Annotated in this window: 43 protein-coding genes and 2 tRNA genes (2 of these 45 running past the window's edge); 23 read left to right on the top strand and 22 right to left on the bottom strand. The window is 67.6% G+C overall.

Annotation, left to right across the window (positions count from 1 at the left end):
- Positions 1 to 499, top strand: partial view of a phasin family protein gene (locus tag AQ610_RS06810; protein ID WP_015600339.1) — the 3' portion only. Its footprint begins 77 nt before the window's first position; only the last 499 of its 576 coding nucleotides appear in the window; its start codon lies off the left edge, out of view; the stop codon is at positions 497 to 499.
- A gap of 225 nt (positions 500 to 724) precedes the next feature.
- Here AQ610_RS06810 and lpdA read toward each other — a convergent pair whose 3' ends face one another.
- The 4 genes from lpdA to AQ610_RS36785 all read right to left on the bottom strand — a co-directional run bounded on the left by lpdA (position 725) and on the right by AQ610_RS36785 (position 7588).
- On the bottom strand, positions 725 to 2488 hold the full coding sequence (gene lpdA / locus AQ610_RS06805; protein ID WP_006025944.1) for a dihydrolipoyl dehydrogenase: 1764 nt from the start codon (positions 2486 to 2488) through the stop codon (positions 725 to 727).
- Positions 2489 to 2760: 272 nt separating this feature from the next.
- Positions 2761 to 4413: a dihydrolipoyllysine-residue acetyltransferase gene (gene aceF / locus AQ610_RS06800; RefSeq protein ID WP_043282411.1), complete on the bottom strand. Its 1653-nt coding sequence runs from the start codon at positions 4411 to 4413 to the stop codon at positions 2761 to 2763.
- A 125-nt stretch (positions 4414 to 4538) separates the two neighbouring features.
- Complete coding sequence (aceE, locus tag AQ610_RS06795; protein ID WP_043282409.1) at positions 4539 to 7235, bottom strand: pyruvate dehydrogenase (acetyl-transferring), homodimeric type; 2697 nt, start codon at positions 7233 to 7235, stop codon at positions 4539 to 4541.
- Positions 7236 to 7402: 167 nt separating this feature from the next.
- Positions 7403 to 7588 carry a hypothetical protein gene (locus AQ610_RS36785; protein ID WP_075644977.1) on the bottom strand — a complete coding sequence of 62 codons (186 nt, stop codon included), beginning with the start codon at positions 7586 to 7588 and terminating at the stop codon, positions 7403 to 7405.
- On the opposite strand from AQ610_RS36785, the gene fixL reads away from it, so the two are divergent.
- From fixL to AQ610_RS06775, 4 genes are all read left to right on the top strand, one after another.
- Positions 7508 to 10018 (top strand): oxygen sensor histidine kinase FixL, encoded by a 2511-nt coding sequence (gene fixL, locus AQ610_RS06790; protein WP_009912971.1) that lies wholly within the window; start codon positions 7508 to 7510, stop codon positions 10016 to 10018. The two genes, AQ610_RS36785 and fixL, sit on opposite strands and share 81 nt — an antisense overlap.
- Positions 10015 to 10653, top strand: coding sequence for an oxygen response regulator transcription factor FixJ (gene fixJ, locus AQ610_RS06785; RefSeq protein ID WP_006025940.1), 639 nt, complete (start codon positions 10015 to 10017; stop codon positions 10651 to 10653). The genes fixL and fixJ overlap by 4 nt, the downstream gene beginning before the upstream one ends.
- Positions 10654 to 10959: 306 nt before the next feature.
- Positions 10960 to 11817, top strand: coding sequence for a bifunctional methylenetetrahydrofolate dehydrogenase/methenyltetrahydrofolate cyclohydrolase FolD (gene folD / locus AQ610_RS06780; protein WP_006025939.1), 858 nt, complete (start codon positions 10960 to 10962; stop codon positions 11815 to 11817).
- A 356-nt stretch (positions 11818 to 12173) separates the two neighbouring features.
- Positions 12174 to 14276, top strand: a complete 2103-nt coding sequence (locus tag AQ610_RS06775) for a M3 family metallopeptidase (RefSeq protein ID WP_009912976.1) — start codon at positions 12174 to 12176, stop codon at positions 14274 to 14276.
- Positions 14277 to 14405: 129 nt separating this feature from the next.
- Here AQ610_RS06775 and dinB read toward each other — a convergent pair whose 3' ends face one another.
- Positions 14406 to 15563: a DNA polymerase IV gene (gene dinB / locus AQ610_RS06770; protein ID WP_006025937.1), complete on the bottom strand. Its 1158-nt coding sequence runs from the start codon at positions 15561 to 15563 to the stop codon at positions 14406 to 14408.
- On the opposite strand from dinB, the gene AQ610_RS35840 reads away from it, so the two are divergent.
- On the top strand, positions 15556 to 15774 hold the full coding sequence (locus tag AQ610_RS35840) for a hypothetical protein (protein WP_156436716.1): 219 nt from the start codon (positions 15556 to 15558) through the stop codon (positions 15772 to 15774). The genes dinB and AQ610_RS35840 overlap by 8 nt on opposite strands.
- Here AQ610_RS35840 and AQ610_RS06765 read toward each other — a convergent pair.
- A tRNA-Met gene (locus AQ610_RS06765) sits at positions 15753 to 15829 on the bottom strand. The genes AQ610_RS35840 and AQ610_RS06765 overlap by 22 nt on opposite strands.
- 203 nt (positions 15830 to 16032) lie before the next feature.
- Here AQ610_RS06765 and AQ610_RS06760 point away from each other — a divergent pair.
- From AQ610_RS06760 to xth, 10 genes are all read left to right on the top strand, one after another.
- The gene (locus AQ610_RS06760; RefSeq protein WP_006025936.1) at positions 16033 to 17313 is read left to right on the top strand and encodes an MFS transporter; all 1281 of its coding nucleotides are present in this window, start codon (positions 16033 to 16035) and stop codon (positions 17311 to 17313) included.
- A gap of 41 nt (positions 17314 to 17354) precedes the next feature.
- Positions 17355 to 18740, top strand: coding sequence for a NarK family nitrate/nitrite MFS transporter (locus tag AQ610_RS06755; protein WP_009912978.1), 1386 nt, complete (start codon positions 17355 to 17357; stop codon positions 18738 to 18740).
- 250 nt (positions 18741 to 18990) lie between these two features.
- Positions 18991 to 22716, top strand: a complete 3726-nt coding sequence (locus AQ610_RS06750; RefSeq protein WP_043282486.1) for a nitrate reductase subunit alpha — start codon at positions 18991 to 18993, stop codon at positions 22714 to 22716.
- Positions 22713 to 24266, top strand: coding sequence for a nitrate reductase subunit beta (gene narH, locus AQ610_RS06745; protein WP_006025933.1), 1554 nt, complete (start codon positions 22713 to 22715; stop codon positions 24264 to 24266). The genes AQ610_RS06750 and narH overlap by 4 nt, the downstream gene beginning before the upstream one ends.
- Entirely contained in the window at positions 24263 to 24967 is a 705-nt protein-coding gene (gene narJ, locus AQ610_RS06740) for a nitrate reductase molybdenum cofactor assembly chaperone (protein WP_006025932.1), read from the top strand. The genes narH and narJ overlap by 4 nt, the downstream gene beginning before the upstream one ends.
- Positions 24968 to 25003: 36 nt before the next feature.
- Positions 25004 to 25690, top strand: coding sequence for a respiratory nitrate reductase subunit gamma (gene narI, locus AQ610_RS06735; RefSeq protein ID WP_006025931.1), 687 nt, complete (start codon positions 25004 to 25006; stop codon positions 25688 to 25690).
- Between the two features lie 162 nt (positions 25691 to 25852).
- Positions 25853 to 27787: a type IV pili methyl-accepting chemotaxis transducer N-terminal domain-containing protein gene (locus tag AQ610_RS06730; protein WP_006025930.1), complete on the top strand. Its 1935-nt coding sequence runs from the start codon at positions 25853 to 25855 to the stop codon at positions 27785 to 27787.
- Between the two features lie 23 nt (positions 27788 to 27810).
- Positions 27811 to 28512, top strand: coding sequence for a response regulator (locus AQ610_RS06725; RefSeq protein ID WP_006025929.1), 702 nt, complete (start codon positions 27811 to 27813; stop codon positions 28510 to 28512).
- A 391-nt stretch (positions 28513 to 28903) separates the two neighbouring features.
- Complete coding sequence (locus tag AQ610_RS06720) at positions 28904 to 29701, top strand: FkbM family methyltransferase (RefSeq protein ID WP_231748954.1); 798 nt, start codon at positions 28904 to 28906, stop codon at positions 29699 to 29701.
- A gap of 134 nt (positions 29702 to 29835) precedes the next feature.
- Positions 29836 to 30612 carry an exodeoxyribonuclease III gene (xth, locus tag AQ610_RS06715; RefSeq protein WP_006025927.1) on the top strand — a complete coding sequence of 259 codons (777 nt, stop codon included), beginning with the start codon at positions 29836 to 29838 and terminating at the stop codon, positions 30610 to 30612.
- A gap of 39 nt (positions 30613 to 30651) precedes the next feature.
- On the opposite strand, the gene ntrC is transcribed toward xth, so the two are convergent.
- From ntrC to glnA, 3 genes are all read right to left on the bottom strand, one after another.
- A complete protein-coding gene (gene ntrC / locus AQ610_RS06710) occupies positions 30652 to 32187 on the bottom strand; it encodes a nitrogen regulation protein NR(I) (RefSeq protein ID WP_009912991.1) in 1536 nt (511 codons plus the stop codon).
- A 37-nt stretch (positions 32188 to 32224) separates the two neighbouring features.
- Positions 32225 to 33367: a nitrogen regulation protein NR(II) gene (gene glnL, locus AQ610_RS06705; protein ID WP_009912993.1), complete on the bottom strand. Its 1143-nt coding sequence runs from the start codon at positions 33365 to 33367 to the stop codon at positions 32225 to 32227.
- A gap of 167 nt (positions 33368 to 33534) precedes the next feature.
- Positions 33535 to 34950: a type I glutamate--ammonia ligase gene (gene glnA / locus AQ610_RS06700; protein ID WP_015601285.1), complete on the bottom strand. Its 1416-nt coding sequence runs from the start codon at positions 34948 to 34950 to the stop codon at positions 33535 to 33537.
- Positions 34951 to 35354: 404 nt separating this feature from the next.
- On the opposite strand from glnA, the gene AQ610_RS06695 reads away from it, so the two are divergent.
- Positions 35355 to 35819, top strand: coding sequence for a rhodanese-like domain-containing protein (locus tag AQ610_RS06695; protein ID WP_006025923.1), 465 nt, complete (start codon positions 35355 to 35357; stop codon positions 35817 to 35819).
- A 75-nt stretch (positions 35820 to 35894) separates the two neighbouring features.
- Here the strand turns inward: AQ610_RS06695 and AQ610_RS06690 are convergent, their stop codons facing one another.
- The 5 genes from AQ610_RS06690 to hrpA all read right to left on the bottom strand — a co-directional run bounded on the left by AQ610_RS06690 (position 35895) and on the right by hrpA (position 44008).
- Entirely contained in the window at positions 35895 to 36713 is an 819-nt protein-coding gene (locus AQ610_RS06690; protein WP_006025922.1) for a competence/damage-inducible protein A, read from the bottom strand.
- Complete coding sequence (locus tag AQ610_RS06685; RefSeq protein WP_006025921.1) at positions 36710 to 37543, bottom strand: EI24 domain-containing protein; 834 nt, start codon at positions 37541 to 37543, stop codon at positions 36710 to 36712. The genes AQ610_RS06690 and AQ610_RS06685 overlap by 4 nt, the downstream gene beginning before the upstream one ends.
- Before the next feature lie 239 nt (positions 37544 to 37782).
- Complete coding sequence (locus AQ610_RS06680; protein WP_006025920.1) at positions 37783 to 38772, bottom strand: sterol desaturase family protein; 990 nt, start codon at positions 38770 to 38772, stop codon at positions 37783 to 37785.
- A 19-nt stretch (positions 38773 to 38791) separates the two neighbouring features.
- Positions 38792 to 39784 (bottom strand): YVTN family beta-propeller repeat protein, encoded by a 993-nt coding sequence (locus AQ610_RS06675; protein ID WP_006025919.1) that lies wholly within the window; start codon positions 39782 to 39784, stop codon positions 38792 to 38794.
- Between the two features lie 102 nt (positions 39785 to 39886).
- Positions 39887 to 44008 carry an ATP-dependent RNA helicase HrpA gene (hrpA, locus tag AQ610_RS06670; protein WP_006025918.1) on the bottom strand — a complete coding sequence of 1374 codons (4122 nt, stop codon included), beginning with the start codon at positions 44006 to 44008 and terminating at the stop codon, positions 39887 to 39889.
- Between the two features lie 23 nt (positions 44009 to 44031).
- Between hrpA and argA the strand changes: the two genes are divergently transcribed.
- Both argA and AQ610_RS06660 read left to right on the top strand, forming a co-directional pair.
- Positions 44032 to 45408, top strand: a complete 1377-nt coding sequence (gene argA, locus AQ610_RS06665) for an amino-acid N-acetyltransferase (protein ID WP_009913001.1) — start codon at positions 44032 to 44034, stop codon at positions 45406 to 45408.
- 49 nt (positions 45409 to 45457) lie between these two features.
- On the top strand, positions 45458 to 45733 hold the full coding sequence (locus AQ610_RS06660) for an oxidative damage protection protein (RefSeq protein ID WP_009913003.1): 276 nt from the start codon (positions 45458 to 45460) through the stop codon (positions 45731 to 45733).
- Positions 45734 to 45835: 102 nt separating this feature from the next.
- On the opposite strand, the gene AQ610_RS06655 is transcribed toward AQ610_RS06660, so the two are convergent.
- From AQ610_RS06655 to AQ610_RS06645, 3 genes are all read right to left on the bottom strand, one after another.
- The gene (locus tag AQ610_RS06655; RefSeq protein WP_009913005.1) at positions 45836 to 47167 is read right to left on the bottom strand and encodes an MFS transporter; all 1332 of its coding nucleotides are present in this window, start codon (positions 47165 to 47167) and stop codon (positions 45836 to 45838) included.
- Positions 47168 to 47390: 223 nt separating this feature from the next.
- On the bottom strand, positions 47391 to 48857 hold the full coding sequence (locus tag AQ610_RS06650) for a CaiB/BaiF CoA transferase family protein (protein WP_009913006.1): 1467 nt from the start codon (positions 48855 to 48857) through the stop codon (positions 47391 to 47393).
- Complete coding sequence (locus AQ610_RS06645; protein WP_009913007.1) at positions 48854 to 50635, bottom strand: acyl-CoA dehydrogenase family protein; 1782 nt, start codon at positions 50633 to 50635, stop codon at positions 48854 to 48856. The genes AQ610_RS06650 and AQ610_RS06645 overlap by 4 nt, the downstream gene beginning before the upstream one ends.
- Before the next feature lie 109 nt (positions 50636 to 50744).
- On the opposite strand from AQ610_RS06645, the gene AQ610_RS06640 reads away from it, so the two are divergent.
- From AQ610_RS06640 to AQ610_RS06625, 4 genes are all read left to right on the top strand, one after another.
- Positions 50745 to 51647, top strand: coding sequence for a LysR family transcriptional regulator (locus tag AQ610_RS06640; protein WP_006025911.1), 903 nt, complete (start codon positions 50745 to 50747; stop codon positions 51645 to 51647).
- 160 nt (positions 51648 to 51807) lie between these two features.
- Positions 51808 to 51882 (top strand) — tRNA-Val (locus tag AQ610_RS06635).
- 220 nt (positions 51883 to 52102) lie between these two features.
- Complete coding sequence (locus tag AQ610_RS06630) at positions 52103 to 52579, top strand: hypothetical protein (RefSeq protein WP_009913008.1); 477 nt, start codon at positions 52103 to 52105, stop codon at positions 52577 to 52579.
- Positions 52576 to 52782: a DMT family transporter gene (locus tag AQ610_RS06625; RefSeq protein ID WP_009913009.1), complete on the top strand. Its 207-nt coding sequence runs from the start codon at positions 52576 to 52578 to the stop codon at positions 52780 to 52782. The genes AQ610_RS06630 and AQ610_RS06625 overlap by 4 nt, the downstream gene beginning before the upstream one ends.
- 117 nt (positions 52783 to 52899) lie before the next feature.
- On the opposite strand, the gene AQ610_RS06620 is transcribed toward AQ610_RS06625, so the two are convergent.
- The 5 genes from AQ610_RS06620 to hutG all read right to left on the bottom strand — a co-directional run.
- Complete coding sequence (locus AQ610_RS06620) at positions 52900 to 54327, bottom strand: aspartate aminotransferase family protein (protein WP_045554831.1); 1428 nt, start codon at positions 54325 to 54327, stop codon at positions 52900 to 52902.
- Between the two features lie 34 nt (positions 54328 to 54361).
- Positions 54362 to 55696: a glutamine synthetase family protein gene (locus AQ610_RS06615; protein WP_006025907.1), complete on the bottom strand. Its 1335-nt coding sequence runs from the start codon at positions 55694 to 55696 to the stop codon at positions 54362 to 54364.
- Positions 55697 to 55728: 32 nt separating this feature from the next.
- The gene (locus tag AQ610_RS06610) at positions 55729 to 56520 is read right to left on the bottom strand and encodes a gamma-glutamyl-gamma-aminobutyrate hydrolase family protein (protein ID WP_015601557.1); all 792 of its coding nucleotides are present in this window, start codon (positions 56518 to 56520) and stop codon (positions 55729 to 55731) included.
- A 135-nt stretch (positions 56521 to 56655) separates the two neighbouring features.
- Positions 56656 to 56859, bottom strand: a complete 204-nt coding sequence (locus AQ610_RS38070) for a hypothetical protein (RefSeq protein ID WP_006025905.1) — start codon at positions 56857 to 56859, stop codon at positions 56656 to 56658.
- A gap of 431 nt (positions 56860 to 57290) precedes the next feature.
- Positions 57291 to 57671 carry the 3' end of an N-formylglutamate deformylase gene (gene hutG, locus AQ610_RS06600; RefSeq protein ID WP_009913019.1) on the bottom strand. 426 nt of this gene lie beyond the right edge of the window, so 381 of the gene's 807 nt are visible here — the last part of the coding sequence; its start codon lies off the right edge, out of view; it ends in the stop codon at positions 57291 to 57293.

Raw genomic sequence — 57671 nt, 5'->3', positions numbered from 1 at the left:
GGCGTTTGAAGGCGTCGAAAAGCTGATCGAACTGAATCTGCAAGTGGTGAAGTCGACGCTCGCTGAAAGCCAGGAAAACGTGCAGCGCGCGCTGTCGGTAAAGGACACGCAGGAACTCCTCGCGCTGCAGGCAAGCCTCACGCAGCCGATCGCCGAGAAGGTGCTCGCGTACGGCCGCCATGTGTACGAAATCGCGTCGGCCACGCAAGCCGAATTCGCGAAGGTCGCCGAGGCGCAATACGAGGAACAGAACCGCAAGGTGCAAGCGCTCGTCGACAACGTCGCGAAGAACGCGCCGGCCGGCTCGGAAACGGCCGTCGCCGCGCTGAAGTCGGCGATCAACGCCGCGAACACGACGTACGAAACGGTGCAGAAGGCCGCGAAGCAAGCGGTCGAAATCGCCGAAACGAACTTCAACGCCGCTGCCGCCGTCGCCACGAAGGCGGCGAACACCGCGGCCGCCGCATCGCGCCGCAGCAGCACCGGCAAGACCGCGTAAGCGCCGGCGTCACTGCCTGCTCGATTTGGGGAAAGCCGCGCATGTGCGCGGCTTTTTTCATGGCTGTGACCCGCCCGCGAACGCCCTTCCCGTTCGCCCGCAGCCAAACAAAACGGCGCCTCCCTTTTTGAACCGATCGCGCGAAGCCGGATGTCGGCTTTCCGCGTGCGGTTCGTTTCGGGAGGCGCCGTTTCTTGCGCCGTCGCAGCCGGCCGGCCGCGGCGCTTACTTCTTGCGTTGCGGCGGCAGGTCCGTGCAGACGCCTTCGTACAGCTCGGCGGCCATGCCGACCGATTCGCCGAGCGTCGGGTGCGGATGGATCGTCTTGCCGATGTCTTCCGCATCCGCGCCCATCTCGACCGCGAGGCACACTTCGCTGATGAGGTCGCCCGCGTTCAGGCCGACGATGCCGCCGCCAATCACGCGATGCGTTTCCTCGTCGAAGATCAGCTTCGTGAACCCCTCGTCGCGGCCGTTCGCGATCGCGCGGCCCGACGCGGCCCACGGGAACACCGCCTTGCCGTACTTGATGCCTTCGGCCTTGCACTGGTCTTCCGTCTTGCCCGCCCACGCGACTTCCGGATCGGTGTAGGCCACCGACGGAATCTGCAGCGCGTCGAAGTAGGCCTTCTCGCCGTGCGCCGCTTCCGCCGCGACGTGGCCTTCGTGCACCGCCTTGTGCGCGAGCATCGGCTGGCCGACGATGTCGCCGATCGCGAAGATGTGCGGGACGTTCGTGCGCATCTGCCTGTCGACTTCGATGAAGCCGCGCTCGGTGACGGCGACGCCCGCCTTCTCGGCGCCGATCCTCTTGCCGTTCGGGCTGCGGCCCACCGCGACGAGCACGAGGTCGTAGCGCTGCGCGTCCGCCGGCGCCTTCTCGCCCTCGAACTTCACGTAGATGCCGTCTTCCTTCGCCTCCGCGCCGACCGTCTTCGTCTTCAGCATCACGTTGCCGAAGCGCTTCACGTTGTATTTTTCCCAGACCTTGACGAGGTCGCGGTCCGCGCCGTTCATCAGGCTGTCGAGCATTTCGACGACGTCGATCTCCGCGCCGAGCGTCGAGTAGACGGTCGCCATTTCGAGGCCGATGATGCCGCCGCCGATCACGAGCATGCGCTTCGGCTGCTGGCGCAACTCGAGCGCGCCCGTCGAATCGACGATGCGCGGGTCTTCCGGCAGGAACGGCAGCTTCACCGACTGCGAGCCGGCCGCGATGATCGCCTGCTTGAAGCGGACGACCTTCTTCCCGCCTTCGCCCTGCACTTCCATGTGATGCGGATCGACGAACGCGCCGGCGCCCGTCACGACTTCGACCTTGCGCGCCTTCGCCATGCCGGCGAGGCCCGTCGTCAGTTTCTTGACGACGCCGGACTTGAAGTCGCGCAGCTTGTCGAGGTTGACTTCGGGCTTGCCGAACGAGATGCCGTGCGCGGCGAGCGCCTCGGCCTCTTCGACGACGAGCGCCGTATGCAGCAGCGCCTTCGACGGGATGCAGCCGACGTTCAGGCACACGCCGCCGAGCGTCGGGTAGCGCTCGACGAGCACCGTCTTCATACCGAGATCGGCGGCGCGGAACGCGGCCGAATAGCCGCCGGGGCCGGCGCCGAGCACGAGCATGTCGCACTCAATGTCGGCGGCGCCGGCGTAGCTGCCGGCTTGCGGCGCGGCGGCCGAAGCGGCTGCGGGCGCGGCGGCCGGTGCTGCGGGCTTCGCCGGCTCGGCCGTCTTCGCGGGTGCTGCGGCAGCGGCTGACGCCTCGACGAGCGCGATCACGGTGCCTTGCGAGACCTTGTCGCCGGCCTTGACCAGGATTTCCTTGACGGTGCCGGCGACGTCGCTCGGCACTTCCATGGAGGCCTTGTCCGATTCGAGCGTGAGGAGCGTCTGCTCTTTTTCGATCACGTCGCCGGGCTTGATGTTGACTTCGATGACGTCGACGCCGCTGAAATCGCCGATATCCGGAACCTTGACTTCGATGAGACTCATGTACGTCCCCTACTTGTTTGGCTGCTGACAGAGGGAGTGGAACTCGCGCGTTGAACTACGGCCTGTCTGGAGAACGGGAACCTGGGCAGCGCCACCTTTGCCGTCCACCCAGGGACGCGCCTCTCTTTTGGTCACTTTTCTTTGGCAAGACAAAGAAAAGTGCCTCCCGCCCCAGGGGAGGGGCGACGCATACAGACCGTCAAGAAAACGAGTTCAACGACGGAGCGCGGATCAACGACATTGACCCAGGCCCCTGCGAGGTCCATCGCTCATCAAAGAATCACGCGCCGGAAGTCGCCAAGCAGCGACCCCAGATACGCATTGAACCGCGCCGCTTCCGCGCCATCGATCACGCGATGGTCATACGACAGCGACAGCGGCAGCGTGAGACGCGGCACGAACTGCTTGCCGTCCCACACCGGCTTCATCTGGCCGCGCGACAACCCGAGGATCGCCACTTCCGGCGCGTTGATGATCGGCGTGAAGTGCGTGCCGCCGATCCCGCCGAGCGACGAGATCGAGAAGCAGCCGCCCTGCATCTGGTCCGGCTTCAGCTTGCCTTCGCGCGCGGCCTTCGACAACTCGCTCATTTCCTTTGCGATGTCGACGAGGCCCTTCTTGTCCGCGTCGCGGATCACCGGCACGACGAGGCCGTTCGGCGTGTCGGCCGCGAAACCGATGTGGTAGTACTGCTTGAAGACGAGGTTGTCGCCATCGAGGCTCGCGTTGAAGGTCGGGAACTTCTTGAGCGCCGCCACGACCGCCTTGATCACGAACGCGAGCATCGTGAACTTCACGCCCGCCTTCTCGTGCTCCTTGTTCAGTTGCACGCGCAGCGCCTCGAGATCGGTGATGTCCGCTTCGTCGTTGTTCGTGACGTGCGGGATCATCACCCAGTTGCGGTGCAGGTTCGCACCCGAAATCTTCTTGATCCGCGACAGCGGCTTTGCCTCGAACGGGCCGAACTTCGCGAAATCGATCTTCGGCCACGGCAGCAGGTTCAGCTCGCCGCCGCCCGCCGGCGCGGCCGCGGCGGCGGGCGACGCGCGCTGCCCCGTCATCACGCCCTTCACGAACGCGGTGACATCGTCCTTCGTGATGCGGCTCTTCGGCCCCGTGCCCGTGACGCGCGACACGTCGACGCCGAGTTCGCGCGCGAACTTGCGCACCGACGGCGACGCGTGGCTCGCGCGGTACTCGCCGCTCGCGGCGGGCGCCGGCGCGGCTGCAGTTGCCGCTTGCGGCGCGGGCGCGGCTGCGGGCGCCGGAGCGGGCGCGGCTTGCACGGGTGCGGCTGCGGGCGCGGCCGCCTGCGGCGCGCTCGCGGCGGCGCCCGACGCTTCGAGCACGACAATCAGCGAGCCCTCCGACACCGCGTCGCCAACCTTCACCAAGATGCCCTTGACGACGCCCGCGGCCGGGCTCGGCACGTCCATCGTCGCCTTGTCGGACTCGAGCGTGACGAGCGACTGCTCCTTCTCGACCGTATCGCCGACCTTCACGGCGATCTCGATCACCGGCACATCCTTGTAGTCGCCGATGTCCGGCACCTTCACTTCGACCGTGCCGCCGCCCGCCGACGCCGACGCCACCGCGGGCGCAGGTGCGGCTGCCGCGGGCGCGGCCGCCGGCTGCGCGGCGCTCGCCGCGGCGCCGTTCGCCTGCGCGAGCTTGCCCACCGCCTGCGCGCCGTCGAGCAGCACGATCAGCGAGCCTTCCGACACCGCGTCGCCGACCTTCACCTTCACTTCCTTGACCGTGCCCGCCGACGGGCTCGGCACGTCCATCGTCGCCTTGTCGGACTCGAGCGTGACGAGCGACTGCTCGGGCTCGACCGCGTCGCCCGGCTTCACGAGCACTTCGATGACGGGCACGTCCTTGTAATCGCCGATATCCGGCACCTTGACTTCGATCGCTTGACTCATCTGTTTCAGTCTCCTGTCGATCGCGGCAGGCCGTGCGAGCGGCCTGCCGCGATCCCATGCAAGGCGGAGCCGCGCCGCGCCGCCCCCGCTTCGTCGAAAGCGGGAACGGGCGCGCGGCGCGTGCGTTAAACCGTCATCGGGTTGGGTTTGGCCGGGTCGAGGTCGTACTTCGCGATGGCGTCCGCCACGACCTTGCGCTCGATCGCGCCTTCGTCGGCGAGCGCGTTGAGCGCCGCGACCGTGACCCAGTAGCGATCCACCTCGAAGAAGTGGCGCAGCGCGCCGCGCGTGTCCGAGCGGCCGAAGCCGTCGGTGCCGAGCACGACGTAGCGGCGATCGATCTGGCCGCGGATCTGGTCGGCAAGCGCGCGCACGTAGTCGGTCGACGCGATCACCGGGCCCTGCGTGTCCTTCAGGCACGTCTGCACGTGCGACAGGCGGCGCGCCTCGGCCGGATGCAGCAGGTTCCAGCGCTCGACGTCATGGCCTTCGCGCGCGAGCTCGGTGAAGCTCGGCACGCTCCAGAGATCGGCGGCGACGCCCCAGTCGTTCTTCAGCAGGTCCGCGGCGGCGATCACTTCGTTGAAGATCGTGCCCGCGCCGAGCAGTTGCACGCGCGGCGCCTTCTTGCCGGCGTCGGCCTTCCTGAACGCATACATGCCCTTGATGATGTCGGCCGCCACGTGCTCGCCCTGCGGAATCGCCGGGTGCTCGTAGTTCTCGTTCATCACCGTCACGTAGTAGTAGACGTCCTCCTGCTCCTGCACCATCCGGCGCAGACCGTCCTGCATAATGACGGCGAGCTCGTAGCCGAACGTCGGGTCGTAGCTCACGCAGTTCGGCACCGACGCCGCCCACATCAGCGAGTGGCCGTCTTCGTGCTGCAAGCCCTCGCCGTTGAGCGTCGTGCGGCCTGCGGTGCCGCCGAGCAGGAAGCCGCGCGAGCGCATGTCGCCCGCCGCCCATGCGAGGTCGCCGATCCGCTGGAAGCCGAACATCGAATAGAAGATGTAGAACGGCACCATGATCTCGCCGTGCGTCGAGTACGACGTCGCCGCCGCGATCCAGTCGCACATGCCGCCCGCTTCGTTGATGCCTTCCTGCAGGATCTGGCCGGTTTCCGATTCCTTGTAGAACATCAACTGATCGGAATCCTCCGGCACGTACTTCTGGCCTTCCTGGTTCCAGATGCCGATCTGGCGGAAGAGACCTTCCATGCCGAACGTGCGCGATTCGTCGGGCACGATCGGCACGACGCGCTTGCCGAGCGTCTTGTCCTTCAGCAGGATGTTCAGGATCCGCACGAACGCCATCGTCGTCGAGATCTCGCGGCCTTCGCCCGTGCCCTTCAGGAGCGGCTCGAACGCGTCGAGCGCCGGCACCGGCAGCGACTCGGCCTTCTGGCGGCGCTGCGGCAGGTAGCCGCCGAGGTCCATGCGCTGCTTGCGCATGTATTCGAGCTCCTTCGAGCCTTCGTCGAACTTCACGTACGGCACGTCGGCGATCTGCTCGTCGGTGATCGGCAGGCGGAACTGGTCGCGGAACTTCTTCAGTTGCTCGACGGGCAGCTTCTTCTGCTGGTGCGTGATGTTCATCGCCTGACCCGACTCACCCATCCCGTAGCCCTTGATGGTCTTCGCGAGAATCACCGTCGGCGCGCCCTTCGAGTTGCTCGCCTCGTGGAACGCCGCGTAGATCTTGTGCGGGTCGTGGCCGCCGCGGTTCAGCGCCCAGATGTCGTCGTCGGACCAGTCGGCGACGAGCGCCTTCAGCTCCGGCGAGTTGAAGAAGTGCTCGCGCACGTACGCGCCCGATTCCGACTTGTACGTCTGGTATTCGCCGTCGACGACTTCCATCATGCGGCGCATCAGCGCGCCCGTCTTGTCGCGCGCGAAGAGGGCATCCCAGCGGCCGCCCCAGATCACCTTGATCACGTTCCAGCCGGCGCCGCGGAATTCCGATTCCAGTTCCTGGATGATCTTGCCGTTGCCGCGCACCGGGCCGTCGAGACGCTGCAGGTTGCAGTTGATCACGAACACGAGGTTGTCGAGCTTCTCGCGGCTCGCCATGCCGATCGCGCCGAGCGATTCCGGTTCGTCCGTCTCGCCGTCGCCGAGGAACGCCCAGACCTTGCGGCCGTTCGTCTTCGCGATGCCGCGCGCCTGCAGGTACTTCATGAAGCGCGCCTGGTAGATCGCCATGATGGGGCCCAGGCCCATCGACACGGTCGGGAACTGCCAGAAATCCGGCATCAGCCACGGGTGCGGATACGACGAGATGCCGTTGCCGCCCACTTCCTGGCGGAAGTTGTCGAGCTGCGCTTCCGTCAGGCGGCCGAGCAGGAACGCGCGCGAGTAGATTCCGGGCGACGAGTGGCCCTGCACGAACACGAGATCGCCGCCGTGCTCGGCGGACGGGGCGTGCCAGAAGTGGTTGTAGCCGACGTCATAGAGCGTCGCGGCCGACGCGAACGACGCGATGTGACCGCCGACGTTCGTATCCTTGCCCGCGCGCAACACCATCGCGATCGCGTTCCAGCGCGTGTACGAGCGGATCCGGTGCTCGATGTCCTGGTCGCCCGGAATCCTCGCCTGGGCTTCGACGGGAATCGTGTTGATGTACGGGGTGTTCGCAGAGAACGGCAGGTGCTCGCCGTGCATCCGCGCGAATTCGATCTGCTTCTCGATCAGGTAGTGCGCGCGGCCGGGACCGACCGCGGAAATCACGCCGTCGAGCGCTTCGAGCCATTCGACGGTTTCCTGCGCGTCGTCGTCGCGTTCGGCCGCGACGTACTTCATCACTTCATTCGGTACAGCGGACATTCTCGTCTCCTGGGTGTCCTGGAATTGAAGATGGCCTTCGCGCGACGACGCGTGCCGCCGGCTGCAACAAGCTCCCGCGGATTGTAAAGAGCGTCGCACGCAACGCGCAACAAAATTTTCGAATTATGAGATCATTTCTTGTAATGTGAAATATTGCTGCGCCGCACTCATCCGGCCGGCATTTGCCGCGCAACATGTATCGATAATTCCGCTTTCGGTTCAATCTTTCTTGTACGCCTTTTGTGCATGGCGCGCTGAGCTACAATCCTGCCATGTTGACCGATCGGCTTTTCGCTCGCTCGGCGCGACCGTCGGGCTCGCCGGCGGAGTCGCAGCCGTCCCGCTGGCACCACGGACCGTGGTGGTCCAACTCTTACCTGCTCACCCCCCTGCTGTCGATCCTGGTCTTTCTCGTCGTGATGAGCCTCATTCTGTGGAGCCTCAACCGCCGCGAGGAGCAGCAGCAGGAAGACACGCTGTTTCGCAACGTCGCGTGGGCGCAGCAGCAGATCCGGCTGTCGATGACGAGCGCGCAGGAGCAGCTCCAGGCGTTCTCGCGCGACATCGCCGCGGGCCGCGTCGACGAGCACGCGTTCCAGGCGACGGTCGGCGACGTGATGCAGGCGCATCCCGAGATCCTCTATCTGAACTGGTACACGTCGCCCGGCACGAAACGCTGGCCGACGATGCAATTGCCGGTCCTCGGCCAGCGGCTCGCGAAGCCGGGCGACGCGCAGATGGACGAAGTCGTGCGCGGCGCGTACGCCGAGGCGCGCGGCACGCGCCGGCAGTCGTACTCGCCGCTCGTCTACGACGACTTCGGCAACGGCTACCTGACGCTGCAAACGCCCGTGATCCGCGACCGCGAGTACCTCGGCTCGATCGCCGCGGTGTTCTCGGTCGAAGGGATCCTGAAGCACGACATCCCGCCCGAGCTGTCCGCGAAATACAAGATCTCGATCACCGACGCGAACAACCGCGAGCTCGCGTCGACGTCGTCGCGCCCGCGGCTGCCGCGCGACGCGCACTACGACCTGCCGCTCGACCCGCCCGGCCAGGGCCTCACGGTGCGCGTCTACGCGTACCCGCAAACGACGAACCTGACCAACAACACGCTCGTGTGGCTCGTCGCGGGCCTGTCGTGCTTCGTGCTGTGGAGCCTCTGGAGCCTGTGGAAGCACACGCGGCAGCGCTTCGAGGCGCAGCAGGCGCTGTACGCGGAGGCGTTCTTCCGCCGCGCGATGGAAAATTCGGTGCTGATCGGCATGCGCGTGCTCGACATGCACGGCCGGATCACGCACGTGAACCCGGCGTTCTGCCGGATGACGGGCTGGGACGAGAGCGACCTCGTCGGCAAGACCGCGCCGTTCCCGTACTGGCCTCGCGATGCATACCCGGAAATGCAGCGCCAGCTCGACATGACGCTGCGCGGCAAGGCGCCTTCTTCCGGCTTCGAGCTGCGCGTGCGCCGCAAGGACGGCTCGCTCTTTCACGCGCGCCTGTACGTATCGCCGCTCATCGACAGCGCCGGCCGGCAGACGGGCTGGATGTCGTCGATGACCGACATCACCGAGCCGAAGCGCGCGCGCGAAGAGCTCGCGGCCGCGCACGAGCGCTTCACGACAGTGCTCGAAAGCCTCGACGCCGCGGTGTCGGTGCTCGCCGCGGACGAGGCCGAGCTCCTGTTCGCGAACCGCTATTACCGGCATCTGTTCGGCATCCGTCCGGACGGCCATCTCGAGCTGTCGGGCGGCGGTTTCGACACCGCGCAGGCGTCGTCCGACTCGATCGACCTGGTCGACGCATACGCCGGCCTGCCCGCCGCCGCGCTCACCGAGAGCACGGCGGACGCGCAGGAGGTGTACGTCGAGAGCATTCAGAAGTGGTTCGAGGTGCGCCGCCAGTACATCCAGTGGGTCGACGGCCACCTCGCGCAGATGCAGATCGCGACCGACATCACGACGCGCAAGAAGGCGCAGGAACTCGCGCACCAGCAGGAGGAGAAGCTGCAGTTCACGAGCCGGCTGATGACGATGGGCGAGATGGCGTCGTCGATCGCGCACGAGCTGAACCAGCCGCTCGCCGCGATCAACAACTATTGCTCCGGCACGCTCGCGCTCGTGAAGAGCGGCCGCGCGTCGCCCGAGACGCTCGCGCCCGCGCTCGAGAAGACCGCGCAGCAGGCGCTGCGGGCCGGGATGATCGTCAAGCGGATCCGCGAGTTCGTGAAACGCAGCGAGCCGAAGCGGCAGCCGTCGCGCGTCGCCGACATCGTCGCCGACGCGGTCGGGCTCGCCGAAATCGAGGCGAGAAAGCGCCGGATTCGGATCGTCACCGAAATCCGCGCAAGAATGCCTATTATTTATGTCGACCCCGTGTTGATCGAGCAGGTGCTCGTGAACCTGATGAAGAACGCGGCCGAGGCGATGCAGGAGGCGCGGCCGCAGGCGGAGAACGGCGTGATCCGCGTCGTCGCCGACCTCGAAGCAGGTTTCGTCGACATCCGCGTGATCGACCAGGGTCCGGGCGTCGACGAGGCGACGGCCGAACGCCTGTTCGAACCGTTCTACAGCACCAAGTCGGACGGGATGGGCATGGGGCTCAATATCTGCCGCTCGATCATCGAATCGCATCGCGGGCGTCTGTGGGTGGTCAACAACGTCGAGCCTGACGGCTTCGTGTCGGGCGCGACGTTCCACTGCAGCCTGCCCGTTGGGGAACCGGAGGATCGCGGTCGCGGATCCGAGACATCGCCATCACAAACCGTAACGGGAGAGATATGAATAGCCCTGTCACCACCTCTCAGGAAACCGTCTTTGTCGTCGACGACGACGAGGCCGTGCGCGACTCGCTGCGCTGGCTGCTGGAGGCAAACGGCTATCGCGTGCAATGCTTCTCGAGCGCCGAGCAGTTCCTCGACGCCTACCAGCCCGCGCAGCAGGCGGGACAGATCGCGTGCCTGATCCTCGACGTGCGGATGTCCGGGATGAGCGGCCTCGAGCTGCAGGAGCGCCTGATCGCCGAGAACGCGGCGCTCCCCATCATCTTCGTGACGGGCCACGGCGACGTGCCGATGGCCGTGTCGACGATGAAGAAAGGCGCGATGGACTTCATCGAGAAGCCGTTCGACGAAGCCGAGCTGCGCAAGCTCGTCGAGCGGATGCTCGACAAGGCGCGCAGCGAGAGCAAGAGCGTCCAGGAGCAGCGCGCGGCGAGCGAGCGCCTGTCGAAGCTGACGGCTCGCGAGCAGCAGGTGCTCGAGCGGATCATCGCCGGCCGCCTGAACAAGCAGATCGCCGACGACCTCGGAATCAGCATCAAGACGGTCGAGGCGCACCGCGCGAACATCATGGAAAAGCTCAACGTCAACACGGTCGCCGATCTGCTGCGGCTCGCGCTGTCGAAGAAACAGGCGTAACGCGCGGCGCCACGCCCCCTCTCCCGCCCGGTGCGCGCCGGGCGAGCGGCTCTTTTTGCGGCGCGACGGCGCGCGCGATGTTTCCGGTTCCCGCCGTCCCGTCGTCCGCCTGCATGCCCGCGCGCATCCCCGCTCTCCGGCACATGCCGTCCCCGTTTTTCTCCCGCGCCTCACGCGGCGCATGGCGCGAATCGACCTGGTCGGTGTCGGCTGACGACAGGCGGGCGGTATAATTCGATGCTTCGCTGCAGCGCAACCCGGCGCCGCACGCCCGCATATCCAACCTCGCCCAAGCGAATTCCCACCATGACAGCCACCCTGATCGACGGCAACGCCCTTTCGAAGACCCTGCGCGCGCAAGCAGCCGAGCGCGCCGCCGCGCTAGCCGCGCGCGGCCACCGCCCGGGCCTCGCGGTGATCCTCGTCGGCGACAACCCGGCGAGCGAAGTCTACGTGCGCAACAAGATCAAGGCGTGCGAGGACAACGGCTTCTTCTCGCTGAAGGACCGCTATCCGGCGACGCTCTCCGAGCCCGAGCTGCTCGCGCGCATCGACGAACTGAACCGCGATCCGAAAATCCACGGCATCCTCGTGCAGTTGCCGCTGCCCGCGCACATCGACAGCCACAAGGTGATCGAGGCGATCGCGCCGGAGAAGGACGTCGACGGCTTTCACGTCGCGAACGCCGGCGCGTTGCTGACGGGCAAGCCGCTCTTTCGCCCGTGCACGCCGTACGGCGTGATGAAGATGTTCGACGCATACAAGATCCCGCTGCAGGGCGCGAACGCGGTCGTGATCGGCCGCTCGAACATCGTCGGCAAGCCGATGGCGCTGCTGCTCCTCGAAGCGGGCGCGACCGTCACGATCTGCCACAGCAAGACGCGCGAGCTCGCCGCGCACACGCGCCAAGCCGACATCGTCGTCGCGGCGGTCGGCAAGCGCAACGTGCTGACGGCCGACATGGTGAAGCCGGGCGCGACCGTGATCGACGTCGGGATGAACCGCAACGACGAAGGCAAGCTGTGCGGCGACGTCGACTTCGCAGGCGTCTCGCAGGTCGCGGGCCACATCACGCCCGTGCCCGGCGGTGTCGGCCCGATGACAATCACGATGCTGCTCATCAACACGATCGAAGCCGCCGAGCGCGCCGCGGCCGCAGCCTGACGGCGGGTTCGCCAACGCTTGCGGCGGCGGCGAGCCGGCCGGCTCCGGGAGGCGATGGCCGCCCGCGTCGGCCGCCATGCTGCCGCGCGCCTCCTCGCAGCGTCGTGCGGAAAACCGGACGCTCACGGTCCGGAAACGCCCTCCCCGCCCTCCCCTATCGCCCGCCGCATGCATACGCCTGCGTATGCGCGCAGCGGGCCGCCATCGCCGCCCCGCGTTCCCGCCCCAATCGCTTCGTTGGAAACTAACGATTGGAAAGCGCGCGATGCGCCCCAATAATGTCGACATGACGCGACGGCCGGCGCCGTGCGCCGCCGTCTTCCCCCAACCCGAAACCGAAACCGCCAGGGAGCACTATGTCCGTCAGCGCAAACGCCAACCCTCTTCTCGATTTCTCAGGCCTGCCCCGCTTCGGCGAAATTCGCCCCGAGCACGTGACGCCCGCGCTCGACACGCTGCTCGCGAATGCAAACGACGCCGTCGAGCAAGCCGCGCGGCCCGAGACGCCCGCGACCTGGGCCGCCGTCGTCGAGACCATCGAGCATGCGACCGAGCCGCTCGGCCGCGCATGGGGCGTCGTCGGCCACCTGAACGCGGTCGCCGACACGCCCGAGCTGCGCGCCGTCTACGGCGAGAACCTGCCGCGCGTGACCGAGTTCTGGTCGAGCGTCGGCCAGAATCTCGCGCTCTACGAGAAGTACAAGGCGATCGCCGCGAGCGCCGAATACGCGACGCTGTCCGCCGAGCGCAAGAAAATCCTCGACAACGCGCTGCGCGACTTCCGCCTGTCGGGCGCCGAGCTGCCCGAGGAGCGCAAGCCGCGCTTCACCGAGTTGCAGGAGCAACAGGCGGCGCTGTCGAAATCATTCTCCGATCACGTGCTCGACGCGACGAACGGCTACGCGTACTACGCGCAGAGCGAGGACGAGCTGGCCGGCCTGCCCGACGATGCGATCGCGGCCGCGCGCGAGGCCGCGCAAAAGGAAGACAAGGCCGGCTGGAAGTTCACGCTGCACTTCCCGTCGTATTTCCCGGTGCTGCAATACGCGCAGAACCGCGCGATGCGCGAGGCGATGTACCGCGCCTACGTGACGCGCGCATCCGAGCTCGGCCCGCAGTACGGCGACGGCAAGGCCGACTGGGACAACACGACGATCGTCGCGGATCAACTCTCGCTGCGCCGCGAAGAGGCGACGATGCTCGGCTATCACGACTTCGCCGAAGTGTCGCTCGCGCCGAAGATGGCGGAATCGCCGCAGCAGGTGATCGCGTTCCTCGAGGATCTCGCGAAGCGCGCGCGCCCGTTCGCGGAGAAGGACTGGGACGAGCTGCGCGCGTTCGCGTCGGGCGAGCTCGGCCTCGCTGCGCTCGAGCCGTGGGACGTCGCGTACGCGGCCGAGAAGCTGCGCGAGCGGCGCTACGCGTTCTCCGAGAACGAGGTGAAGCAGTACTTCCCCGAGCCCGCGGTGCTGAAGGGCCTCTTCACGGTCGCCGAGACGCTGTTCGGCGTGCGGATCGCGCGCGACGACGCGCCCGTCTGGCACGAGGACGTGCGCTTCTTCCGCGTCGAGAACCGCGACGGCTCGCTCGTCGCGCAGTTCTATCTCGACCTGTACGCACGCGAAGGCAAGCGCGGCGGCGCGTGGATGGACGACGCGCGCTCGCGCGCGAAGCGCGGCGACGGCCGCGTGCAGACGCCCGTCGCGTACCTGACCTGCAACTTCTCCGCGCCGATCGGCGGCAAGCCCGCGTGCTTCACGCACGACGAGGTGATCACGCTGTTTCACGAGTTCGGCCACGGGCTGCATCACATGCTCACGCGCGTCGACGAGATCGGCGTGTCCGGCATCAACGGCGTCGAATGGGACGCGGTCGAGCTGCCGTCGCAGTTCATGGAGAACTTCTGTTGGGAGTGGGACGTGCTGAAGTCGATGTCGTCGCACGTCGACACGGGCGACGCGCTGCCGCGCGGGCTCTTCGACAAGATGCTCGCCGCGAAGAATTTCCAGAGCGGCCTCGGCACGCTGCGCCAGATCGTGTTCTCGATGTTCGACATGCTGCTGCACGTCGACTTCGATCCGGCGTCCAGCAAGACGAGCGTCAACGACTTCGCGCGCGAGATCAACGAGCGCTTCCACGTGATTCCGCAAGCGCCGTTCTCGCGCTGGCCGAACACGTTCAGCCACATCTTCGCGGGCGGCTATGCGGCCGGCTACTACAGCTACAAGTGGGCCGAAGTGCTGTCCGCCGACGCCTATGCGGCGTTCGAGGAAGCGGCCGGATCGGCGGGCAGCGTGCTCGATGCGACGACGGGCGCGCGCTATCGGCGCGAGATTCTCGAAGTCGGCGGCAGCCGCCCGGCGATGGACTCGTTCAAGGCGTTCCGCGGCCGCGAGCCGAACATCGACGCGCTGCTGCGCCACAGCGGGATGGCCGACGCCGCGCAGCCGCGCGCGTGACGCGTTCGGCATCGCGCGCCCGGGTCGGGCGCGCGGCCGATCCGCAATATCGACGAACGGCAGCCCGTACCGACGGGTTGCCGTTTTTTTATCGCCCCGTCGAAGCAGCGAGCCGCGCCGCGCGTTCGCTCACGCGCCGGGCGACGCGTCGTCGCCGTCGCTCACGTCGTCGTCGAAGAGCGCGATCTGTCCGTGCCGCTCGGCCGTGTCCTCGTCGATCCGCACGCCGACGCCCAACAGCCGCACCGCCTGCTTGCGGCGCGCGAGCCCTTTCGCGAGCAGCGCGACCGCGGTCTCGGCGTCGGTCGCGTCGGCGACGCATTCGACTGTCGTGCGCTGAAAATCCGCGAAGCGGATCTTCACGTACAGCTTCCTGATCGAGCGCGCGGCCCCCGCCCGCTCGATCCGCGCATCGAGCAGCCCGGTCAATCGACGGATCTCGGCCGCGCATTCGTCGAGCGTCGCGAGGTCCTGCACGTAGGTCGTCTCGACGCTCACCGACTTGCGCTCCTGGTCCGCGCGCACCGGCCGCTCGTCGATGCCGCGCGCGAGTTCGTAAAGCCGTCGGCCGAACGCGCCGAATTCGCGATGCAGATCGAACAGCGACCAGCCGCGCAATTGCGCGCAGGTGCGAATGCCGAGCTTGTCGAGGCGCACCGCCGTCACCTGGCCGACGCCGTGCAGCTTGCGCACGGGCAGCGCGGCGACGAACGCGTCGACTTCGTGCGGCCGCACGACGAACAGGCCGTCTGGCTTGTTCCAGTCGGATGCGATCTTCGCGATGAACTTGTTCGGCGCGACGCCCGCCGACACCGTGACGCCGACCGTGTCGCGCACGCGCTCGCGAATCTCGCGCGCGATCAGCGTGCCGCTGCCCTGGCAACGCGTCGCGCGGCTCACGTCGAGATACGCCTCGTCGAGCGACAGCGGCTCGACGTCGGGCGTGTAATCGCGATAAATCGCCATGATGAGCCGCGACGCCGCGCGGTACTTGTCCATCGCGGGCGGCAGGATCAGCAGATCCGGACACTTGCGCATCGCGAGCGCCGACGACATCGCCGAATGCACGCCGTAACGGCGCGCGTCGTAGTTGCAGGTCGCGATCACGCCGCGCTGGTCGGGGCGGCCGCCGACCGCGAGCGGACGGCCGCGCAGCGACGGATCGTCGCGCATCTCGACCGATGCGTAGAAGCAGTCGCAGTCGCAATGGATGATCTTGCGCGCGAGGGGCGCCGCGTCACCCGAAGGCGGCGGAGACGGATCGAAGGAAGGCGTCGGCTTGTCCAAGGTGCCGATACTGTACAAAAACACAGTTCACGTTTCAACTGCTCGGTGCGACGCCGCGCTGCCCATTGAAATCGGAAAGAAGCGGGAAACGAAATGCAGAACGCAGAAAGACAAAAACCCGGCTCAAGAGCCGGGTTTCCGCCTGGGCGATTCGCGCATCGGTCATTTGCGCGTGGACATCGCCGAATTTGGTTGCGGGGGTAGGATTTGAACCTACGACCTTCGGGTTATGAGCCCGACGAGCTGCCAGACTGCTCCACCCCGCGTCAAAGAAATAAAAGTATATGGGTTTTAAGTGGATGCGTCAAATCTTATTTCGAATTTTCGTCACACACGCAGCCGCGCCCCCGCCGATCGAACTAGTCCGGTCGACCCAGCGACGCAACCGCGCCCGTTCCTCCGGCGAATAGGCAAGGGCATCGCCCGCCCCTACTCTTGAGACGCTCCTCCTCGTCTCGAGAGAATCGTCATGGCTTCAACCTCCGCTCCTCCCGCATCGCTCGACAAGCGCGCGATGCCCGTGCTCGCGTCGAGCACGATCGCGTTCACGCTGTGCTTCGCCGTCTGGATGATGTTCGCGATCCTCGGCATTCCGCTCAAGAAAACGCTCGGCCTGAACGACACCGAATTCGGCCTCATCGCCGCGATGCCCGTGCTCACCGGCTCGCTGATCCGCGTGCCGCTCGGCATCTGGACCGACCGCTACGGCGGGCGCATCGTGTTCTTCATCCTGATGCTCGTCACCGTCGCGCCGATCTGGCTGATCGCGTACGCCACCGAGCTCTGGCAATTCCTCGTGCTCGGCCTGTTCGTCGGGCTCGCGGGCGGCTCGTTCTCGGTCGGCACGCCCTACGTCGCGCGCTGGTTTCCGAAAGCGCGCCAGGGGCTCGCGATGGGCGTGTTCGGCGCCGGCAACTCGGGCGCCGCCGTCAACAAGTTCGTCGCGCCCGCGCTGATCGCCGCGGCGGGCACGTGGACCATCGTGCCGCGCGTCTACGCGATCGCGATGCTCGCGATGGCGCTCCTCTTCTGGCTGTTCTCCGCAACCGATCCCGCGCACCGCTCGACGAACGCGACGTCGCTGCGCGCGCAACTGCGCGTGCTGAAGGACCCGCGCGTGTGGCGCTACTCGCAGTACTACTCGGTCGTGTTCGGCGGCTACGTCGGGCTGTCGCTGTGGCTCACGCAGTACTACGTCGGCGAATACGGCTTCGGCATCCAGTCGGCCGCGTTCCTCGCCGCGTGCTTCTCGCTGCCGGGCGGCGTGCTGCGCGCGATCGGCGGGTGGCTCTCCGACCGCTACGGCGCGTATCGCACGACGTGGTGGGTGATGTGGATCTGCTGGGTGATGTTCTTCCTGCTCAGCTATCCGCCGACCGATTTCACGATCCGCGCCGCACACGGCCCGCTCGGCTTCCATCTGTCGCTCACGCCCGTCGCGTTCACCGCGCTGCTGTTCACGGTCGGCATCGCGATGGCGGTCGGCAAGGCATCGGTCTTCAAGTTCATCGCCGACGAGTTCCCTGACGACATCGGCGCGGTGTCGGGCATCGTCGGCCTCGCGGGCGGCCTCGCCGGCTTCGCGCTGCCGATCCTGTTCGGCGCGCTCGTCGACCTGACGGGCGTGCGCTCGACCTGCTTCATGCTGCTCTACGGCGCCGTCAGCGTGAGCCTCGTCTGGATGTACTTCAGCTTCCGCGCCGAGCGCGCGGCGCAGGACCAGCGCGTGCTCGCCGCCCGCTGCGCGTGAGCTTCGTCTTCGTCATCTTCGTTCACTCAACGGATTCGATCATGTCCACTTCTCTACTCGTGCGCTGGGACCCCGAAAACCCGGCCTTCTGGCAGGCCAAGGGGCGCCCCGTCGCGTGGCGCAATCTCGCGATCTCGATTCCCGCGCTGATGCTCGCGTTCGTCGTCTGGTCGCTCTGGAGCGTCGTCGTCGTCAATCTCGATCGCGCGGGCTTTCACTTCAGCAAGAACCAGTTGTTCTGGCTCACCGCGCTGCCCGCGCTCTCCGGCGCGACGCTGCGCATCTTCTATTCGTTCCTCGTGCCGATCTTCGGCGGCCGCCGCTTCACCGCGATCTCCACCGCGACGCTCCTGATCCCCGCGCTCGGGATGGGCTTCGCGCTGCGTGATCCGGGCACGGGCTATCCGACGCTCCTCATCCTCGCGCTTCTCTGCGGGTTCGGCGGCGCGAACTTCAGCTCGTCGATGGCGAACATCAGCTTCTTCTTCCCGAAGGCGAAGAAAGGGCTCGCGACCGGCCTGAACGCGGGCATCGGCAACCTCGGCGTGTCGGTCGTGCAGTTCGTCACGCCGCTCGTGATCTCGGCGGGCCTCTTCGGCGCGCTCGCGGGCGATCCGCAGACCGTCGCCGCGCACGGCGCGACGACGAACCTGTGGCTGCAGAACGCGGGCTTCGTGTGGGTGCCGTTCATCGTCGTCGCGACGCTCGCCGCGTGGTTCGGCATGAACGACATCGCCGACGCGAAGGCGTCGTTCGCCGAGCAGGCGGTGATCTTCCGCCGGCTGCACAACTGGCTGATGTGCTGGCTGTACGTCGGCACCTTCGGTTCGTTCATCGGCTTCTCCGCGGGCTTCGCGCTCCTCACGAAGGCGCTCTTCCCGAACGTGAACCCGACCGCATACGCGTTCATCGGCCCGCTCGCGGGCGCGCTGATGCGGCCCGTCGGCGGCTGGGTGTCCGACCGGATCGGCGGCGCGCGCGTGACGTTCTGGACCTTCGCCGCGATGATCGCGGCGGTCGCGGGCGTGATCGCGACGCTGCCGTCGGGCGGCGACGCGGGCAGCTTCGCGGGCTTCCTCGCGATGTTCATCGTGCTGTTCGCGCTGACGGGCATCGGCAACGGCTCGACGTTCCGGATGATTCCGGTCATCTTCCTGACCGAGCGGCAGCGCGCGGCGCAGGGCCAGGGCGAAGCCGCGCAAAAGCAGGCGGCGCTCGACGCCGGCAAGGAATCGGCCGCGGTGCTCGGCTTTTCGGGCGCGATCGGCGCGTACGGCGGCTTCTTCATTCCGAAGAGCTTCGGCACGTCGCTCGACATGACAGGCTCGGCCGTGCCGGCGCTCGCGTGCTTCATCGCGTTCTACGTGTCGTGCGTCGCGATCACCTGGTGGTTCTACGCGCGCCGCAACGCGTCGATGCCGTGCTGAGGACGGCGCGCTGACGCCTCCCGCCTCTTTGCCGGCCGCGGCGTGCTGCGACAAGCCGCCGCGGCCGGCCCGCATTGCCCGAGGGCGCGCCTCGCCCTCTAGTTCTTTCGAACTAGTTCTTCTCCCGCCCGTTTCCCGCTCCATCGGCGAATGGGCGCGCGAGCGCGCGCGCCGTAATCTCGGACTGTCCCCTGACACAAGCATTCGCAGCACCCGAGGGCGACCGCGGATGCCCTTGGAGAAACACACGATGAGTCACTTTCTGGATCGGCTGAAGTTCATGTCGCGCGTGAAATCCACGTTCTCCGACGGCCACGGCGCCGTCGTCGACGAAGACCGGCGCTGGGAAAACGGCTACCGCAGCCGCTGGCAGCACGACAAGATCGTCCGCTCGACGCACGGCGTGAACTGCACCGGCTCCTGTTCGTGGAAAGTCTACGTGAAGAACGGCCTCATCACGTGGGAAACCCAGCAGACCGACTACCCGCGCACGCGCGCCGACCTGCCGAACCACGAGCCGCGCGGCTGCCCGCGCGGCGCGTCGTATAGCTGGTACGTCTACTCCGCGCAGCGCGTCAAGTATCCGATGATCCGCGGCCGCCTGATGGAGATGTGGCGCGAGGCGCGCAAGACGATGGACCCGATCGCCGCGTGGGAATCGATCAGCCAGAACCCGGAGAAGGCGCGCCGCTACAAGAGCGTGCGCGGCCTGGGCGGCTTCGTGCGCGCGGACTGGAACACCGCGACCGAGATCATCGCCGCCGCGAACGCGTACACGATCAAGCGCTACGGGCCGGACCGCGTCGTCGGTTTCTCGCCGATTCCGGCGATGTCGATGGTGTCGTACGCGGCGGGCGCGCGCTATCTGAGCCTGATCGGCGGCGCATGCCTGTCGTTCTACGACTGGTACTGCGACCTGCCGCCCGCGAGCCCGCAGGTGTGGGGCGAGCAGACCGACGTGCCCGAATCGGCCGACTGGTACAACTCGAGCTACCTGCTCGTCTGGGGCTCGAACGTGCCGCAGACGCGCACGCCCGACGCGCACTTCTACACCGAGGTGCGCTACAAGGGCACGAAGACGGTCGCGATCTCGTCCGACTACGGCGAGATGGTCAAGTTCGGCGACATCTGGCTCGCGCCGAAGCAAGGCACCGACGCCGCGCTCGCGATGGCGATGGGCCACGTCGTGCTGAAGGAATTCCACGCGTCGAGCAAGTCCGCGTATTTCCGCGACTACGTGAAGCAGTACACCGACATGCCGATGCTCGTGCTGCTGCGCGAGCGCGACGGCGTGCGCGTGCCCGATCACTTCCTGCGCGCGTCGCATCTCGCCGCTTCGCTGAACGAAGCGAACCATCCGGAATGGAAGACGCTCGCGATCGACGCCGCGACGGGCGACATCGTCGCGCCGAACGGCTCGATCGGCTTTCGCTGGGGCGAGGCCGCGCACCACGGCGGCGAGAAGGCCGGCCGCTGGAATCTCGAAATGAAGGACGGCAGCAGCGGCCGCGCGATCGATCCCAAGCTCTCGCTCGTCGATGCGCACGACGAAATCGTCGACGTCGGCTTTCCGTATTTCGGCGGCGAGCGCGAATCGCTGCTCGCGCGCCGCGTGCCCGCGAAGCGCGTCGTGCTCGCCGACGGCACGAGCGCGTTCGTCGCGACCGTCTACGACTTGCAGATGGCGAACTACGGCGTCGATCAAGGCCTCGGCGGCGCGAACGTCGCGGCTGGCTACGACGACGACGTGCCCTACACGCCCGCATGGCAGGAAAAGCACACGGGCGTCGCGCGTCATCTCGTGATCCAGGTCGCGCGCGAGTTCGCCGACAACGCGGACCGCACGCGCGGCAAGAGCATGGTGATCGTCGGCGCGGCGCTCAACCACTGGTATCACAACGACATGATCTACCGCGGCATCATCAACCTGCTGATGATGTGCGGCTGCATCGGCCAGAGCGGCGGCGGCTGGGCGCACTACGTCGGCCAGGAGAAGCTGCGTCCGCAATTCGGCTGGGCCCCCCTCGCGTTCGCGCTCGACTGGTCGCGCCCGCCGCGCCAGATGAACGGCACGTCGTTCTTCTACAACCACACGAGCCAGTGGCGTCACGAAAAGCTCGCGGTGGGCGAAATCCTCGGGCCGACCGCCGATCCTTCGAAGTACGAAGGCATGACGCTGCTCGACCTGAACGCGAAGTCCGAGCGGATGGGCTGGCTGCCGTCCGCACCGCAGCTCGGCCGTAATCCGCTCGACGTCGTCGACGAAGCCGAGCGCGCGGGCAAGGAGCCGATCGCCTATGCGGTCGAGATGCTCAAGAGCGGCAAGCTCGCGTTCGCATGCGACGATCCGGACAACCCCGCGAACTTCCCGCGCAACATGTTCGTGTGGCGCTCGAACATTCTCGGCAGCTCGGGCAAGGGCCACGAGTATTTCCTCAAGTACCTGCTCGGCACGCAGAACGCGCTCTTCAGCGACGAGGCGGACGCGCTCAAGCCATCCGAGGTGCAGGTGCGCGACGCGGCCGAAGGCAAGCTCGACCTGCTCACCGTGCTCGACTTCCGGATGAGCACGACGTGCCTGTACGGCGACATCGTGCTGCCGACCGCGACCTGGTACGAGAAGGACGATCTCAACACGTCGGACATGCATCCGTTCATCCACCCGCTGTCCGAAGCCGTGCAGCCGCTGTGGGAGAGCAAGACCGACTGGGAGATCTACAAGGCGATCGCGAAAAAGTTCAGCGAGATCGCGGGCCCCTACCTCGGCACGCGGCGCGACCTCGTCTGCACGCCGTTGCTGCACGACACGCCGGGCGAGCTCGGCCAGCCGTTCGAGCCAAAGGACTGGCGCCGCGGCGAATGCGATCTGATTCCCGGCAAGACCGCGCCGTCGATGACCGTCGTCGAGCGCAACTACGGCGACATCCACAAGAAGTTCACGTCGATCGGCCCGCTGCTCGACAAGCTCGGCAACGGCGGCAAGGGAATCAACTGGAACGCCGAGCACGAGGTGAAGGAGATCGGCGCGCTCTCCGACACGGTCGCCGAGCCCGGCGTGAGCCGCGGCCGGCCGCGCCTGGACACCGCGATCGACGCGGCCGAGATGATCCTCACGTTCGCGCCGGAGACGAACGGCCACGTCGCCGTGAAGGCATGGGACGCGCTCTCGAAGATCACGGGCCGCGATCACACGCATCTCGCGCTCGGCCGCGAGCACGACAAGATCCGCTTCCGCGATGTGCAGGCGCAGCCGCGCAAGATCATCTCCGCGCCGACGTGGTCGGGGCTCGAATCCGAGGAAGTGAGCTACAACGCCGGCTACACGAACGTCCACGAGCTGATTCCCTGGCGCACGCTGACGGGCCGCCAGCAGTTCTATCAGGACCACCGCTGGATGCTCGACTTCGGCGAAGGTTCGTGCGCGTATCGCCCGGCGATCGACACGAAGACCGTCGCGCCGCTGCACAAGCGGATGCCGAACGGCCAGCCGGAGCTCGTGCTGAACTGGATCACGCCGCACCAGAAATGGGGCATCCATTCGACCTACTCGGACAACCTGCGGATGCTCACGCTCTCGCGCGGCGGCCCGCACGTGTGGCTCTCGGAGGCCGAGGCGCAGCAGGCGGGCATCCGCGACAACGACTGGGTCGAGGTGTTCAACGTGAACGGCACGCTGACCGCGCGCGCGGTCGTGTCGCAGCGCGTGCCGGCCGGCATGTGCCTGATGTACCACGCGCAGGAAAAGATCGTGAACGTGCCGGGCGCGGAAACGAGCGGCAAGCGCGGCGGGATTCACAACTCGGTCACGCGCACCGTGACGAAGCCGACGCACATGATCGGCGGCTACGCGCAGCAGGCGTATGGCTTCAACTACTACGGCACCGTCGGCAGCAATCGCGACGAATACGTGATCGTGCGCAAGATGAACCGGGTGGACTGGCTCGAAGAGCCGCTTAACGAAGGAGCAGAACAATGAAGATTCGCGCACAAGTGGCGATGGTGCTCAATCTCGACAAGTGCATCGGTTGCCACACCTGCTCCGTCACCTGCAAGAACGTGTGGACCTCGCGCGACGGCGTCGAGTACGCGTGGTTCAACAACGTCGAGACGAAGCCGGGCGTCGGCTACCCGCGCGAGTGGGAAAACCAGGACAAGTGGCAAGGCGGCTGGAAGCGCAACGACTCGGGCAAGCTCGAGCCCCGCCAGGGCGGCAAGCTGAAGATCCTCGCGAACCTCTTCGCGAACCCGAACCTGCCCGCGATCGACGACTACTACGAGCCGTTCACGTACGACTACGCGCATCTGCAGAACGCGCCGCTGTCGCAGACGCCGCCGACCGCGCGCCCGGTCTCCGCGATCACCGGCCAGAAGATGGACAAGATCGAATGGGGGCCGAACTGGGAAGACGACCTCGGCGGCGAGTTCAAGTCGCGCGGCCGCGACAAGCTGTTCGAGGCGGTGCAAAAGGAGATGTACTCGACGTTCGAGAACACCTTCATGATGTACCTGCCGCGCCTTTGCGAGCACTGCCTGAACCCGGCGTGCGTCGCATCGTGTCCGTCCGGCTCGGTCTACAAGCGCGAGGACGACGGCATCGTGCTCGTCGACCAGGACAAGTGCCGCGGCTGGCGCATGTGCATCTCCGGCTGCCCGTACAAGAAGATCTACTTCAACTGGCAGACCGGCAAGGCCGAGAAGTGCGTGTTCTGCTTCCCGCGCATCGAGGCCGGCCAGCCGACCGTGTGCTCGGAAACCTGCGTCGGGCGCATCCGCTATCTCGGCGTGATGCTGTATGACGCGGACCGCATCGAGCAGGCCGCGTCCGTGGCCGATCCGCAGAAGCTCTATGAAGAGCAGCTTTCGGTGTTCGTCGATCCGAACGATCCGGCGATCGAGCGCCAGGCGCTGGCCGACGGCGTTCCGCAAAGCTGGCTCGACGCGGCGAAACGCTCGCCCGTCTACCGGATGGCGTGCGAATGGAAGGTGGCGTTCCCGCTGCATCCGGAATACCGGACGCTGCCGATGGTCTGGTACGTGCCGCCCCTCTCGCCGATCCAGGGCGCCGCGCAGTCGGGCCACATGGGGATGAACGGCGTGATTCCGGACGTGCGCAGCCTGCGGATTCCGCTGCGCTATCTCGCGAACCTGCTGACGGCGGGCGACGAAGCGCCGGTCGCCGCCGCGCTCGACCGGATGCTCGCGATGCGCGCGTACAAGCGCGCGCAGACCGTGCACGGCGAGCACGACGCGCAGGTGCTCGAGCAGGTCGGGCTCACCGCCGCGCAGGTCGAGGACATGTATCAGTTGATGGCGATCGCGAACTACGAGGACCGCTTCGTGATTCCGTCGTCGCACAAGGAAATGGCCGAGGACAGCTTCGACGAGAAAGGCAGTTGCGGCTTCTCGTTCGGCAACGGCTGCTCGGGCGGCACGTCGGACGGCACGCTGTTCGGCCGCAAGAAGGAAACGGCCGTGTCGTACGCCGCGTTGCCGACCGTCACGCGCAAGAAAGCGAGCGCCGCATGAGCGTATCGCACGAGGAAAACGTCATGTCGATCTATCCGATTCTGTCCGCCCTGCTGACCTACCCGGAGCAGCCGCTGCTCGACGCGCTGCCCGATGTCGAGCGCGCGCTCGACGCGTTTCCCGACGCGCGCGCGACGCTCGCGCCGCTTCTCGCATCGCTGCGCGCGACGCCGTTGATCGAGCTGCAGGAGCGCTACGTCGCGACGTTCGACCGCACGCCGTCGCATTCGCTGCATCTGTTCGAGCACGTGCACGGCGAGAGCCGCGACCGCGGCCAGGCGATGGTCGATCTGCTCGACGAATACCGGCGCCGCGGCTTCGAGCCCGTCGGCAGCGAGCTGCCCGACTACGTGCCGCTCTTCGTCGAGTTCCTCGGCGCGATCGCGGGCGACGGCGACGAGGCGCACGCGGCGCATCTGCTCGGCGACGCGATCGACGTGCTCGCCGCGCTCGGCGAGCGCCTCGCGCGCGCGCAGAGTCCGTACGCGGCCGCGTTCGCGGCGCTGCGCGCGCGCTCGCCCGTCGAGCCGCGGCCCGTGGCCGAGCCGCCGCCGCGCACGATGGACGAGGCGCTCGAGCGCTTCGGCCCCGGCCCCGACGGCGTCGAGCCGCTGCTGTCGCCGGCGGCCGACGCGTCGCTCGCGCAGCCGATCCGCTTTCATCCGCCGCGCCGCGCGGCGACGCCCGCACCCCGCGCGTGACGCGGGGGCGTCGCGAACCCGTTTCGAGGTCACGTCATGGATTATCTGAATACGTTTGTCTACGGCATCTATCCGTACATCGCCGCCGCCATCTTCCTGTTCGGCAGCCTCGCGCGCTTCGAGCGCGAGCAGTACACGTGGAAGTCCGACAGCTCGCAGCTCCTGCATCGCGGCGCGCTGCGCACGGGCAACATCCTCTTTCACGTCGGCGTGCTCGGGCTCTTCTTCGGGCATCTCGTCGGGCTGCTCACGCCCGTGGCCGTCTGGGACGCGCTCGGCGTCACCCACCACTTCAAGCAGCTCGTCGCGATGACGGCGGGCGGCGTGATGGGCTCGCTCGCGCTCGCGGGCCTCGCGATCCTGCTGCACCGGCGGCTCACGAACGCGCGGATCGCGGCCGTCACGCGGCGCGGCGACAAGGTGCTGCTCGCGTGGCTCCTCGTCACGCTGGTGCTCGGGCTGTCGACGATCTTCGAGTCGGCGAGCCACACCGACGGCCATCTGATGGTGCAACTGATGACGTGGGCGCAGCACATCGTCACGTTCCGCGGCGACGCGGCGAGCCATGTCGCCGATGCGCCGTGGCTCTTCAAGGCGCACCTGTTCATGGGGCTCTCGCTCTTCGCGATCTTCCCGTTCACGCGGCTCGTGCACGTGTGGAGCGGCTTCGCGTCGGTCACGTACGTCGGCCGCGCGTGGCAGCTCGTGCGCGCGCGCCGATAGAGGCGGTTCGGGCAGGGCCGGAGCCAGACGCATGACGGCGGCATGACGGCGGCATCGGCGCACCGGGCGGGTGCGCCGCGATGCCCCACGTGCGCGAATGTCGCAGCAGGGACGCAACATTCGGCAGGACAATTGTCATGTTCAAAAAAATCATGACGTGCTATGGATTCCGCCCTCCCCGACTCCCTCGCCCCGTGGCGGCACCGCCTGTCGACGCGGATCGTCGCGCTGTCGGCGATCGCGTGGGCGCTCGTCCTCGCGATGGTGGGCGGCACGCTGTGGCTGTCGTGGCAGCTCGAGGGCGCGGGCGCGGCGATCAACGACGCCGGCAGCCTGCGGATGCGCGCGACGCGCACCTACGTCGAACTCTCGGGCGCGGGCATCGAGCCGCGCCGCCAGCTCGCGGCCGAGGTCGGCGCGATCGACGGCACGCTCGCGCGGCTGCGCCGCGGCGATCCGTCGCGCCCCCTCTTTCTGCCGAATGCCGCCGTCGTCCAGCATCAGCTCGACATCGTCGCCGATCGCTGGAACGCCGCGCTGCGGCCGCTCGCCGACGCCGCGCTGACGGGCGCGCCGCGCCCTGACGCGGCCGCCGCCTATCTCGTCGCGCTGCCGGGCTTCGTCGACGAAGCCGATCTGCTCGTGCGCGAGATCGAATCGGACAACGCGCGCAAGACGACGTGGCTGCGCCTGTCGCAGATCGCGCTCGGCCTGCTCGCGTGCTCGGGCACGGTCGCCGTCATCTACCTGCTGTTTCTGTGGATCATCCTGCCCGTGATGCAGTTGCGCGATGGCTTGAAGCGCATGGCCGCGCGTGAATTCGCGGTGCGGCTGCCCGTGCAGACGCGCGACGAGTTCGGCGATCTCGCGCACGGCTTCAACCGGATGGCGAGCGAACTGCAGGAGGTCTACGCGGGGCTCGAGGAACGCGTGCAGCAAAAAACCGCGCAGCTCGCCGCGCAGAACCGCGAGCTGAGCGCGCTCTACGAAATCACCGCGTTCCTGAACCGCCCTCAGGCCGTCGACGAGATGTGCTCGGGCTTTCTGTCGCGCACGATCGCGCAGTTCGACGCGGATGCGGGCAGCATCCGCGTCACCGATCCGACCGGCGAAAAGCTGCATCTCGTGATCGCGGAAGGCCTGTCGACCGAGCTCACCGAGCTTGAGCGCTGCATGCCCGTCGACGATTGCTTCTGCGGCACCGTGACGCGCGCGGAAACGGCCGTGCTGCACGATCTGCGCGGCAGCGCCGCGCGCTCGCCGACGCCGTGCTCGCGCGAGGGCTTCGCGGCCGTCGCGGTATTCAAGGTGATGACGCAGGACGCCGTGCTCGGCTCGTTCTCGCTGCACTATCGCGACGCGTCGCGGCTGCCCGACGCCGAGCGGCGCGTGCTGGAGACGCTCGGCCGCCATCTCGGAATCGCGCTCGACCACGTGCGGCTGTCCGCGAGCGCGCGGCAGCTCGCCGTCGCCGAAGAGCGCAATCTCGTCGCGCAGGGGCTGCACGACAGCATCGCGCAAAGCCTCAATTTCGTGAACCTGCAGACGCAGATGCTCGGCGACGCGATCGCACACGACAACCTCGCCGACGCGCGCGACATCGTGCCGATGCTCAGGCACGGCGTCGAGCAGAGCTACGCGGACGTGCGCGAGCTGCTGCTCAATTTCCGCACGCGCTTGACGCAAGGGGAGCTGAAGGCGGCGATCGAGGAAACGATCGCGCGCTTCGAGAAGCAGACGCGCATCGCGTGCGCGCTGAATTATCGCGAGACGGGCGGCGCGCCGCTGCCGCCCGACGAGCAGTTGCAGGTGCTGTTCATCCTGCAGGAAGCGTTGTCGAACGTGCGCAAGCACGCGCAAGCGGGGCACGTCGCGGTCGACGTCGAGAACGGCGCCGCGTTCCGGCTGTCCGTCGCCGACGACGGTTGCGGCTACGATCCGGCCGCGCTCGCCGCGCGCGCGGACACGCACGTCGGGCTCACGATCATGCGCGAGCGCGCCGCCCGCCTGCGCGCGACGCTCACGCTGACGGGAGCGCTGCAACGCGGCGCGCGCGTCGAGCTGGTGTTGCCGGCCGACGCGCGACAGGCGGCATAGGAACAAGAACGAGGACAACAATCATGACCATACGCGTACTGTTGATCGACGACCACACGCTCTTTCGCAGCGGCGTCAAGCTGCTGTTGCAGCGCCAGCCGGACTTCGACGTCGTCGACGAGGCGCCCGACGGCGTCGAGGGCGTGAAGCGCGCGAAGCAGCATCAGCCCGACGTGATCCTGCTCGACCTGAACATGCCGGGGCTGTCGGGGCTCGAAACGCTGCAACTGCTGGTGCAGGACGTGCCGTCCGCGCACGTCGTGATCCTCACGGTGTCGGAAGATGCGCAAGAGCTGACGACCGCGCTGCGCGACGGCGCGTGCGGCTTCCTCGTGAAGAACATCGCCGCGGAGACGCTCGTCGCGGGCATCCGCAAGGCGGCCGCGGGCGAGCCGGTGATCGCCGAGAGCATGACCGCGAAGTGGATCGCGAGCCTGCGCGCGCCGGCGCCCGCCGTGCGTCCCGCGCCGGCCCCGGCGGCGGCGCCTGCCGCGCATGCGTCGGTCGATCCCGACCAGTTGACGCCGCGCGAGCACGACATCGTGCGCGCGCTCGCGCGCGGCACGAGCAACAAGGAGATCGCGCGCGAGTTCGACGTCGCCGAGAGCACGGTGAAGATCCACGTGCAGAACATCCTGAAGAAGCTGAACCTGACGAGCCGCGTGCAGATCGCCGTGTATGCGGTCGAGCGCGGGCTCACCGCGCCGCATCCGGCCGAGGCGTGACGCGGCGCCCGACGACAGCGCGCGAGCACGCATTGCCGTGACGCCCGCGCAGCGATGCGTCGCGCCGTGTCCATTCACGAACGACGACGCGATCGCGCCGATCCTCATTCTTCTTTCGCACAACGAGAAAACATCCGCGAGAGAAGGCGCGCGCGAGCCGCCGCCCCCTCTTCGCCACGCGCCGAAGCCGCCCGATGGAGAGACGCCCATCTCGCCAACCATGCGTATCCCTAACGAACGCGCCCGCCCGTCGACGGCCTGCCGAAAGCTATAAAAGCGGCATGCAACATGCGCGAATCCGGCGACATCGACCACCACAACTCCTGTGATACGATCGATCGCCCGGCGACACGTAAAAACATCTTTGACGACCATAAAGGACGAGGACAAGGTGGAGAACTCTACTAGCCGCGCCAAACTGATACAGATTCGCGAATTGCTCGATATCGGGGCCGTCAGATTCGACTTCGAAGCGCTGCTCGAATACCACTATCGCAAGTGGGTGAAGCAAAGCGACACGATCATCGACATTGGTGCGCATATCGGTCGCCATCTCGGACCTCTCGTCGAATGCATCGGGCCGAACGGCACCGCGCTCGGCTTCGAGCCGCTGCCGTTCGCATACGAGATCCTGCGCCAGAAGTTCGCGAACACGCCCAACGTCCAGTTGCTCAATCTCGCACTGAGCAATAAGCCGGGCACGGCGTCGTTCACGTACGCGCAAGGCACGCCGGAAGAAAGCGGCTTGCGCCAGCGTCAATTCAATCTGCCCGACGCCGCGAATCCCACGCAGATCGACGTCACCGTCAGCACGCTCGATGCGCACACCGCCGATCTCGAGTCGCTCACGTTCATGAAGATCGACATCGAAGGCGGCGAGATCGACTGCCTGCACGGCGCGCAGGTCACGCTGAACCGATTCCGTCCGCTCGTGTCGGTCGAATACGGACGGCCGTCGTACAGCGCATACGGCAACACGGCCGAAACGCTGTTCGATTTCGCGCAGCATCACGGATACGTGCTGTACAGCATCTTCCTGACACCGTTCGAGACGCGCGAAGACTGGAAATTCGGCTGCGACTACGTGTGCTGGGACTACTTCATGGTCCCCGACGAAAAGCGCGCCGAATTCGACAGCGCGATGGCCGGCAACGCGGCCGCGCTCGCGAGCATGGCGTCGCCCGACTGATCGCCCCGCTTCGCAGGCGGCCGCCGTCCGCGACGCCGGCCGCCGCCCCTTCCCTCCGGTACGCAACCGCGCTTTCCAGTCGCCGCGGGCGGCTCGCGGTATGATGTCGGCCTCACGCATCCCGTTGATCCGCCATGAAGATCGCCACCTGGAACGTCAACTCCCTGAACGTGCGCAAGCAGCACGTGCTCGACTGGCTCGCGCAAAGCGACGTCGACGTGCTGTGCCTTCAGGAGCTCAAGATCCCCGACGAGAAATTCCCGCGCGAAGCGCTCGAAGCAGCCGGCTACCGAAGCTGGTTCGCGGGCCAGAAGACCTACAACGGCGTTGCGATCCTCGCGCGCGCGCGCCTGCCGTTCGACGAGGCGGACGTCGTGCGCAACATTCCCGGCTTCGAAGACTCGCAGCAGCGCCTGATCGCCGCGACGATCGACGGCGTGCGGATCGTGTCCGCATACTTCCCGAACGGCCAGGCGCTCGACTCGGAGAAGTTCGTCTACAAGATGCAATGGCTCGACGCGCTGCAGGCGTGGCTGAAGCGCGAGCTGCAGCGCTACCCGAAGCTCGCGCTCCTCGGCGACTACAACATCGCGCCCGAAGATCGCGACGTGCACGATCCCGCGAAATGGGAAGGCCAGAATCTCGTGTCGCCGCAGGAGCGCGCGCACTTCGCGCAACTCGTCGCGCTCGGCTTCGTCGACGCATTCCGCCGCTTCGATCAACCCGAGAAAACCTTCACGTGGTGGGACTACCGGATGCTCGCGTTCCGCCGCAACGCGGGGCTGCGGATCGATCACATCCTGCTGTCGCCCGCGCTCGCCGAGACCTGCACGAGCTGCACGGTCGATCGCGTGCCGCGCACGTGGGAGCAGCCGTCCGACCACACGCCCGTCGTCGCGCAGATCGGCTGAGCCGGCGCCGCATGCACGGCGCACATCGCGCCGCGCCGATCACGATTCGAGGTGCAGTTCCTGAATCTTGCGTGTGATCGTGTTGCGGCCGATGCCGAGCCGCTCGGCCGCCTCGACCTTGCGGCCGCGCGTGAAATCGAGCGCCTCGCGGATCACCGCGGCCTCGAAGCGGCGCGCGAGCGCATCCATCACGTCCGCCGAGTTCTCGCGCAACAAGCGCGCGACTTCGGTGCGCAAGCCGTGCTCCCACAGCGGATGCCCCGCCGTCGCGCCTATCGCCGCCGGCACGCCCGCCATCGCGGGCGCGGCCGCGACCACGCTCGCCACGTGCGATTCCGCCACGCCGACGCCCATGCCGGCCATCGGCGCGTCCGCCTCCACGGTGGCCTCGACGGGCGTCACGCTGCCGGACGCGTTCTGCGTCGCGACGAGATCGGGCGGCAGATCCTTGATCTCGACCGTCTGCGCGGGCGCCATCACCGTCAGCCAGTTCGCGAGATTCTCGAGCTGCCGGACGTTGCCCGGAAACGGCAGCGACGTCAGATACGCGAGCGCCTCGTCCGACACGCGCTTCGGCTCGACGCCGAGGTCGCGCGCGCTCTTCTGCAGGAAGTGGCGCGTGAGCAGCGCAATGTCCTCGCTGCGCTCGCGCAGCGGCGGCAGCCGCAGCCGGATCACGTTGAGCCGGTGATACAGGTCCTCGCGGAACAGCCCCTGCCGCACGCGCGCCTCGAGATTCTGGTGCGTCGCCGCGATCACGCGCACGTTCGAGCGCAGCGGACTGTGGCCGCCGACGCGATAGAACTGCCCGTCCGACAGCACGCGCAACAGGCGCGTCTGCAAGTCGAACGGCATGTCGCCGATTTCGTCGAGGAACAGCGTGCCGTTCTCGGCCTGCTCGAAGCGGCCCTGGCGCGTCGTCTGCGCGCCCGTGAACGCGCCGCGCTCGTGGCCGAACAGCTCGGATTCGAGCAGGTCCTTCGGGATCGCCGCCGTGTTGAGCGCGATGAACGGACCGTTCGCGCGCGGGCTGTGCCGATGCAGCGCACGCGCGACGAGCTCCTTGCCGGTGCCCGATTCGCCCGTGATCAGCACGGTCGCGGCCGAATGCGACAGCCGGCCGATCGCGCGGAACATGTCCTGCATCGCGGGTGCCTGGCCGAGCATCTCGGGCGCTTCGGCGAGCTTGTCGTCGTCGGGCACGCCGCCGCGCAGGCTCTCTTCGACCGCGCGCCGGATCAGCTCGACCGCCTTGTCGACGTCAAACGGCTTCGCGAGATATTCGAACGCGCCGCCCTGAAACGCCGCAACCGCGCTGTCCAAGTCCGAGAACGCCGTCATGATGATGACGGGCAGCCCCGGCAGCCTGTCGTGCATCGTCTGCAGCAGCTCGAGCCCCGAGCCGCCCGGCATCCGGATGTCGGATACGAGCACCTGCGGCGTTTCCTGGTCGAGCGCGGCGAGCGCTTCGCGCACGTTCGCGAAGCTCCTCGTCGCGAAGCTCTCGCGCGCGAGCGCTTTCTCGAGCACCCAGCGGATCGATTGGTCGTCGTCTACTATCCAGATCGGCTTCATAGTCGGTCAGAGGTATGGAGAATCGCTGCGCCGCCGCTCAATGGTCGAGCGGCAGCAAAATCTGAAATTCGGTTCGGCCCGGCCGGCTGTCCACTTCGATCATCCCATCATGCTGCTGGATGAACGTCTGCGCGAGCGTGAGCCCGAGTCCGCTGCCGTCGTCGCGGCCGGATACGAGCGGATAGAAGATCCGGTCGCGAATGTCGTCGGGAATGCCGGGGCCGTTGTCGATCACGTGCAAATCCAGTGCCAGCTTGTACAGGCGCTTCGCGATCGTCACCTTGCGCGCGACGCGCGTGCGCAGCTCGATCCTCGCGTCGCCCTGCGCGATGCGCTCGCGCAGCGCCTGCGCCGCGTTGCGCACGATGTTCAGGAGCGCCTGGATCAGTTGCTCCTTGTCGCCGCGCAGATCGGGCACGCTCACGTCGTAGTCGCGCTCGATCGTGAGGCCGCGCGGAAATTCCGCGAGCATCACCGCGCGCACCCGCTCGCACACTTCATGGATGTTCACGTCGCCGACGATGTGCGGATGGCGATGCGGCTCGAGCAGCCGATCGACGAGCGTCTGCAGCCGGTCCGATTCCTTGATGATCACCTGCGTGTACTCGCGCAGCTCGTCGCGCTCGCGCTCACCCAACTCGAATTCGAGCAATTGCGCGGCGCCGCGGATCCCGCCGAGCGGGTTCTTGATCTCGTGCGCGAGATTGCGGATCAGTTGCTTGTTGACGGCCGTGAGATCGTGGATCCGCTCCTCGCGGTCGGTGCGCGACTGCCGTTCGTTCTCGAACAGCTCGACGAGCACGAAATCGGGCGCGCCCTCGAGGAAGCCGACGATCGCGTGCACGTGCAGCGGCTCGCGGCCCGGGCGGTCGAGCACGGTGTCGAGATGCGTCGCATGAAAGCGTTCTTCGCCGATCGCGGTGATCGTCGTCGCGAGCTCGCCCGCGTTCGGGAAGATCTCGCCCCACGGCATCTGCGACAACTGCCGGCGCGAGATGTCGAGCATCGCCTCCGCCGACGGATTGGCGAACGCGATCCTGAGCGTGCGCCGGTCGAGCACGAGCACGACCGTCGGCAACGCTTCGAGCCCGGTCAGAAGCCCCGAGCGCACGAGCCGGTCGTCGTCCGACAAGCGCTCCGGGTGGCCGGCCCTGGCCTTGATCAGATTCTTCAGAACCATCTTGCGTGGATGCCGTGTCAAAAACCGCCGTCGCTGGCGGAACAAAAAGGGGACGGCGTCCCGCCGTCCCCTTTTCAAGGTCCGATGCCTTCGCGCGCAACTGCCGCGCGAAGGCCGGTCGGCGCCGCGGCGCTTCGTCCGCCGACGAGACGAAGCGCCATCGTCGCTTACAGCGAGTAGTACATCTCGAACTCGATCGGATGCGTCGTCATGCGGTACTTCGCGAGCTCCTGTTCCTTCAGGCCCAGGTACGCGTCGATCATCGCGTCCGTGAACACGCCGCCGCGGGTCAGGAACTCGCGGTCCTGGTCGAGCGCTTCGAGCGCCTGGTCGAGGCCGGCGCACACGGTCGGGATCTTGGCATCCTCTTCCGGCGGCAGGTCGTACAGGTTCTTGTCCGCGGCCTCGCCCGGATGGATCTTGTTCTGGATGCCGTCGAGGCCCGCCATCATCAGCGCCGTGAAGCACAGGTACGGGTTCGCCATCGGGTCCGGGAAGCGCGTTTCGATGCGGCGGCCCTTCGGGTTCGACACGTGCGGAATGCGGATCGACGCCGAGCGGTTGCGCGCCGAGTACGCGAGCTTCACGGGCGCCTCGAAGTGCGGCACGAGGCGCTTGTACGAGTTCGTCGTCGGGTTCGTGATCGCGTTCAGCGCGCGCGCGTGCTTGATGATGCCGCCGATGTAGAAGAGCGCCGTTTCCGACAGGCCCGCGTAGCCGTTGCCCGCGAACAGGTTCTGGCCGTCCTTCCAGATCGACTGGTGCACGTGCATGCCCGAGCCGTTGTCGCCGACGACGGGCTTCGGCATGAACGTCGCCGTCTTGCCATACGAGTGCGCGACGTTATGGATGATGTACTTCGCCCATTGCGTCCAGTCCGCGCGCTCGACGAGCGTCGAGAACTTCGTGCCGATTTCGTTCTGGCCCTGGCCCGCCACTTCGTGGTGGTGCACTTCGACCGGAATGCCGATCTGCTCGAGCAGCAGGCACATTTCCGAGCGCATGTCCTGGAACGAATCGACCGGCGCGACCGGGAAGTAGCCGCCCTTCACGCCCGGACGGTGGCCCGTGTTGCCGCCCTCGAATTCCTTCGCCGACGACCACGGCGCTTCTTCCGAGCTGATCTTCACGAAGCAGCCGGACATGTCGGTGTTCCACTGCACCGAATCGAAGATGAAGAATTCCGGCTCCGGGCCGAAGTACGCGGTGTCGCCGATGCCCGTGCTCTTCAGGTACGCCTCGGCGCGCTTCGCGAGCGAGCGCGGATCGCGCTCGTAGCCCTTGCCGTCGGCAGGCTCGACGACATCGCAGGTCAGCACGAGGGTCGACTCTTCGTAGAACGGGTCGATGAAGGCGGCGTTCGGATCCGGCATGAGCAGCATGTCCGACGCCTCGATGCCCTTCCAGCCCGCGATCGACGAGCCGTCGAACGCGTGGCCGCTTTCGAACTTGTCCTCGCCGAAGGCCGACACCGGCACCGACACGTGTTGCTCCTTGCCGCGCGTGTCCGTGAAGCGGAAATCGACAAACTTGACGTCCTCGTCCTTCACGAGCTGCATGACGTCGGCGACGGTTTTACTCATAACCTCTTCTCCTGATTGAACAAATCCGGCGGACTGGGACCGCCTCGTTAAGCGAGCTGCTGAGCGCAGCGTTCTTTGCCGCGTACAACCGATTCGAACGGGATGGATATAGCAGCTTCCATGCCATGCATGCGCCAGATCGGCGCGAAGCGCGCGAGGCCGCGCCCCGTCAGGGCCGGGGCGCGCACTTTCGGGGCTTCGGCGCGCCCGGACGCTGCCGGGCGCGCACCTTGCTTGTGCAGTTGAGCATTCCATACCCCCTGAAATCACCGTTCTGGTGCTATTCGTTCATTTTGCACCTTTTTGGTGATATCGGCACATCGCGCGCGTCATGGATATCGGCGGCCGTCGCTGCCCGGCCGGCGCGCTAGAATGGTTTTTTGATCCGCAGGAGACCTCCCGCCATGAGTACGCTTGAACAGCTTTACGCGCAAGCCGACACGCGCCGCGCGCAAGGCAACCTGAACTACGCGGGCGCGCTCTCGCCCGCCGAGGCCTTCGAGCTGCTGCAACTCGATCCGAGCGCGCGCCTCATCGACGTGCGCACCCGCGCGGAGCTCGACTGGGTCGGCCGTCCGCTCGTCGGCGACGGCCAGTACGCGCACGTCGAATGGGCCCGCTACCCGGGCGGCGTGCCGAACGCGGAATTCATCGACCAATTGCGCACCCTCGCGCAACCCGATCAGCCGATCCTGTTCCTGTGCCGCAGCGCCGCGCGCTCGAAGCTCGCCGCGGTCGCCGCCGCGCAGGCCGGCTTCATGAAGGCGTTCGATCTGCTCGAAGGATTCGAAGGCGCTAAGGACGCGCAAGGGCACCGGAAGACCGTCGAAGGCTGGTGCCACCGCGGCTTGCCCTGGATCGGCGCATAACGCGCGACGCCGCCCGCCATCGTCCGGCCGGCCGATGACATAGCGATGACGGCCCGCGCGCCGCGCCCGCCCCGCTCAGCCGTGCTGCGGCTCGGCCGGCTCGACGATGTCGCCGCCGAGCAGATGCACGCCCTCGCGCAGTCTCACGAACGCGGCCGCGACCGCCTCCGGCTCGCCCTTCACGCCGAGATCGATGTGCCGGCGCGCATAGACGCCGCCCTTTTCCGCGTCGCCTACGCTCGGCAGGCTGAAGACCCGCACGCCCGGGAAATCTCGCTCGATTCTCTCCATCAGCGGCGTGAGCGTCGATTCGGGCAGCTCGAACACATAGAGCGAGCGCTCCGCATGCGGGGTCGCGTGATGCAGGTGCGCGTACTTCGTGTCGAGCACCCATTCGATCATCGGCCACGCCATCACCGGAAAGCCCGGCACGAAGTGATGATCGCCGCACGAAAAGCCCGGGATCCGGTTGTAGCCGTTCGGGATGATCGTCGCGCCGCGCGGGAACACGCCCATGTTCAGCCGATGCCGGTTCTCCGGCGAATCGAGATCGGCGGGCTTCGCCGGATCGGCGTACGTCTCGCGAATCCGCGCCTCGATCAGCGCCTTCGCTTCCGGATGCAGCTCGAGCGGCACGCCGAGCGCCGCGGCCGCGCACTGGCGCGTGTGGTCGTCGGGCGTCGCGCCGATCCCTCCCGTCGAGAACACGATGTCGCCCGACGCGAACGTGCGCGCGAGCGTCGCCGTGATCCGCGCGGGATCGTCGCCGACGTACTCGGCCCAGCCGAGCGCCAGCCCGCGCGCGGCCAGGAGCTCGATCACCTTGGCGAGGTGCTTGTCCTGGCGGCGACCGGACAGAATCTCGTCGCCGATGATGATGATGCCGATGGTCATGCTTGCCTCGTCGAATCGATGGAAGTCGCGTTCCCGGCCGCCGCGCGCTCGTCCTGCAGCGCGCGCAGGCAGTAGAAGCCGAACCACAGCGCCGAGAACACCAGAATGAATGCGTAGACCCAGATCATCGCGGCGGCGACGAACGGAAACAGCACCATCATCCAGATCGACGACACCCAGATGAAGGTCGGCACCGTGCCGAGCAGCCCGCTCGCGACGCCGATGCCCAACAGCGGCCAGCGGCGCTTGCGCACGAGCGCGCGGCGCTCGTCGGCGCTCGCGTGCAGCGCGAGCGCGTCATAGGTCATCACGCGGTACGTGAGCCAGCCCCAGATCACGGGCGGCAGCAGCGCGAAGAACGGCGGAATCAGCCACAGCGGCACCGTCACGATCAGGAGCACGATGCTCGCGAACGCGGCCCACAGCGAATTGAACACACTGCCGAACAGGCTGCCGCCCCGCTTCATCTCGAGCGACGCGAACTGGCGCTTCGACAGATGCGAGACGACGGCGGGCATCGACAGCGTCGCGATCAGGAGCAGCACCGTCAGCACGATGAGCGGAATCGCGAGCGACACGACGACGAACGGCGCGACGACCGCGTGCAGTTGCGATGCGCCGATCGCGTTGAAGAACTTGTAGAGGAGCGCCGTCAGCGCAAAGCCGTCGAGCGCGGCGCGCGCGGCGTCGACGAGCGGCTGCCACGAGAACCAGAGCACGACGCCCCAGATCACCGCGGAGACGATAAACGGCATGAAGGTGAGCCAGAGCATTCGCGGGTGCAGCGCACTCGCGAGCGCCCGGCCGAAGGAGCGCAGCAGATCGTTCATGCGGGACGGATCATCGATCGGGAATGGGAAGGCCCGGAAAGGATAAACCACGCGGCATGCGTGCGGCAAAAACGGGGCGGTAGCGAATGGGGGCGGCGAAGGCGTGCGATGCGCGCACATGGGCGGCCGGGCGGCGCGCGGCGAGAAGAGAGCTGGTGGGAAGCGCCCCGGCAGTCGAAAAGCAGCAAGCCGTTCGGCCAAGCCGCCCCCCGAACGCGCCGCTCGCCCGCCGCGGCGGCTTACGCCGACGCCGCGTCGCGCTGCTTCCCCGGCGCGAGCCGCCGCGCGATCCGCACGAACGCGAGCCAGTGCTGCGCCCAGAAGCCGTCGCCGTACGACACGCCCTCATACTGCTCGCGGATGCCCGTCGGCTCGGGCGTGCGGTTCCATGACGCGGTGCGGAACAGCATGTCCCACCACGGAAACAGCACGCCGAAGTTGCAGCCGTACTTCGTGCCCTCGTGGCCGTAGCCGACCGCGTGATGGCGGCGATGGAACGTCGGGCTGACGACGAGGCGCTCGCCGAGCCAGCCGAGCGGCAGCCGCGCGTTCGTATGCTGAACGCTCTGCATGAAGTTCGTGACCGCGGTCAGCACGACGAACTGCGACGGCGACACGCCGATCACGAGCGCGATCGCCGCGAAGAAGCACGCCTGCAGCACGTCGTCGAGCAGGTGGTTGCGGTCGTCGCACCAGAGCGACATCTGGCGCTGGCTGTGATGCACGGCGTGCAGCTCCCACCAGACGCCGATCCGGTGCTGCCAGCGGTGATACCAGTAGCCGGCGAAATCGAGCGCGATCAGATAGATCGCGAACGCGACGATCGGCTTGGACGTGACGCCCGGCCACAGGTAGTCGAGATTGAAGTTCGAGATCCCGTGAAGACGCAGCCACGCCTGGAAGGCGTCGAAGAGCGGCTGCATCGCGAAGAAGAAGAACAGGCTGAAGATGCCGAGCTTCGCGATCAGCGTGTAGATCACGTCGACGCGCGCCTCCTTGCGGTTCTCCCACCGCTCGACGGGGCGCAGCGCCTCGAGCGGGCGCAGCAGCGCGTACATCGCGACCACCTGCAGCGCGCCGACGATCACCCAGTAGAGCGCGTCGTACGTGTCCTCGTCGTAGTCCATCAGGCCGACCTTGAACAGCAGCGGCTGCACGATGTCGACGTACAGCCAGGTCTGCAGATCGGACACGAAGCCGTCCAGCGCGGCGACGATCATGTGCAGCATGAACCGCTCCCCCGCCGCGTCACGCGCCGTTCGGCGCCGTCCACGGCGCCCGGTCGTAGAAATAGATCCCGTGCGGCGAGCGGCCGACCGAAATCGTCTGGATCAGCTTGCGGCTCGGCAGATCGATCACGCCGACCTTCTTCGCGAAGCGGAACGTCACCCACAGCGTCTTCCGGTCGGCCGACAGCTCCATGTCGTCCGGGCCGGGCAACAGGCCCGTGATGTCGCCGACGTTCGTGAGCGCGTTCTCGTCGATGATGCTGATCGTGTTCGCCACCCGGTTCGTCACCGCGACGTGCGTGCCGTCCGCGAGCGAGCGGAAGTTGTGCGCGCCCTTGCCGGTCGGAATCGTTTTCACGACCTTCTGGTTGCGCCAGTCGACGACGGCGACGTAGTCGGCGCCCGTCATCCCGATCAGCACGTACTTGTCGCCGGGCGTGAGCCACAAGCCCGCCGGCACCGGCCCGACCTTCATCTTCCACTTGACCGTCTGCGTGGCCAGATCGATCGCCGCGAGCTCGCCCGACACCTGCAGCGACACGAGCACCGTCTTGCTGTCCTTCGTGAACGCGAGGTGGCTCGGCATCACCGCGAGCGGCACGCGCTTCGCGAGCTTCAGGTCACGGCCGTCGTAGCTGTAGATGTCGACGCGGTCGAGCCGCAGGCCCGCCGCGACGAACCACTTGCGGTCGGGCGAAAAACCGAGCTGGTAAGGATCGTCGATCCCTTCGAGCGTGCGCTGCGGCTTGCCCGTCTTCGGATCGAGGAACATCAGGCTGTTCGACACCGAATTCGCGACGATCAGCGACGAATTGTCGGGCGTCGCCATCAGGTGATGCGGCTCCTTGCCGGTCGGATACTGGCCGACGACCTGGCGGGATTGCTGATCGATGAGGGACAGCGTCGCTTCAGCCGAATTCAGCACGATCACGTTGTTCGCGAAGGCGGCGACAGGCGCCAGCACGGCGGCCGCAAGCGCGAGCGTGCGGCCGAGAGAGAGGAAATTGCGCATGAAGACTCACGTCGAGGGACTGGCGTGATTGATAAAACGCGCGAGAACGCCGCCGGTTGACGTCCCGCGCCCGAGTGTGAACCCGCATACTCCGAGCCGCGCTCAGCGCTGCATCGACTCCCACACTTTGTAGAGCCGCTTGACCGACACCGGCATCGGCGTGCGCAGTTCCTGCGCGAACAGCGAGATCCGCAGTTCCTCGAGCAGCCACCGGAACTCGGCGAGCCGCGCGTCCGCGACGCCGCCGCGCTGCGCGGCCGAGCGCTGGTAGTGCTGCGCGAGCGGCTGCAGCTCGGCCGCCTGCCGCGCGTCGCGGGCGGGATCGGCCTTCAGCTTGTCGATTCGCAGCGCGATCCCCTTCAGGTAGCGCGGGAAGTGCGCAAGCTGCGCGTAAGGCGTATCAACGACGAAGCGCTTGCCGACGAGCGCCGCGAGCTGGCCCTGCATGTCCGCGTGCGCGGCCGGGAACGGCTTCGCCTGCGCGAGCTTCTTCGCGAGCCCCGCGTACTCGGCGAGGATCTGCCCGACGAGCCGCGCGATCTCCTGCGCGAGCAGGTTCAGGCGGCTCCTGCCCTCGTCGCGGCGCGCGTGGAAGCTCGCGTCGTCGTCGGGCAGCGGGTCCTGCAGGCACGCGCGGTCGAGCGCGGTCGCGATCAACTGGTCGCGCAGCTCGTCCTGCGTGCCGAGGGACATGTACTGCATCGCCATCTCGCGCAGCCCCGGCAGGTTCTTCTCCAGATACTTGACCGGCTCCTTCAACTGCAGCGCGAACAGGCGCCGCAAGCCCGCGCGGTGGACCCGCGCGGCCTCGTCGGGCGAGTCGAACACCTCGACGTCGCAGTGCGTGCCGCGGTCGACGAGCGCCGGGTAGCCGACGAGCGTCTCGCCGCGCCGGCGGATCTCGAGCAATTCCGGCAGCGTGCCGAAGTTCCACGTCGTCAGGTTCTCGTAGAGCGCGGTCGCGCCGGCAGCCGCCGCGCCCGCTTGCGCCGCCCCGACGTGCCCGCGTCGCGGCCGCGCGCCGCCCGCGGGCGCCTCGGCGGCGGCGGCCGCCGCGCCCGAATGCTCGCCCGCCGGCGCGAGCGTCGCCGCGGCGGCGATCTTCTGGAAATGCTGCTGCGCCTGCGCGCCCAGCTCCGCGCGCAATTGCGCGAGATTGCGCCCCATCGCGAGCTGGCGGCCGTGCTCGTCGATCACCTTGAAGTTCATGAACAGGTGCGCGGGCAGCGTCTCGAGCTTGAAGTCGGACGTCTTCGTCGCGACTTGCGTCTGCTCCCGGACGTCGGCGATCAGCGCATCGACGAGGCCGCCCGCGCCTGCGCCGGCCGCGCCGAAGCGAGCGCGTCCGGCGCGCTCGACGAAGCCCGCCGCGTATTCGGGCAGCGGCACGCAATGGCGGCGCAGCTTCTGCGGCAGCGACTTCAGCAGCAGGTGCGCCTTCTCCTTCAGCATCCCGGGCACGAGCCACTCGGCGCGGCGCGCGTCGACCTGGTTCAGCGCGAAGAGCGGCACCGCGAGCGTCACGCCGTCGCGCGGCGAGCCGGGCTCGAAGTGGTACGCGAGCGCCATCTCGACGCCCGCCATCGTTGCGCGCTTCGGAAACAGGTCGGTCGTCACGCCCGCCGCCTCGTGGCGCATCAGGTCGTCGCGCGACAGATACAGCAGGCGCAGCCCGTCTTCCGGCTGCCCGCTCTTCTTCACCTCGTCGCGATACCAGCGCTCGAACGCGGCGCCCGTGTGGATGCCGGCCGGAATCGCCTGATCGTAGAACGCGTGAATCAGCTCGTCGTCGACGAGCACGTCCTGCCGGCGCGACTTGTGCTCGAGCTGCTCGATGTCGGCGAGCAGCTTGCGGTTGTGAGCGAAGAACGCGAGCTTCGTGTCGAATTCGCCGTCGACGAGCGCGCCGCGGATGAAGAGCTCCCGCGCGCGCGCCGGGTCCTGCCGGCCGAACGCGACGCGCCGCCGGTGATAGACGGTGAGCCCGTACAGCGTCGCGCGCTCGAACGCGGCGACCTGCGCGGGACGTTTCTCCCAGTGCGGCTCGGACAGCGATCTCTTCAGCAGATGCGCGCCGATCCGCTCGATCCATTCCGGCTCGATCTTCGCGATGCAGCGCGCATAGAGCCGGCTCGTCTCGACGAGCTCGGCCGCCATCACCCAGCGCCCCGCCTTCTTCACGAGCGCGGAGCCCGGCCACAGATGGAACTTGATCCCGCGCGCGCCGAGGTAGTGCGGCTCGTCCTCGGCCTTGAAGCCGATGTTGCCGAGCAGGCCCGTCAACAGCGACAGATGGATCTGCTCGAACGTCGCGTCGGCCTCGTTCAGGCGCCAGCCGTGCTCGCGCACGACGGTCAAGAGCTGCGAGTGGACGTCGCGCCATTCGCGCAGCCGCAGATGCGACAGGAAGTTCTGCCGGCACGCGTCGACGAGCTGCCGGTTCGACTTCTTGTGCGCGACCGCCTCCTCGAACCACGCCCAGATCTTCGGCCACTGGAGGAACTCGGAGCGCTCGTCGGCGAAGCGTCGATGCGCCTGGTCGGCCTGCTCCTGCGCGTCGGCCGGGCGATCGCGCGGGTCCTGCACGGACAGCGCGCTCGCGATCACGAGCACTTCGCGCAACGCCTGCTGGTCGCGCGCGGCGAGGATCATCCGGCCGACGCACGGGTCGAGCGGCAGCCGCGCGAGCTCGCGGCCGAGCGGCGTGAGCGCGTTGTCGTCGTCGACCGCGCCGAGCTCGTTGAGCAACTGATAGCCGTCCGCGATCGCGCGGCCGGGCGGCGGCTCGATGAACGGAAACGATTCGATCTCCGACAGATGCAGCGACTTCATCCGCAGGATCACCGCCGCGAGCGACGAGCGCAGGATTTCCGGATCGGTGAAGCGCGCGCGGCCGGCGAAATCGCTTTCTTCGTAAAGGCGGATGCAGACGCCGTCGGCGACGCGGCCGCAGCGGCCCGCGCGCTGGTTCGCGGCCGCCTGCGAGATCGACTCGATCTGCAGTTGCTCGACCTTGTTCCGGTACGAATAGCGCTTCACGCGCGCGAGGCCCGTATCGACGACGTAACGGATGCCCGGCACCGTGAGCGACGTCTCGGCGACGTTCGTCGCGAGCACGATCCGGCGCGCGTTCGACGGCTTGAACACGCGCTCCTGCTCGGCGGCGGACAGCCGCGCGAAGAGCGGCAGGATCTCGGTGTGCGGCGGATGATGCTTGCGCAGCGACTCGGCCGCGTCGCGGATCTCGCGCTCGCCGGGCAGGAACACGAGCACGTCGCCCGGGCCTTCGCGGCAGAGCTCGTCGACCGCGTCGACGATGCCGTCCATCAGGTCGCGCTCGGCCTCGCGCGCGCTCTTCGCGCGGTCGCGGCCGGACGCCGCGCCTTCCGCGTGCCGGACGGCGGCCGGCCGGTCATCGGCGATCGCCCGGTAGCGAACCTCGACCGGATACAGCCGCCCGCTCACCTCGATCACGGGCGCGGGCCGCTCGTCGCTGCCGAAATGGCGCGCGAAGCGCTCCGCGTCGATCGTCGCCGACGTGACGATCAGCTTCAGGTCCGGCCGCTGCGGCAGGATCTGCTTCAGGTAGCCGAGCAGGAAATCGATGTTCAGGCTGCGCTCGTGCGCCTCGTCGATGATGAGGGTGTCGTACGCCTTCAGGAGCGGATCGGTCTGCGTCTCGGCGAGCAGGATGCCGTCCGTCATCAGCTTGACCGAGGCGCCCGGCGCGAGGTTGTCGGTGAAGCGCACCTTGTAGCCGACCACCTCGCCGAACGGCGTGCCGAGCTCCTCGGCGATCCGGCGGCCTGTCGACGACGCCGCGAGCCGCCGCGGCTGCGTGTGGCCGATCAGGCCCGCGCCGCCCGCGCCGAGGCCGCGGCCGAGCGACAGGCAGATCTTCGGCAACTGGGTGGTCTTGCCCGAGCCCGTCTCGCCGCAGACGATCACCACCTGGTGATCGGCGATCGCGCGCGCGATCTCGTCGCGCCTGCCCGACACGGGCAGGCTTTCGGGAAACGTGATCGGCGCAACGGGATTCGGCGCGACGCGAGTCTGCGGGGCATGCGGTGCGCGCGGCGCGCGGGCGGCCTCGGAGCCGGCGTCGCGGCGCACAGCGCGCGGCGCGCCCGGCTGCCCGGGCGACGCCTGCCGCGGGCGCGGCGGCCGCGGCTCGCCCGGCGTGCCCGCACGTTTTTGCGCGGGACTTTTAGGTACATTCGACATGGGGGCGCATTATAATCCCGCCCATGAATTCCCAAACCGACCTCCCCGCCGCCCATTCGGGCGCCGCTCCCCAGCCGTCCGTCGACGAAGCCGTCCATCACGCGCAGTTCGTCGACTGGATGCGTTCCGTCGCGCCCTATATCCACAAGTTCCGCAACAACACGTTCGTCGTCGGCTTCGGCGGCGAGGTCGTGCAGCGCGGACTGCTGAGCGCGCTCGTGTCCGACATCGCGCTGCTGCAGGCGATGGGCATCCAGATCGTGCTCGTGCACGGCTCGCGGCCGCAGGTCGAGGAGCAACTGAGCCTGCACGGCGTCGAATCCGCGTTCTCGCACGGCCTGCGGATCACCGACGCGCGCGCGCTCGAATCGGCGAAGGAAGCGGCGGGCGAAGTGCGGCTCGACATCGAGGCGGCGATCAGCCAGGGCCTGCCGAACACGCCGATGGCGCACGCGCACATCAGCGTCGTGTCCGGCAACTTCGTGACCGCGCGGCCGGTGGGGATTCTCGATGGCGTCGACTTCGCGCACACGGGCGTCGTGCGCAAGATCGACGCCGAGTCGATCCGCCACTCGCTCGCGAGCCGCAAGCTCGTGCTGCTGTCGCCGCTCGGCTTCTCGCCGACGGGCGAGGCGTTCAACCTGTCGATGGAGGACGTCGCGTCGGCGGCCGCGATCGCGCTGCGCGCGGACAAGATCATCTTCCTGACCGAGTCTCCCGGCATCGTCGACGAAGCGGGCGAGCTCGTGCGCGAGATGTCGCTCGACGCGGCGGCCGAGTTGCTCGACTCAGGCGATCTGCAGGGCGACGACGGGTTCTTCCTGAAGCACGCGATCCGCGCGTGCCGCGGCGGCGTCGCGCGCGCGCACCTGATTCCGCAGTCGCTCGACGGCAGCGTGCTGCTCGAATTGTTCCTGCATGACGGCGTGGGCACGATGATCTCGTACGAGAACCTCGAGAGCCTGCGCGAGGCGACGCCGGACGACGTCGGCGGCATCCTGACCCTCATCGAGCCGCTCGAGACGGACGGCACGCTCGTGCGGCGCGGCCGCCACCAGATCGAGCGGGACATCGATCACTTCTCGGTCATCGAGCACGACGGCGTGCTGTTCGGCTGCGCGGCGCTCTACCCGTACCCGACCGAGAAGATCGGTGAGATGGCGTGCCTCACGGTCGCGCCCGAGGCGCAAGGCTCGGGCGACGGCGCGCAGCTCCTGAAGCGGATCGAGCAGCGCGCCCGCGCGCGCGGCTTGACGCGGATCTTCGTGCTGACGACCCGCACCGAGCACTGGTTCCTGAAGCGCGGCTTCGTGAAGGCGACGGTCGACGACCTGCCCGAAGACCGCCGCAAGCTCTACAACTGGCAGCGCAAGTCGCTCGTGCTGATGAAGCAGCTCTGAGCGGCGCGGCGCGCCCTTCCCCCGATTACGATTACAGGAGAGGTACACGATGGCCCGTATGATTCACTGCGCGAAGCTCGGCAAGGAAGCCGAGGGACTCGATTTCCCGCCGCTGCCGGGCGAGCTCGGCAAGCGCCTGTACGAGAGCGTGTCGAAGGAAGCGTGGCAAGGCTGGCTCAAGCAGCAGACGATGCTGATCAACGAGAACCGGCTGAACATGGCCGATCCGCGCGCGCGTCAGTACCTGATGAAGCAGACCGAGAAGTATTTCTTCGGCGACGGCGCGGACCAGGCGTCCGGCTACGTGCCGCCGACGCAGGGCTGAACCGCCGCGTTCCGCCGCCGCGTTTCGCATATCGGACGAAAGCCTCGGGCAGCGATTGCTGCCCGAGGCTTTTTTTGCGCACGCGAGCGCGCGAGCGCGCCGTCAAGGCTTCGCGAGCACCCCGCCCCTCGCGCCGACATCGACGCGCTTGCCGCGCTCGAGCGTCGCGATGCACACGAGCGACACCGCCGCGAGCGCGCTGTAGAACACGGCGAGCGGCCACCACTGGCCAGCGAAACGGTGCGCGAGCAGCGCGCCGGCGAGCGGCGTGAGCCCGCCCGCGAGCGCCGCGCAGAGCTGGTACGACAGCGAGATCGCCGAATAGCGGACGCGCACGTCGAACGCGGTCGACATGAAGCCCGCCATCACCGCGTACGAGCTCGACATGCACATCACCGCGATCGCGATGCCGGCGACGATCGCGACGGGGCGCCCCGTCGACACGAGCGCGAACATCGGATACGGCGACGCAATCGCGAGCGCGGCGGCCGTCATCAGGAAACGCCCGGTGCCGACGCGCTGCGCGAACCAGCCGGACGCGAGCTGCGTGCCGAGCTGGATGAACGCGACGACGAACAGGCAATCGAGGATCAGCGCGCGATCGAGCCCGAGCGTCTGCGTCGTGTAGTTCAGCATGAACGTGTTGACGAACCACGCGCCCGCGACGCCGATCACGTTCGCGCCGAGGCAGAGCAGCAGCGTGCGCCACGCGTCGCGCACCACGTCGGCCACGGGCCGCGCCGCCGTGCGCCGCTCGGCCTTCACGCGCGCGAACTCCGGCGATTCGTCGACGCCCGCGCGGATCGCGAGCCCGACGACAAGCAGCACCGCGCTCGCGAGAAACGGCAGCCGCCAGCCCCACGCGAGGAACGCGCCGTGCTCCATGCCGGCGACGAGCCGAAACGCGAGCAGCGCGAGAATCAATCCGGCCGGGCTGCCGAGCTGCGCGAACGACGCGACGAACGTGCGCTTGTCCGCGCTCGCGTGCTCGCTCGCCATCAGTACCGCGCCGCCCCACTCGCCGCCGATCGCGATGCCTTGCGCGATGCGCAGCGCGACGAGCGCGACGGGCGCGGCGACGCCCGCCTGCGCGTAAGCGGGCAGCAGGCCGATGCCGACCGTGCCGGCCGCCATGATGACGAGCGTCGCGACGAGCGCCTTCTTGCGGCCGATCCGGTCGCCGAGATGGCCGAACACGAGGCCGCCGAACGGCCGCGCGAAAAAGCCGACCGCGAACGTGCCGAACGACGCGAGCGTGCCGAAGAACGGCTCGCCCGGCGGAAAGAACAGCTTGCCGAAGATGAGCGCGGACGCGGTCGCGTAAAGGTAGAAGTCGTACCACTCGATCGTCGTGCCGACGAACGCCGCGAGCGCGGCGCGCGCGGGCTGGCCGACCGGCGCGCGCTCGACGCGGCCATCGTGCTGGGATGTCATCGTTGTCTCCATGTCTCTTGCCGGCGGCGCGACTCGCGCGCGCCTTCACCGGTCGGGCCGGATCGCTCCGGATTCGGTCGCGCCGAGCGGGCCGCGCGAACCGTTCGGCCGAAGACGGATCGATCGTCTCCGGACGTCCGGCCGCGCGCGCCCCCGACGGCGACCATCAAGCAGAAGCCGCCGCTTCGCGCCGGCGGCCGCATGCATTCGCTCACGTCGCCATTTATTTCGCCTCCTTCAGCACGCCCGCGTCGGCGAGCCGCGCCTGCGTCGCCGCGTCGATGCCGAGCGCGTCGAGCACCGCGCGCGTGTCGCGGCCGAGCGTCGGCGGCGCGCTGCGGTACGTCGCGGGCGTGCGCGACAGCCTGATCGGCGACGCGGCGCCGCGGTAGCGCCCCATCTCGACGACGAGCCCGCGATGCAGCGTGTGCGGATCGCGCACGACGGCATCGACCGTGCGCACCGGCCCGCACGGCACGCCCTCGGCCATCAGCTCGCGCGCGAGCGTTTCGCAGTCGCGATCGGCGAGCCGCGCTTCGAGGCTCGCCTTCAGCTCCGCGCGATGCGCGCAGCGGCTGCGGTTGTCGACGAAACGCGGATCGCTCGCGAGCGCGGGCACGCCGAGGTGCGCGCAGAGACGCGCGAATTGCCGGTCGTTGCCGACCGCGAGGAAGATCGGCGCGCTCGCGGTGCGGTAGCTGTCGTACGGCGCGATGTTCGGATGCGCGTTGCCGCTGCGCGCGGGCGTGCGCCCCGAGCCGAACCAGTTCGGCAGATGCGGATGCAGGAGCGACACGCCGCAGTCGTACAGCGCGATGTCGACCGACTGGCCGACGCCGCTCGTCTCGCGCCCGGCGAGCGCGAGCAGGATGCCGGCGAGCGCGTTCAGGCCCGTCACCATGTCGACGATCGGCAGGCCGATGCGGGTCGCGTCGCCGTCGGCGTCGCCGTTCACGCTCATGAGGCCCGCCATCGCCTGGATCACCGCGTCGTAACCGGGCAGCCCGCCGAGCGGGCCGTCGGCGCCGAAGCCCGTGATCGCGCAATGGACGAGGCGCGGAAAGCGCGGCCGCAAATCCCGCCCGTAGTCCATCCCCCAGCGCGCGAGCGTGCCGGGCTTGAAGTTCTCGACGAGCACGTCCGCGTCCTCGAGCAGCCGCCAGAGGATCGCGCGGCCTTCGTCGCGCGACAGGTCGAGCGCGATCCCTTCCTTGTTGCGGTTCACGCCGGTGAAGTACCACGCGTCGTCGTCGAAGAACGGCGGGCCCCAGCCGCGCGTTTCGTCGCCCGCGGGCGGCTCGATCTTGATCACGCGCGCGCCGTGGTCCGCGAGCGCCTGCGTGCAGTACGGGCCGCCGAGGACGCGGCTCAGGTCGATCACCTTGAGCCCCGCGAGCGCGCCATGACGGGCGGGCTCGGTCGTTATCGCGTTGCCCCGGACGGCCGGGTTCGGGCGGCGCGCGGTGTTCGCGGTGCTTGCGGTGTGCGCAGCATCGGCGATTGTCGTCTCCGACGATTCGCGCCGCGCGGACGATGCACAAAGTGCGCTCGCCGGCTGCGACGAATCCGTGGCGCTCCCTGCCTCGCCGGCAACACCGGACGCGCATGCCGAATCGGGCGCACGCGCGGCGGCACACCCGATCTCCCATCCGCTTGAAGACGGAAATCGCTTCGAGACATCGCCGCTCATGCCGCCTCTCCTGACGGCTCGCCGAGCAGCCGCAGCGCATCGTCGAGCGCGACGGGCCGATCGCGCAGCAACGCTGCCAGCGCGCCGGCGTCCGCATCGGCATCGGCACCTGGCAGCGCGAGCGGATCGACGGGCGACAGCTTGTGGCGCAGCACGAGATGCGCGAGCGCGAGCCGCCGATGGTCGGGCGCGAGGCGCATCCCTTCGCTCGCGAGCAGGATCGCGGTCGTCGCGTGATAGAGCGCGGACGCCGCCTGCCGCACGAACGCATCGTCGCCCGTCTGCGCGACGTGCGCGATCGCGTCGCTCGCGCGATCGAGCGCGCGGTGCAGACGCGCCGCGCTCGCGCCGGGCAGCCGCGCCGCGTCGAGCGTGTCGAGCAGGAACGCGCGCAGCGGCGAGAGCGCGCCTTCGCGCTTGACCGCCCGCGCGACGTCGAGCGCGACGATGTTGCTCGTGCCCTCCCAGATCGAGCCGAGATGCGCGTCGCGCAGCACGCGCGCGTCGCTCCATTCCTCGATGTAGCCGGTGCCGCCGCGCACCTCCATCGCGTCGCCGGCGACGCGGCGCGCGTCGCGGCACGCGCGGAACTTGATGAGCGGCGTCAGTATCCGCACGCAGCCGGCCGCCTGCGCGTCGCCCTCGTCGGCTTTCGCGAGCAGCAGCGCGATCTGCATGAAGAGCGAGCGTGCCTGCTCGGTCGGCACGAGCATCTTGACGAGTTGCCGCTGCATCAGCGGCATGTCGATCAGCTTGCGGCCGAACGCTTCGCGATGGCGCGCGACGTGCAGCGCCTCCGTCGTCGCGCGACGCATCAGCCCCGCCGCGCGCACGCCGTTCGACAGACGCGACATGTTGATCATGTCGGCCATCTGATGGAAGCCGCGGCCGATCTCGCCGATCAGATACGCCTGCGCCCCTTCGAGCGCGATCTCGCCGCTCGCCATCGAGCGGCTGCCGAGCTTGTCCTTCAGACGCACGATCCGATAGCGATTGCGCGAACCGTCGGCAAGCGTCTTCGGCAACAGGAACAACGCGAGCCCCTTGACGCCGTCAGGCGCGCCCTCGGGGCGCGCGAGCACCATTGCGAGATCGGCGTCCGCGTTCGAGCAGAACCATTTGTCGCCGAACAGACGCCAGATCGCCGAGCCGTCGGCGGACGTATCGCGCACCGCGCGCGTTGCGATCCGGCCGACGTCGGAACCCGCCGCCTGCTCGGTCATGAACATCGCGCCCTGGTACAGCACGTCGAAATCGCGCGACGCGAGCCGCGGCAGGAAACGCCCGACGAGCTCGCGCGAACCGAAGCGGCGCAGCGTGCGCGTCAGCGAGTCGGTCATGCTGACGGGACAGCAGAGGCCGAATTCGGCCTGCACGAACAGGAACGTCAACGCATACTTGACGAGCGGCGGCGGCGCATCGTCGCGATGGCTCATCGCGGCGAGCCCGAGCTCCGAATACGCGACGCGCTCGAGCGCGACATAGTCCGGATGCTTGTCGATCGTCTCGAGCGCCTCGCCGCGACGCGTGCGCGGCTGAAGCACGGGCGGATTCCGATCGGCGCGCGACGCGAGGCGATCGAGCTCGTCCGACGCGCGCAGCCCGAGCGTGCGCAGTTCCGGCTCGAGGTCGCGAAAGCGCGCTTCGCCGAGATGGAGCCGCACCAGCGCCGCGCAATCGGGGTCGTTCGTGAAGAAGTTGATGCCCCGCGAGTCGGGAATGTTCGCCGCGCCCGCCGCGGGCGCGTTCACTTCGACGATTTCTTTCATCATGTTCATCGCTTGTCTCCTGGTTCGACGAGCGTAGGACCGCGATCGATAATCGTCCAATACAGGATTTATCCAGTACGATAAGCAGCATTTATCGATCGCCTCGAACGGAAACGGGATGGACCTGAAGCAATTGCGCTACTTCGTCGCCGTCGCGGAGGAACTGCATTTCGGCCGCGCGGCGAAACGGCTGTTCATCTCGCAGCCGGCCCTGAGCTTCGACATCCGCAAGTTCGAGGACGAGCTCGGCGTGCAGTTGTTCGCGCGCACGAGCAAGTCGGTCACGCTGACGAATGCGGGCGAAGTGCTGCTCGGCGAGGCGCGCCGGCTGCTGCTGCAGGCGCAGGAGGCGCAACGTCTGACGATTCGGTCGGCGTCGGGGCTCGCGGGGAGACTCAAGATCGGCTTCGTCAATTCGATGCTGTATCGCGGGCTGCCGTCCGCGGTGCGGCGCTTCGAGGCGGACTATCCGAATGTCGAAGTCGTGCTGAAGGAGATGAACACGCACGAGCAGGTGCAGGCGATCCTGCGCGCGCAGATCGACGTCGGCTACGCGCACTGGGGCACGTTCCCGCCCGAGATCGCGGCCGACGCGATTTTCTCCGAGCCGTTCCTCTGCTGCCTGCCCGCCGCGCACCGGCTTGCGCGACGAAAGCGCGTCGATCTCGCGACGCTTGCGCACGAGCCGTTCATCCTGTTCCCGCGCGACGCGGCGCCTCACTATCACGACCTCATCATCGCGCAGTGCGTGAGCGCGGGCTTCAGCCCGCAGATCCGGCACGAAGCGCGCCTGTGGCAGACGGTGCTGACGATGGTCGAGTTCGAGATGGGGGTGGCGCTCGTGCCGAGCGTGCTGCGCCAGGTGCGCAGCGAACGGCTGCGCTACCTGCCGCTCGCCGGCGATGCGCTCGAATCGCACACGTTGCGGCTGCGCCGGGCGAACGAGCGGGAGCCCGTTGCGGAGCGCTTCGGCGAATATCTGGACGACGAGATCCGGCGGCTTCGCGGCATGGCGAAGTGACGGCGCGCGGCGGCGCTGAAAAAGTTCTGGATAAAAGTGCGCGATTGCCGGTAGAATCACGGCCCTGGTCGCGCGATGCGCGACCGGCACCCGCCAGATGAGTTATGTCGAAAAAGTGCTTTACGAAGTGGAAAAGCTCTGACATAATTCAAGGCTCTTTGGGCGGTTAGCTCAGCGGTAGAGCACTGCCTTCACACGGCAGGGGTCACTGGTTCGATCCCAGTACCGCCCACCAAAGACACCAAGCGTAGCCGCTGGCAGCGTTTCAAAGCCTGGTTCAGGCAGATCCTCAACGGACACCCCGAACCAGCATTCAGTTGATAAGCAAAAGAGCCCCGCACTTGCGGGGCTTTTTTTTCGCACCCAACGCCCCACCGACCCCACCAGTTGCCAGCCCATCGCGCGCTATGGCATCCTGCCCGGGCTTCCAAATACAAAAATCCGAGGGAAATCAAATGTCTATAGCCTGCACGGGAACAGCGTTCTACCAAGCTTTCAAGCAAAACATGGAGGCGCTCGGCCTTGATGTGCCGTCGAGCTGGTACGGCACCCAAACCACCCTGCTTACACGCGTCGGCGCACTCGTCGCAGCAGTTGACCGGCTCGGCCGAAATGCAACGCTTGCGGAACTGATCGGCGCAACCACTTTGCCGGAGAAGCTGCTAGCGGCCAGCGGAATCTATGCATCGTGGTATGTCGGCGCGGCCGTCGGCAGCCTCATGGTCGCCACCGGCAAATATGCGCAATGCGGCAGCTCGACTGACATCTCGCGAGCCGTCCAACGATTCCAGTTCGAGGCGGCAATCCGCGTTCCGAGCACCCTGCTGTTTCACCTGCAGACTCACCCGGAAATCTTCGATGACAACGCGACGAACCGCCTTATGTATGCGCGCCGCGGCCTGTCGACCAAGCAACCCGAATTCGCGAAATGACCATGAAGACCCGTTCCCGTGAGTGGTGGATTGATCGCGCTGCGCTACTCGGCGTCGCAGTTCTATGCGCGGGCCTCGCATGGCTGTTTTCAATCGGCGCCGGCAAGTGGAGCACCCTTATCCTGGCGACCGTCGTTTTCGTCGCCCTGCTTTTGGACAATCACCGACTTCGAAAAGAGCTGAAACGGTATCGAGACAAGTAGCACCGACCAAGCCGCCTTACTCAACCGGCAAGAGCAGTTGTACCGCCGCGTGCCCCATATGCGTATCGCTCCGTCACCGTGATCGACGCGCGCGCACCCGACGCCACCCACCCTGCATCACGCGAAGCCCAACTGCTTCGCCGTCGCGTCGATCGCGCGCTTCGCCTTCTCGACGATCTCGTCGATTTCGGGCTTCGAGACCACGAGCGGCGGCGACAGCAGCATCCGGTCGCCCGTCGCGCGCATGATCAGGTTGCCGTTGAAGCAGTAGTCGCGGCAGATCGTGCCGACTTCGCCGCCGTTCTCGAAGCGCTTGCGCGCGCCCGGCTCGCGCGCGAGCTGGATGCCCGCGACGAGCCCCGCGCCCGCGATCTCGCCGACGATCGGATGGTTCGCGAACGTCTCGCGCAGCAACTGCTGGAAGTAGGGGCCGGTATCGGTCTTCACGCGCTCGACGATCCGTTCGTCGCGCAGCACCTTCAGATTCGCAACGGCCACCGCCGCCGCAACCGGATGCCCCGAGTACGTCATCCCGTGGTTGAACTCGCCGTGCGCGATCAGCGCGTCGGCGATCCGGTCCGACAGCGCGACGGCCCCCATCGGCACGTAGCCGCTCGTCAGGCCCTTGGCGAGCGTCATCAGATCCGGCTCGAAGCCGAAGTGCCGATGCGCGAACCATTCGCCGGTGCGCCCGAAGCCGCCGATCACTTCGTCCGCGACGAGCAGCACGTCGTACTGGCGGCAGATCCGCTCGATCTCGGGCCAGTACGTCGACGGCGGGAAGATCACGCCGCCCGCGCCCTGGAACGGCTCGCCGATGAACGCCGCGACGTTCTCCGCGCCGAGCTCGAGGATCTTCGCTTCGAGCTGCCGCGCACGTTCGAGCCCGAACGCCTCGGGCGTCTGTCCCTCGCCCGCTTCGCCGAAGTAATAAGGCTGATCGATGTGGACGACGTGCTCGACCTTCGACGGCATCTGCTCGTGCATGTAGCTCATGCCGCCGAGCGTCGCGCCCGCGATCGTCGAGCCGTGATAGCCGTTGCTGCGCGAGATCACGAACTTCTTCTGCGGGCGGTTCTGCGTGCGCCAGTACTGATGCGCGATGCGCAGCACCGTGTCGTTGCCCTCGGAGCCGCTGTTGCAATAGAAGAAGCGGTTGAACGCCGGCGGCGCGATTTCCGCGAGCAGCGCGGACAGCTCGATGACGGGCGGATGCGTGGTCTTGAAGAACGTGTTGTAGAACGGCAGCTCGCGCAACTGGCGGCTGCCGGCCTCGATCAGCTCGTCGCGGCCGTAGCCGACGTTCACGCACCAGAGGCCGGCCATGCCGTCGATGATCCTGTTGCCGTCGGAATCCCACAGATAGACGCCTTCGGCCCTCACGATCACGCGGCTGCCCGCGCGATTGAGCGAGCCCATGTCCGAGAACGGGTGAATGTGGTGCGCGGCGTCGAGCGCGCGGTATTCGGCGCTCGTGCGGCGCTGTCGCGACGCGCTCGCGTGCAGCGGTTCTACAGAGGCGATGTCTTCGGTTCGATACGTCACTTTGATCTCCTTAATGCGGCGTGCGCACGCACGCTCAAACGTGCAGCAGCAGGTGCTTGCGCTCCCACGAGCTGATCACGCGGAAAAATGCTTCGTACTCCGTTTCCTTCAACGCGAGGTAGGCCATCACGAACTTCTCGCCTAGCATCTCGGCGAGCGGCGCGCACGCGCTCATCAGCGTGAGCCCCTCCTCGAGATTGCGCGGCAACTGATACGGCAGGCTGTAGCCGTCGCTCGCGATCGGCTCGGTCGGCTCGAGCGCCTGCGTGATGCCGAGGTAGCCCGCCGCGAGCGTGCCCGCGATCGCGAGATACGGGTTGCAGTCGACGCCCGGAATCCGGTTCTCGATCCGCCGCGCGGCGGGCGCCGAATGCGGAATCCGGAAGCCGACCGTGCGGTTGTCGTAGCCCCACTGCACGTTGATCGGCGCGGCCATGAAGCGCGAGAGCCGCCGATACGAGTTGATGTACGGCGCGAAGATCGGCATCAGCGCGGGCGTGTACTTCTGCAGGCCGGCAAGATAGCTGCGGAACATCGGCGTCGCGTCGCCGCTCGCGCCGATGAAGAGATTGCGGCCCGTCTCGATGTCGACGACGCTCTGATGAATGTGCATCGCCGAGCCCGGCTCGTTTTCCATCGGCTTCGCCATGAACGTCGCGTACATGTTGTGGCGCAGCGCCGCTTCGCGCACCGTGCGCTTGAACAGGAACACCTGGTCGGCGAGCGACAGCGCGTCGCCGTGCAGGAAGTTGATCTCCATCTGCGCGGCGCCGACTTCGTGAATCAGCGTGTCGATGTCGAGGCCCTGCAGTTCGCAGTATTCATAGATGTCCTCGAAGAGCGGATCGAACTCGTTGACGGCTTCGATCGAGTACGACTGCCGCCCCGTCTCCGCGCGCCCCGTGCGCCCGACGGGCGGCCGCAGCGGCAGGTCCGGGTCCTTGTTCATGTCGACGAGATAGAACTCGAGCTCCGGCGCGACGACGGGCTTCCATCCCTTTGCGCGATACAGGTCGAGCACGCGGCGCAGCACGTAGCGCGGCGAGATCTCGACGGGCGAGCCGTCGAAATGCACGCAATCGTGAATCACCTGCGCGGTCGGATCGACCGCCCACGGAATCAGGCAAATCGTCGACGCGTCGGCGACGCACACCATGTCGGGATCGGTCACGCCCGTGAGCGTGCCGTCCTCCGGGTAGTCGCCGGTGACGGTCTGCACCATCACCGCCTGCGGCAGGCGCATCGATTCGCCGGTTTCGAACTTGTTGCGCGGAATGATCTTGCCGCGCGCGATGCCCGCCATGTCGGGGATGATCGCTTCCACTTCGGTGATCCGGTGCTGCCTCAGAAAATCATCGATGTCTTGCATGTGAGCCTCTCTTCGATAAGCTTCGACGGCCGTCACGCGCGCAGCGCGCGTGCGGCCGTCCTGCGTCTTCGGGCGCGGCACGCCGCGCCGAACGCCGCAAAGATTTCTCGCGACAGCGGATTGCCGTCGAATCGCCATTCGGGATGCCATTGCACGCCGAGCGCGAACGCGCGCGCGTCGCGCACGCCGATCGCCTCGACGAGCCCGTCGGGCGCGCGCGCCTCGACGGTCAGCCCGTCGCCGAGCCGCTCGATGCCTTGTGCATGCAGCGAATTGACGTCGACGGTCCCGGCCCCCGCGAGCCGATGCAGCAGGCCGCCCGGCACGAGCCGGACCGGATGCGCGGGGCCGTACTGCGTGTCGACCGACGCCAGCAGGTCCTCGCGATGATCGGCGTGGCCGCCCGACGCGTGCACCGCCTGATGCAGCGTGCCGCCGTACGCGACGTTCAGCTCCTGCATCCCGCGGCAGATCGCGAGCACGGGCACGCCGGCGTCGATCGCGGCGCGCACGAGCGGCAGCGTCGTCGCGTCGCGCGCCGCGTCGTGCAGCGTGCCGGGCGCGCTCGCCGGGCCACCGTAGCGCGCGGGCTCCACGTTCGAATAGCTGCCCGTCAGCAGCAGGCCGTCGACGAGCGCAAGCAACTCGTCCGCGCGCTGCCGCTCGCCGAGCGCGGGCAGCACGATCGCGAGCGCATGTGCGCCGTCGACGACGGCATTCAGGTACTTCTCGCCCGCGACGTGCGCGACATGCAGGCCGATCGTCTTGCGATCCGCGCAGACGCCGACGACAGGCCGCTGCCCGGCGTCGAGGTGTTCATTCATCACGATTCCTCCATTCGACACGCGCGACGAACGCATGCACGGCGCGCGACGAGGCGTCGGCGGGACTTCGCACCATGCAACGGCGCGCGGTAACGACGAACCAGCGGACGACCCGGCGAGCGACGAAAAGAGGCGCTAGGGCAACAGCGACGCGATGCCGTCGTCGTGCACCGCCATGTAGGCGCGCGCGGCGATCACGTTGTGGCGGCGCACGGAGCGCCGGGACACGGAGGGGAAGATGGACAGGCTTCGGCTGGCGAGATGCTTGCCGCAGCCGTCGGCGGCGGCATCGACGGCGTGCGCAAGACTCGCGCGCCGACTTCGATCCCGTCCGACCAAGGGGCCTTGGACTCTCACGATCACACTCGACTGACTGTTTAAAGTATTGAACGCGGCAAGCGGCGATGCGACTTCGCATGCGCCGCCGCTCGGCCAGCCGGTCGATCGTCGCGAACGTCGCAGCAGCCCGTTCGCGAGTGGCGGCAACGTCGACGGACGCCGCCGCGATCGATGTGACGGCTAGCTGACAATCAGCTTATCGTAACTGGAAACGCCGTCAATTCGGTTTCAACATTACGAAGCCAGGGTTTTCCCTGAACCCTCGGCTCAAGCGTTGCTTAAAATATTCGACGATCGGTGCCGGCACATGCGCGTATTGCGCGGCATCGGCGCGAGGCTCGATCGGAATCCGAACAATGATCGGTTGATACGCTCGCTTCCCGCAACGCACATGCGAATCGCGAACGAAACATGCGTCCGTTGCGTTCGTTTCAAATCGGTCGCGAAAGCGCGGTCCTCACGAGCGCCTCGAGCAGCGTCGCGATCCGTTGCGCCTTTGCTTCGTCATACGAATAAGGCCGCGCTTCGTCCATGTAGGTCGCCTGCACGAGTTCGAGCTGCACCGCCTGCACGCCCTGCTCCGGCGCGCCGTAGTGGCGCGTGATGTAGCCGCCCTTGAAGCGCCCGTTCGCGATCGACGTGTAGCCGCCGTGCCTGTCGACGAGCGCGGCCAGCTTGTCGGCGAGACCGGGCGCGGCGCTCGCGCCGTTCGACGTGCCGAAGTTGAAGTCCGGCAGCCGGCCGTCGAAAAAGCGCGGCACGTGCGAGCGGATCGAGTGCGCTTCCCACAGCAGCACGCGGCCGTGCGCGTC

The organism is Burkholderia humptydooensis, from assembly GCF_001513745.1.
Classification (GTDB): domain Bacteria; phylum Pseudomonadota; class Gammaproteobacteria; order Burkholderiales; family Burkholderiaceae; genus Burkholderia; species Burkholderia humptydooensis.
The sequence above is the reverse complement of the archived record's forward strand: the minus strand, read 5'-3'. Positions and strand labels throughout refer to the sequence as shown.

What these genes read in the sequence shown, in the direction of transcription:
- lpdA (WP_006025944.1), bottom strand. Translation starts at nt 2,488, where the DNA reads ATGAGTCTCATCGAAGTCAAGGTTCCGGATATCGGCGATTTCAGCGGC.
- aceF (WP_043282411.1), bottom strand. Translation starts at nt 4,413, where the DNA reads ATGAGTCAAGCGATCGAAGTCAAGGTGCCGGATATCGGCGATTACAAG.
- aceE (WP_043282409.1), bottom strand. Translation starts at nt 7,235, where the DNA reads ATGTCCGCTGTACCGAATGAAGTGATGAAGTACGTCGCGGCCGAACGC.
- fixL (WP_009912971.1), top strand. Translation starts at nt 7,508, where the DNA reads ATGTTGACCGATCGGCTTTTCGCTCGCTCGGCGCGACCGTCGGGCTCG.
- fixJ (WP_006025940.1), top strand. Translation starts at nt 10,015, where the DNA reads ATGAATAGCCCTGTCACCACCTCTCAGGAAACCGTCTTTGTCGTCGAC.
- folD (WP_006025939.1), top strand. Translation starts at nt 10,960, where the DNA reads ATGACAGCCACCCTGATCGACGGCAACGCCCTTTCGAAGACCCTGCGC.
- AQ610_RS06775 (WP_009912976.1), top strand. Translation starts at nt 12,174, where the DNA reads ATGTCCGTCAGCGCAAACGCCAACCCTCTTCTCGATTTCTCAGGCCTG.
- AQ610_RS06760 (WP_006025936.1), top strand. Translation starts at nt 16,033, where the DNA reads ATGGCTTCAACCTCCGCTCCTCCCGCATCGCTCGACAAGCGCGCGATG.
- AQ610_RS06755 (WP_009912978.1), top strand. Translation starts at nt 17,355, where the DNA reads ATGTCCACTTCTCTACTCGTGCGCTGGGACCCCGAAAACCCGGCCTTC.
- AQ610_RS06750 (WP_043282486.1), top strand. Translation starts at nt 18,991, where the DNA reads ATGAGTCACTTTCTGGATCGGCTGAAGTTCATGTCGCGCGTGAAATCC.
- narH (WP_006025933.1), top strand. Translation starts at nt 22,713, where the DNA reads ATGAAGATTCGCGCACAAGTGGCGATGGTGCTCAATCTCGACAAGTGC.
- narJ (WP_006025932.1), top strand. Translation starts at nt 24,263, where the DNA reads ATGAGCGTATCGCACGAGGAAAACGTCATGTCGATCTATCCGATTCTG.
- narI (WP_006025931.1), top strand. Translation starts at nt 25,004, where the DNA reads ATGGATTATCTGAATACGTTTGTCTACGGCATCTATCCGTACATCGCC.
- AQ610_RS06730 (WP_006025930.1), top strand. Translation starts at nt 25,853, where the DNA reads ATGGATTCCGCCCTCCCCGACTCCCTCGCCCCGTGGCGGCACCGCCTG.
- AQ610_RS06725 (WP_006025929.1), top strand. Translation starts at nt 27,811, where the DNA reads ATGACCATACGCGTACTGTTGATCGACGACCACACGCTCTTTCGCAGC.
- xth (WP_006025927.1), top strand. Translation starts at nt 29,836, where the DNA reads ATGAAGATCGCCACCTGGAACGTCAACTCCCTGAACGTGCGCAAGCAG.
- ntrC (WP_009912991.1), bottom strand. Translation starts at nt 32,187, where the DNA reads ATGAAGCCGATCTGGATAGTAGACGACGACCAATCGATCCGCTGGGTG.
- glnL (WP_009912993.1), bottom strand. Translation starts at nt 33,367, where the DNA reads ATGGTTCTGAAGAATCTGATCAAGGCCAGGGCCGGCCACCCGGAGCGC.
- glnA (WP_015601285.1), bottom strand. Translation starts at nt 34,950, where the DNA reads ATGAGTAAAACCGTCGCCGACGTCATGCAGCTCGTGAAGGACGAGGAC.
- AQ610_RS06695 (WP_006025923.1), top strand. Translation starts at nt 35,355, where the DNA reads ATGAGTACGCTTGAACAGCTTTACGCGCAAGCCGACACGCGCCGCGCG.
- AQ610_RS06690 (WP_006025922.1), bottom strand. Translation starts at nt 36,713, where the DNA reads ATGACCATCGGCATCATCATCATCGGCGACGAGATTCTGTCCGGTCGC.
- AQ610_RS06685 (WP_006025921.1), bottom strand. Translation starts at nt 37,543, where the DNA reads ATGAACGATCTGCTGCGCTCCTTCGGCCGGGCGCTCGCGAGTGCGCTG.
- AQ610_RS06680 (WP_006025920.1), bottom strand. Translation starts at nt 38,772, where the DNA reads ATGCTGCACATGATCGTCGCCGCGCTGGACGGCTTCGTGTCCGATCTG.
- AQ610_RS06675 (WP_006025919.1), bottom strand. Translation starts at nt 39,784, where the DNA reads ATGCGCAATTTCCTCTCTCTCGGCCGCACGCTCGCGCTTGCGGCCGCC.
- hrpA (WP_006025918.1), bottom strand. Translation starts at nt 44,008, where the DNA reads ATGTCGAATGTACCTAAAAGTCCCGCGCAAAAACGTGCGGGCACGCCG.
- argA (WP_009913001.1), top strand. Translation starts at nt 44,032, where the DNA reads ATGAATTCCCAAACCGACCTCCCCGCCGCCCATTCGGGCGCCGCTCCC.
- AQ610_RS06660 (WP_009913003.1), top strand. Translation starts at nt 45,458, where the DNA reads ATGGCCCGTATGATTCACTGCGCGAAGCTCGGCAAGGAAGCCGAGGGA.
- AQ610_RS06655 (WP_009913005.1), bottom strand. Translation starts at nt 47,167, where the DNA reads ATGACATCCCAGCACGATGGCCGCGTCGAGCGCGCGCCGGTCGGCCAG.
- AQ610_RS06650 (WP_009913006.1), bottom strand. Translation starts at nt 48,857, where the DNA reads ATGAGCGGCGATGTCTCGAAGCGATTTCCGTCTTCAAGCGGATGGGAG.
- AQ610_RS06645 (WP_009913007.1), bottom strand. Translation starts at nt 50,635, where the DNA reads ATGAACATGATGAAAGAAATCGTCGAAGTGAACGCGCCCGCGGCGGGC.
- AQ610_RS06640 (WP_006025911.1), top strand. Translation starts at nt 50,745, where the DNA reads ATGGACCTGAAGCAATTGCGCTACTTCGTCGCCGTCGCGGAGGAACTG.
- AQ610_RS06630 (WP_009913008.1), top strand. Translation starts at nt 52,103, where the DNA reads ATGTCTATAGCCTGCACGGGAACAGCGTTCTACCAAGCTTTCAAGCAA.
- AQ610_RS06625 (WP_009913009.1), top strand. Translation starts at nt 52,576, where the DNA reads ATGACCATGAAGACCCGTTCCCGTGAGTGGTGGATTGATCGCGCTGCG.
- AQ610_RS06615 (WP_006025907.1), bottom strand. Translation starts at nt 55,696, where the DNA reads ATGCAAGACATCGATGATTTTCTGAGGCAGCACCGGATCACCGAAGTG.
- AQ610_RS06610 (WP_015601557.1), bottom strand. Translation starts at nt 56,520, where the DNA reads ATGAATGAACACCTCGACGCCGGGCAGCGGCCTGTCGTCGGCGTCTGC.